The sequence below is a fragment of the Rhizorhapis sp. genome (genome assembly GCF_035276005.1).
Taxonomy (GTDB): Bacteria; Pseudomonadota; Alphaproteobacteria; order Sphingomonadales; family Sphingomonadaceae; genus Rhizorhapis.
Genome location: NZ_DATEMB010000008.1, coordinates 112,199 through 154,484, shown reverse-complemented (window position 1 = coordinate 154,484; position 42,286 = coordinate 112,199). Strand labels below are relative to the sequence as shown.

The following is a 42,286-nucleotide window of genomic DNA, read 5'->3' as shown; positions in this document are numbered from 1 at the left end:
ACCCGTACCGCCCGGACGCATTGGAACAGTAGCGCTACCCTCCGCGGTTTTATGAGGTTCCGTGAACCGGTGATCACCCGGAGGGTGACATGCGATCTCAGGAAAGGACATGACATGGCAGAGAGATGGAGAGATGAGGGACGCTATCGCCAGGGTTCCCGCGGCGACTATCGCGGCGGCGAATATGGCGGGGATTACGGCCGCTATGGTGGCAGCTATGGCGGGTCCCGTGGCGATTATGGCGGCGGCCGCGAGGCCGGAAGTTATGGCCGTAGCAATTATGGCGGCGGCAGTGACGAGGACTATCGCCAAGGCAGCTCCTATGGCTATGGCCGCGAAGGCGCCTATGGGGGCGAATATGGCCAGCGCGGCGGCCGCTACAGTTCCGGCCGCGAGAATGAGGAATGGGGCGGTGGCGGCTGGGAAGGCAGCCGCGGCTACACAGGCTCCGGGACCTATGGCGGTTCGGGCAGCTATGGCAGCGACTGGTCGCGCAGGGGCGGTAGTTCCTATGGCGGTTATCGCGAGCCGATGCGCGGCGAGGAAGATCGCGGCTGGTGGGAACGGACTGGAGACGAAGTCCGCTCCTGGTTCGGCGATGAGGATGCGGAACGCCGCCGCCGGATGGACGAATATCGCGGGCGCGGGCCAAAAGGCTATACTCGCTCCGATGATCGCATCCGCGAGGACGTTTGCGATCGCCTGTGCGACGACCCGCGCGTCGATGCTTCGAACATCGAGGTCAGCGTCGCCAACGGCGAAGTCACCTTGAGCGGAACCGTCGATGCTCGCGACGTCAAGCACCGTGCAGAGGATTGCGCAGAAGATGTGTCGGGCGTGAAGAACGTCCAGAACAATCTGCGGGTCCAAATGCAGGGCGCTGGCCTTGGCAACAGCACGACCGGCGCTTCAAGCATGGCTGCAGGTTCGACCGGAGCCAGCACCTCGACCGGCACAAGGACCAAGCAAACGGTCTGAACCGGCCGATAAGGAAGGCGGCGGGTTCTATCCCGCCGCCTTCGCCAATCCCTTCGATAATTGCAGCGCCCCATTGATCCGGGCCTTGGGATCGCCCCAGGCACGATTGATCACCAGCTTGCTGTCGGGTCGCAGCTTCGCGACGCCATTCAGCCGCTGCACATAGGCGATGAGGCCCGGTAGATTGGGGAAGCTGTCATTGTGGAAGCTGACCAGCGCGCCCTTGGGCCCCACATCGATCTTGGCGATCGCTGCCTTCATGCAGTTCATCTTGGTCTCGATGACGCGCAACAGATTTTCGGTCGGATCGGGCAGCTTGCCGAACCGGTCGATGAGTTCAGCCGCAAAGGCTTCGATCCCCCGCCGGTCTTCCAACTCGTTCATCCGGCGATAAAGACCCATGCGCAGGTCGAGATCAGGGACATAGTTCTCCGGGATCATTATCGGCGCATCTACAGTGATTTGGGGCGAGAAGCTCTCACGCGGCGCCAAGCCTGCGCCGCCCGCCTTGGCCTCCATGATCGCCTCTTCCAGCATCGACTGGTAGAGTTCGAAGCCGACCTCCTTGATGTGTCCCGACTGCTCGTCGCCGACCAGATTGCCCGCGCCGCGAATGTCAAGGTCATGGCTCGCAAGCTGGAAACCCGCGCCAAGGCTATCTAGATCCGACAGCACCTTGAGGCGTTTTTCCGCGGTCTCCGTGATCAGCCGGTCGGCTGGCGTGGTGAAATAGGCATAGGCACGAGTCTTCGACCGTCCCACACGCCCGCGAAGCTGGTAGAGCTGCGCCAGCCCGAACCGGTCGGCGCGATGGATGATGAGCGTGTTTGCACTTGGAATATCCAGCCCGCTCTCCACGATCGTGGTGGACAGCAGCACGTCATAGCGCTTGTCGTAAAAGGCGGACATCCGCTCTTCGACCTGTCCAGCCGCCATCTGGCCGTGCGCCACGACATAGCGTACCTCCGGCACGTCCTTGCGCAAAAACTCCTCGATGTCGGTCAGGTCCGACACGCGCGGCGCGACGAAGAAGCTCTGCCCGCCGCGATAATGTTCGCGCAGCAGCGCCTCCCGCACCACGACCGGGTCCCAAGGCATCACATAAGTCCGCACCGCCAGCCGGTCGACGGGCGGTGTCTGGATAACTGACAGTTCGCGCAGGCCCGACATGGCCATCTGCAAGGTGCGGGGGATCGGCGTTGCCGTGAGCGTCAGCACATGCACATCGCTCTTGAGCTGCTTCAGCCGCTCCTTGTGGACGACGCCAAAGCGTTGTTCCTCGTCCACAATAACGAGCCCCAAGCGATTGAATTCCAACCCCTTTGCAAGCAGAGCATGAGTGCCGACCACCACATCGATGGTGCCGTCCGCCAGCCCTTCCTTCACCGTCTTTGCCTCATTGGCGCTCACCAGCCGTGACAGGCGCCCGATCTTCAGCGGAAAGCCCTTGAACCGTTCCTCGAAATTCATGTGATGCTGCCGGGCGAGCAAGGTGGTGGGGCAGATGAGCACGACCTGCATGCCCGCCATCGCCGCCACAAAGGCGGCCCGCAGGGCCACTTCGGTCTTGCCAAAGCCCACATCGCCGCACACCAGCCGGTCCATGGGCCTGCCCGCAGCCAGGTCGTCCAGCACATCCCCGATCGCCCGGTCCTGATCGTCCGTCTCCTGATAGGGAAAGCGATCGACAAAGGCCGGATAGCCGCCGCTGTCGGGCTCGGCGACCTGTCCGGGGCGCAAAGCGCGCTCGGCGGCGGTTTTCAGGAGCTCGCCCGCAATCTCGCGGATGCGCTCCTTCATCTTCGCCTTGCGCCGCTGCCAGGCTTCGCCGCCCAGCCTGTCCAGCATCACCCCGTCATGGTCATTGCCATAGCGGGAAAGGACGTCGATATTCTCGACCGGCACATATAGCTTGTCGCCGCCCGCATATTCCAACGCGACGCAGTCATGCGGGCTGTTGCCGACCGGGATGGACGTCAGCCCCTCATAGCGCCCGATGCCATGATCGACATGCACGACCAGATCGCCCGGCGTCAGCGTCGCCAGTTCGGCGAGGAAAGCGTCGGCGCTTTTCTTGCGCTTCTGCCGCCGCACCAGGCGGTCGCCCAGCATGTCCTGCTCAGTCAGCACCGCCACATCGGGCGCGGTAAAGCCGTGATCGAGCGGCAGGACCGACAGCGCCGCTGCCCCGCCAGCCGCGATGCCCAGTGCCTCCTGCCAATCCTCGGCCTTGGCAAGCCGCTTCACGCCATGGTCTGCGAGCAGCCCTGAAAGCCGCTCCCGAGCACCCACGGAGTAGCTGGCGATTACCACCTTCTTGTCTGCCCGCTGAAGCGAGGCGATATGCTTGCCTACCGCTTCATAGACATTGGCGTTCTGCGCCCGTTCCGGCGCGAAATCGCGGGCATTGTCGACGCCGAAATCGACGACCTGCTCACTTTCCGGTTCGTGGAAGGGAATGGCGAGGTGGACGGCATGCTTGTCGATGCGCCCGGACCATTCCTCCGATGAGAAATAAAGCTGTTCAGGTTCCAACGGCCTGTAGCTGCCGGGGTCGGAGGACGCCGCCTGCCTGCGGTTGGCATGATAATCCTGCACCGCCTCGAATCGAGCGAGCGCCGCGCTGGATACGCCGCTGTCGCGGACATAAAGCACATCCTCGCCCAGATGCTCGAACAGCGTCGACAGCTTTTCCTCGAACAGCGGCAGCCAATGCTCCATCCCAGCCAGCCGCCGGCCGTCGCTGATCGCCTGATACAGCGGATCGCCCGTTGCGGTGGCGCCGAAGGTCTCACGATAGCGGCTGCGGAACCGCTTGATATTGTCCGCGTCCAGCAGCGCCTCGGACGCGGGAAGCAGGATGAAACCGTCAACCCGTCCGATGGTGCGCTGGTCGGCGGGATCGAACTGCCGCACGCTCTCTATCTCGTCGCCGAAGAAATCGAGCCGCAGGCCTTTCTCCTCGCCCGAGGGGAAGAGGTCGACAATGCCGCCGCGGACAGCGAATTCGCCTGCGTCTGCCACCGTTTCCACTCGCACATAGCCGTTGGATTGCAGCAGTTCCGCCAGTTTCTCGAGGGGGATGCTTTCGCCCGGAGCGAGCCGCGCCACCAATTGCCGGATGCGAAAGGGCGTCAGTGTCCGCTGAGTGATCGCATTGACCGTGGTGACCACCAATTGCGGGCTGGACATTTTCTCCTGCAGGGCGTGCAATCCCGCCAGCCGCTCCGACATGGAACGTAGAGAAGGGGAGGACCGGTCATAGGGCAGGCAGTCCCAGGCGGGGATGCGGATGATCTCCAGCTCCGGCGCAAAATAGGCAGCGGTATCCGCCACCGCCTGCATGGCGCTGTCGTCCGGCGCGATATAGACCGCACGCCCCTTCGCCCCGCGCGCCAGGTCCGCCAGCAGCCACGGCAAAAATCCCTGCGGCACGCCTGCAAGGGTCAGGGGATGAGTGGCTTTGAGGATCTTCTGAAGGTCGGTCACTATGTGATTGATCTATCGTCCGTTTGCCCTGAACTTGTCGAAGGGCTCTATTTTCTTGAAGGGAGGGCTTCGACAGGTTCAGCCCGAACGGAAAAAGGGCATGGGATGAGTGCAATTCACCCCGGAATCTCGATATAATCCAGCCGTTTCATCGCCTCCATCTGCGCCCCTGTAAATTCCTCCGGCACCGGTTGCGTCCCAATGGCCCAAGCCATGACATCCACATCGTCTTCTTCCAGAAGCCGCTCGAACCAGTCCAACTCGGCGGCGGACCATCCGGCTCCATAGCGGTTGAAAAAGCTGCCGATCATCATGTCCGCCTCGCGGGTGCCCCGGTGCCAGGCCCGGAACTGCAGGCGGCGCAGGCGAATGTCGTTTTCCATGGGCAAACTGGCCTTTCCATTCCTATCTCGCCGCTCGGGACGAACGGAAAGACAGCGGCCACCGAGAAGCGGCACAACAAAAATCGGCCGACAGGCGCTTTCAAGGCCAGCCGGCTTCGATATAAGACCTTTCCATAATCATGCGACCCGATATTCTCAATCCGCTCTTTGCCGAAATCTCGGCGCTGAAAGGCGTGGGGCCTCAGCTCAGCAAGCCGCTTGAGCGCCTTGGCCTTGGCCGGGCGGCGGACGCTGCCTTTCACTTGCCGGTGAACTGGATCGATCGCAAGCGCGTGGGCGAGCTCAATATGGCCGATGCAGGCCATACTATCTCCATCGAACTGACGCCTGTGGATTACAGGGCGAGCGGCAGCGCCCGCGCGCCTTTCCGCGTTCACGCGACCGACGCGCATGGCAATTACGTCTCGCTGGTCTACTTCGGAAAAAATTCGGCATGGGCACGTAAGCTATTGCCATTGGGTGAGAAGCGCTTTGTTTCCGGCAAGCTGGAGCAGTATGGCCAGGAACTGCAGATCATTCACCCGGACTATGTGCTTACACCTGAAGAGGCCAATGACGTACCGGAGCGCGAGCCCGTCTATGCGCTCTCCGAAGGGCTCAGCAACAACCGAATGCGCCATATCGCCGCGCAGGCGGTCGAGCGGGCGCCGGTGCTTCCCGAGTGGATCGAGTCTAGTGTGCTCGCCCGCAAGGGCTGGCCCGCCTGGCGCGAAGCCCTATGCGCCGCGCACAGCGAACCCGCCAACGCAAAGGCGCGGGAGCGTCTGGCCTATGATGAAATCTTTGCTGGCCAGCTCGCGCTGATGCTGGTTCGCGCCAGCGCCCGCAAGCGGAGGGGCATTTCGATTGAGGGTGATGGCCGCCTGCGCGCCATGGTGAAGCTGCCTTTCTCTCCCACGGGCGCGCAACGCCTGGCCAATGCGGAGATTGCGGGGGACATGGCGCAGGGCCAGCCGATGCTCCGCCTGCTGCAGGGAGACGTTGGTGCGGGGAAGACGCTGGTGGCCCTTATGGCGCTTTTGAATGCTGTCGAAGCAGGCGCACAGGGTGCGATGCTGGCACCCACCGAAATCCTTGCGCGCCAGCATTTCGCCACGCTTCAGCGCATGTTGGCGGGCGTTCCGGTCAACATCGCAATCCTTACTGGCCGGGAAAAGGGCAGGGTAAGGGAATCAACTTTGATGGGTCTTGCCGACGGCTCGATCGACATTCTGGTTGGCACGCATGCCATTTTTCAGGAGCGGGTCGGCTACCGAAATCTTGCCCTGGCCGTGATTGATGAACAGCACCGCTTCGGTGTCGCCCAGCGGATAATGCTGACGGCCAAGGCTGACCACACCCCCCACTTGCTCGCGATGACCGCGACGCCCATTCCGCGCACGCTGACCCTCACCTATTATGGGGAAATGGACGTTTCGCGTCTCGACGAGATGCCGCCTGGCCGCCAGCCGATCGAAACCCGCGTCCTTTCAGCAGAGCGCTTGCCGGAGATCGTGGATGCCCTTGGCCGCCATATGGCCGGGGGAGGGCAGGCCTATTGGGTTTGTCCCCTCGTCGAGGAAAGCGAAAAGACCGACCTGGCGGCGGCCGAACACCGCGCCGAAGCGCTGCGGCTCCGTTTCGGCGAGAGCATTGGGCTCGTCCATGGCCGCATGAAGGGGCCGGAAAAGGATGCGGTCATGGAGCGCTTCCAGCGTGGCGATATCAAGGTGCTGGTGGCGACGACGGTGATCGAGGTGGGTGTCGACGTACCCAATGCCAGCCTGATGATCATCGAGGGCGCGGACCGCTTCGGTCTCGCCCAGCTCCACCAGTTGCGCGGCAGGGTGGGGCGCGGTGACAAGAAATCCGTGTGCCTGCTCATTCGCGGCAATGGGCTCAGCGAGACGGCCCGCGCGCGCCTCGCCCTGATGCGGGAAACCAATGACGGCTTCCGCATCGCTGAAGAGGATTTGCGGTTGCGCGGCGCGGGCGAAATCCTCGGCACGCGTCAGTCTGGTGAAGCCCAGTTCCGCCTTGCAACGCCCGAACAGATTGACGCCCTGGTCTCCACCGCCCGGGATGACGCCCGCCTGCTCGTCGACCGCGACGGCGGCCTGGGCAGCGTGCGCGGAGAGGCGGCGCGCATTTGCCTCTATCTTTTCGAACGCGACGTAGCCGTGGGGTTGTTGCGGAGCGGGTGACGATTTGGTCAAGCGCGGCGGGCTGTCCCCCTACTGATGGGGCACAGCCCCTCACCAATTCCGGCAAGGCTGCACGCAGCCAAGCCTCCATATCCTCTCCCCTTGGGAGAGGGACAAAGAACGGCCGTCCCCCATATAGTTTGGCGATGATATCGCTGCCCAACGGGACTTCGGGTGGCTTTATCCCGTCCCCGCAGCGGCCGGCGAAACATCATGGGGCACTTTCGCGTTGCCTTCTCCATGACCCGAGCTGACCTGACCATCGCCACGCCTGGAACGCCGCTCGGCGCTCTGGCGCTGATTGCCGCTGCCATTGCGGCCGCGCTTTTGCTTCATGCGCTTGCCTTCTGGCTTATGAAGCGGCTGATCCGCCGCACCCGGAGGGAAGATGACGACATCGTCCTGTGCGCCCTGCAACAGCCCGTCCGATGGCTGATGGTGCTGCTTGCGCTTGGTATCGTGGTCGAACCCCTGCCGCTAGGAGATGCGCTTGAACGCTATTGGAGCGTCGGGTCGCGCATGGTGCTGGCCGCCATGGTCGGCTGGCTGGCGATCGCCTTTACCGGCGCTCTTCGCCAAATCGTCGAGCTTCGCAACGACATCAGCGTGGCGGACAATCTGCAGGCGCGCAGGCGGCGGACGAGGGTGGCTATCCTCCATCGAATCACGCAATTCCTGATCGGCTTCATCACCCTTTCGATGATATTGATCGCCATTCCTGGTGTCCGAACAATCGGCGTCACGCTAATGGCTTCGGCGGGCATAGCGGGCCTGGTCCTTGGCGCCGCGGCCCAGCCCGCGCTCAAAAATCTCATCGCCGGCATCCAGATGGCCTTTACCGAGCCGATCCGCATCGACGACGTCGTCATCGTCGAAGGGGAGTGGGGCCGGATCGAGGAAATTCGCCTGACCTATGTGGTGGTGCGGATTTGGGACGACCGGCGGCTGGTCGTGCCGGTGTCATGGTTTTTGGAAAAGCCCTTCCAGAACTGGACGCGAGAGACCAGCCATCTGCTCGGCACCGTCTTCTTCCATGTGGACCCCAGGGCGGACGTTGGCCGGATCCGGCGCAAGATAGAGGAAGCGGCTGCCGCCAATCCCCGCTGGGACAAGCGCGTCGCTATCCTGCAGGTGACCGAGCATCGGGCTGAAGCGCTGGAATTGCGCGCGCTGCTCAGTGCCCGCAACGCAGGCGATGCTTTCGACCTTCGCTGCGATGTGAGGGAGGCGGTCATGAAGTTTCTGCGCGACGAAATGCCGCAAGCGCTGCCGCGCAACCGGCATCTGGTCGGCGGCGCGGATGCCGATCGCCCGATTTTCCTTGCTCAGGAAGAAGTTATGGGAACAGCCTGATAAGGGGTATGGACCTCACCAGGCCTGTTGCCGCCCCGGCATGAGCGCCAGCATCCTGGCATAGGTCCGCTCGCAGACGGGGGTGACGAACTCAGTTCCGATCCGGCCATCTTCCACCCAGCGGACCAGCGCTTCAACCTTGCCGCACAGCGGAAGCTGCACGATCAGCCGCTCGCTCTTGCTGACCGCTGCCTTTGTCCGCGCCATAAGGCCCAGGCGGGAGATGTTGACGACATGCAGATCGCCCTCCCCCTGATACGAAGAAAAGCTCGTCTTGAAATCAACCAAGTCCCTGCCGGCGCGGCGGGCATGGGCCGGGCTGGCTGGCTCACTCAGCGAACGCAGATTCTTCATTGTCGCACCCCGTTCTTCCCCTGAGCGGAGGCTAATGTCTTTTTTGCTAACGGAATCCGACCAGCTATGGTTAACGCGACAAAAATCGGTTTGGATCAGGCGACTACAAGCCCATGTTTCTTCGTTCCGAAGCTGATCTTGTCGCCAACCTCGACCGAAATCATCGGATCGCTGACCGCCACATCATTGATGCGAATGGCCCCTTCAGCCACCTTTCGTTTCACTTCCTTGTTGGAGGCAGCAAAGCCGAGGCCGGTCACCGCCTGCATGACGGTCATGTCGGGACCGAGCTTGACCGTTGGCAGGTGCGCGTCGGCGGCCCCTTCCTCAAAGGTGCGCCGCGCGGTTTCCGCGGCCTGCGCCGCGGCTTCAGCGCCCCGGCAAAGAGCGGTGGCTTCATTGGCGAGGACCTTTTTTGCCTCATTGATCTCGCTGCCCTGCAACGCCGCTAGCCGGCCGATCTCGTCCAAGGGAAGGTCTGTGAACAGCCTTAGCCGCGCGGTAACGTCGCGGTCGTCCGTATTCCGCCAGAATTGCCAATAATCATAGCTGGAAAGCTGATCCTCATTCAGCCACACCGCGCCGCCCACGGTCTTGCCCATCTTGGTCCCGTCGGCATTGGTGAGCAGCGGCGTTGTGAGCCCAAAGACATGACTTCCGTCCATGCGGCGGGCAAGCTCCACGCCATTGACGATATTGCCCCACTGATCGGACCCGCCCATCTGCAACCGGCAGGCGGCACGCCGCGACAGTTCCAGGAAGTCATAGGCCTGGAGGATCATGTAATTGAACTCAAGGAAGCTTAGGGACTGTTCCCGGTCGAGCCGCATCTTCACTGAGTCAAAACTGAGCATCCGGTTGACGGAGAAATGCTGGCCAACCTCCCGAAGGAAGGGGATATATTTCAGCTTGTCGAGCCACTCGGCATTGTCCAGCATGATTGCGTCACTGGGTCCATCGCCAAAGGTCAGGAACTGCTCGAATACTCGCCGGATCGAAGCGACATTCTCCTGGATCGTTTCTTCGGTCAGCAGCTTTCGGGCCTCGTCCTTGAAGCTCGGATCACCTATCTTGCCTGTACCGCCGCCCATCAGCACGATCGGCTTATGCCCGGCCTTCTGCAGTTGACGCAGCATCATGATCGAGACCAGATGTCCGACATGCAGGGAAGGGGCGGTGGGGTCAAAGCCGATATACCCCGGAATGACTTGTCGCGCGGCAAGGTCATCCAGCCCTTCGCCATCCGTGATCTGGTGGATATAGCCGCGCTGGTCGAGTAAGCGGAGAAGATCGGAGTTGAAATCAGTCATAGCGCGCGGGCGCATAGCATGGGGTTGGTCGCTTGGGTAGAGTGTTGGAAGAAGTGGCACTGATCCGCCATCCGGCAAGCGCCTGTCCGCCGGTGGAGATGTGCCAGGCGATTGTGGCCCAGACGGGACCGGTTTCGCTTCGGGTGGAATATTCGCTCTCAGGCGGTGTGTCCGCGCTCGACATTCCCGCCCTCGCTCCTCCGGCCAGACAGGATAATCTCTGGCAGACGACCTGCTTCGAGCTGTTCCTGGCTCTCGAGGGAAGCGCCTATGCAGAGTTCAACTTTTCCCCTTCGACATGTTGGGCCGCCTATCTGTTCGATGCTTACCGCAGCGGCATGCGTCCGGCGCAGGGCGTTCGGCCTGTGATTGCCGTCGAGCGATCAGGCAACCGGCTAGACGTGGCTGTAGAACTGGATCTTGCCCCCCTCGTGCCCGATCTCAACCGCGCTCTCGGCCTTTCTGCGGTGATTGAAGAGCAGGATGGGGGCAAGTCCTGGTGGGCCCTGACCCATCCGTCGGAGAAGCCCGATTTTCATCTTCGGGATTGCTTTGCGCTGCAACTCCGGGCAGCGAGTGGTTCATGAAATTCGGCATAGACAGACTGATCACCGATCCAGGCCTTCGTGCGCCGCTGGCCGGCAAGCGCGTGGCGCTGCTTGCCCATCCGGCCTCGGTGACTGCCAATCTCACGCATAGCCTGGATGCTCTTGCGGCATGCGAAGACATCCGCTTGAGCGCCGCCTTTGGTCCCCAGCATGGCCTGCGCGGCGACAAGCAGGACAATATGGTGGAGTCGCCGGATTTCAGCGATCCGGTGCATGGCATCCCCGTCTTCAGCCTTTATGGAGAAGTGCGGCGTCCGACCGACGAGATGATGGACTCGTTCGATGTGATCCTCATAGACCTGCAGGATCTGGGCTGCCGCATCTATACTTTCATCACGACATTGCTCTACGTGCTGGAGGCGGCGGCGAAGCATGGGAAGCAGGTTGTCGTGCTCGACCGGCCCAATCCCGCCGGACGGCCCGTGGAGGGACTGACATTGCGTCCCGGCTGGGAGAGCTTTGTGGGTGCAGGGCCCATTCCCATGCGCCATGGGCTCACCCTTGGTGAACTCGGGCATTGGTTCATCGCCCATTACAAGATCGGCGTCGACTATTCGGTCATCACCATGGAAGGCTGGCGGCCTGACGCTGCACCCGGCTCTGGTTGGCCGGTTGAGGAACGGATCTGGATCAATCCCAGTCCCAACGCCCCCAATCTCAACATGGCGCGGGCCTATGCGGGGACGGTCATGCTGGAAGGAACCACGCTCTCGGAAGGGCGGGGCACCACACGTCCCCTGGAGCTGTTCGGCGCGCCAGACATCGATGCCCGCGCAGTCATCACCGAAATGCAGAGGTTCGCGCCGCAATGGCTGGCCGGATGCGTGCTGCGCGACTGCTGGTTCGAGCCGACGTTCCACAAACATGTTGGGCAATTGTGCAGCGGCGTCCATATTCATGCCGAGGGACCGCATTATGATCATGCGGCCTTCCGTCCTTGGCGTTTGCAGGCGCTGGCGTTCAAGGCCATTCGTTCGCTGTCGCCCGATTACGGCCTTTGGCGCGATTTTCCCTATGAATATGAACTGGGAAAGCTGCCCATCGACGTGATCAACGGAAGCCCGCTGCTGCGCCAGTGGGTGGACGATGACAATGCTGTTGCGGCGGACCTGGACGCGCTGGCGGTGCCGGAGGAGCAGGCCTGGGAAGAAGAACGACGGCCTTTTCTCCTTTATTGATATATAGTCCCGGGAAGGTTCATTGATTGCAGCGGAGATCAAGCGGATCATGACTGCCCAACGACCGCCGATACTGCCAGCCGTGATGCGCCCTCCGATTGTCGGAGTGCGGGAAGTCGTGGGTTCAACCCTGGCGGGACCAATGAAACGGGCCGATGTCCGGGCCATTCTGGTAGGCGAGCGCATCGATACCCGTAACCTCGCCGGCTTTGTGGAGCCCGAAAGCCTGGAAACCCAGGGGCTTGGGGCCGTCTTTGTATTCCGTTACGGCGTCCTGGTGTTGTTCGGCGCTTCCGAAGAGGCCGAACGCATGCTTCTTGAACGGCTCGACGGGAATATCATTGATCCCCTTGATACGGCCGAGATCGAGACCGCCTCGGTAGAAATTCGTCCGGGCGCGGACGAGCAGGTTGATTCGAGCGGCCATATCATCCTGCGGGAGAGCGGGATGGAACGGCTGTTGCTGGTGGCTACCGTTCTTGCCCGCAGCGTCGTGCTGGCGCGGGACGAAAGCCGCATTGCCCAGACCTTCGACCGTGTCGAGCCGCTGGTCACGGCGCTGCGGTCGCGCGGGCGGGCGGGTCTGCCGATCCGAAGGGTCATGCAGGACATTGGCGAAGTCCTCGATGCGCGTCATCGGGTGGTCGGGCGGGCGCAAGTCGGTGAAAAACCTGACCTTTTATGGGATCATCCCGAGCTCGACCGGCTCTATGCCCGGTTGGATACGGAATATGAGCTGGACGAGCGCGCCAAGGCCATTGGCGAAAAGCTGGAGGTGATTGGCGACACCGCCGATGCGCTGCTCAATCTCGTGCAGGACAAGCGGGCGTTCAGGGTCGAGCTTGCGATTATTGCCCTCATCGCGTTTGAGGTTGCCTTGACGCTTTATGATCGGTGGCTGAGCTAATTTGATTTGTTTCCCGTGATTTTCCAGTCGCCAGATGATCCCATCTGGCTCGAAATCACTCCAGCGATCAATGTTTACGGCTCAGTTCCCGCATGGCGTCATCCAGCCCCTTGAGCGTCAGCGGATACATGCGTCCCTGCATCAGGTCCTTCATCAGCCGGATGCTCTGGGTATAGCCCCAATGCTCTTCCGGTACAGGATTCAGCCAGGCGGCGGCCGGATAGGTATTGGTCAGCCGCTGCAACCATGCCGCGCCTGCCTCCTCATTGAAATGCTCGACCGAGCCTCCGGGATAGCTGATCTCATATGGGCTCATGGAGGCGTCGCCGACCAGCACGACCTTATAGTCATGGCCATATTTGTGGAGGATGTCCCATGTCGGAATCCGTTCTGAAAAACGGCGGCGGTTGTCCTTCCACACACCTTCATAGAGGCAATTGTGGAAGTAGAAGAACTCCATATTCTTGAATTCGCTGGTGGCGGCGGAAAACAGTTCCTCGCAGAGCCTGATATAGGGATCCATTGATCCGCCGACATCCAGGAACAGGAGCAGCTTCACTGCATTGTGCCGCTCCGGCCGCATATGGATGTCGAGCCAGCCCTGGCGCGCGGTGCCATCGATCGTTCCCTCGATGTCCAATTCCTGCGCTGCTCCCTCGCGGGCGAAGCGACGCAGGCGGCGGAGCGCGACCTTGATATTGCGGGTGCCAAGCTCGCGCTTGTTGTCGAGATTGGAAAACTCCCGCTTGTCCCACACCTTGATGGCGCGCTTGTGCCTGCTTTCTCCGCCGATCCGTACGCCTTCGGGATTATATCCGCCATTGCCATAGGGTGAGGTGCCGCCGGTGCCGATCCACTTGTTGCCGCCCTGGTGGCGCGCCTTCTGCTCCTCAAGACGCTTTTTCAGCGTCTCCATGATCTCTTCCCAGGAGCCAAGCGACTTGATCTTCTCCATCTCTTCCGGCGTCAGATATTTTTCCGCGACTGCCTTCAGCCAATCGAGCGGAAGTTCGGCCTGATCCGTGCCATAGCTTGTTTCCAGTCCCTTGAAGACCTTTGAGAAAACCTGGTCAAAACGGTCCAGTAGCCCCTCATCCTTCACGAATGTCGCACGGGCGAGATAATAGAATTCCTCCGGCCGCCGGGCGATCACGTCGCGGTCCAGCGCCTCCAGCAGCACCAGATGCTCCTTCATGCTGGCGGGAATGCCGGCCGCTCTTAGCTCGTCGAGAAAATTGAAGAACATTCTCTCTCCTTAACGGGAGCAGTGGAGGAAGGCCAACTTAACAAAGTTGACACTTATGAGCGTTGATTCAAAAGATAATTGACCTGTCGAATAGGAAATTCTGATCCTGGAAGTCCCGCTGCAGTTGGGTTCACAAAAGCGCCGCTTGGACTATAGGCTGGGCCTGCCCATGTAGGACAGCGATTTCTTGAACGGCGAGGGCGTCCTTTCCGAAGCTCAACTCCCCCGTCGTGTCATGAAGGCCAGGCGTTCGAACATCATGATGTCCTGCTCATTCTTCAGCAGCGCGCCGTGAAGCGGGGGAATGGCCTTGGTCGGGTCGCGGGACTGCAGCACGTCGAGCGGCATGTCTTCGGCTAGCAGCAGCTTCAGCCAGTCCAGCAATTCGCTGGTGGAGGGCTTTTTCTTGAGACCGGGAACTTCGCGGACCTCATAGAAAATGTCCATTGCCTTGCTGACCAACACCTTCTGGATGCCGGGAAAATGAACATCGACAATGGCCTGCATCGTGTCGCGGTCGGGAAATTTGATGTAATGAAAGAAACAGCGCCGCAGAAAAGCGTCGGGCAGTTCCTTTTCATTATTGGAGGTGATGACCACGATGGGCCGGTCCTTGGCCCGGACGGTCTCGCCGGTTTCATAGACATGGAACTCCATGCGGTCGAGTTCCTGGAGCAGGTCGTTCGGAAATTCGATGTCGGCCTTGTCGATCTCATCGATCAGCAGAACGGGAAGCCGGTTTGAGGTGAATGCCTCCCAAAGCTTGCCCTTGCGAATATAGTTGGAAATGTCATGGACCCGCTCATCGCCGAGCTGGCCATCGCGGAGGCGGGCGACGGCGTCATATTCATAAAGACCCTGCTGCGCCTTGGTGGTGGACTTGACATTCCATTCGATCAGCGGGGCGTTTGCGGCCTTGGCGATTTCATTGGCAAGAACAGTCTTTCCCGTACCAGGCTCCCCCTTCACCAGAAGCGGCCTGCGCAGGGTGACGGCGGCATTTACGGCCACTTTCAGATCGTCGGTCGCTACATATTGCTGCGTACCTTCAAAGCGCATGCATGGTCCTCATCATCCATTGGGTGAGGGGGCAATAACATGCGGACCTGAGGGCGCAAGAATTTTGCGGCGATGGGGGAGGAGGTGGGCGAGGCGAACGAGCTATTTCCCTCTCCCATGGGAGAGGGAAAACAGATGGCCCCCGCCTACATTCACCCCTGCGCCTGCCGCGCTGTCGCTCTTGCGCTCAGCAGGTCCCAAAGGCCGCGATGCTGGCCCAGGAGCTGGCGGGCGCCGAAATGGACGGCGCGCTCTATGGCTTCGTCCTCGCAGATTGCAGCGGCGACGCGCAGGGTCTCCTGGCGCCCCGGCAATATGCTCTGGCGTGGGCTGAGGCCCAGGCGAAGGGCGGCGGCGTCGAGAATGCGGCGGATCGCGACCCAGTCCAGTACCAGCGCGAAGGCGGCTCCGACGGCACAGCCCTTGCGATCCGATTGTGCGAGCATATCAAGGGCGTGCCGCTGTCCCATCACCGTGGTCTCAGCGTCACTTTGACCGGGAGTGCTTGGGACGGGGCCGGCCGCGACAGTCACCTGGGTCAGGAGGCTGCGTTCCGTGGCAAAACCATCGGACGCCTTGATCAACCAGTTGCGGGCTTCATTGTCGGCGATCCGCATGGCAGCATGGTCGATGACGCCAGGGTGCCGTCCATGCAGCATGCAAAGATAATGCGCGGCATCGGCAAGGTTGGGCAGGTTGCGGGTGAGGTCTGCACCCACCCCGGATCCGCTGGCGGTGGCATAGCCATGTCCGGCCGTGCCATCGACATCGGAAAGGGTCAGCAGCAGCTCCGAGATGCCGCGCCTGTTTCCCTGTTTCGCCAGATTGCCGTGCATGCGCATCGCCCTATGAAAGGCACCTCGGGGGTGCGGAATTGCCGTCCCCGAGGTAATAGAACGATAGCGTAAATGTCTGGTTTACGGCGCCGTTATTTGTCCGCCGCCGAAAAGAAAAAATCCTTATTGATCAAGGAAGCTACGCATCTTGCGGCTGCGGCTCGGATGCTTCAGCTTGCGTAGTGCCTTCGCCTCGATCTGGCGGATTCGTTCGCGGGTCACCGAGAATTGCTGACCGACTTCCTCCAGGGTGTGATCGGTGTTCATGCCGATGCCGAAGCGCATGCGCAGCACACGTTCCTCGCGCGGAGTGAGCGAAGCAAGGACGCGGGTGACGGTTTCCTTGAGGTTCGCCTGGATGGCGGCGTCCACCGGAATGATCGCGTTCTTGTCCTCGATGAAATCGCCCAGATGCGAATCCTCCTCGTCGCCAATCGGCGTTTCGAGGGAGATCGGTTCCTTGGCGATCTTCATCACCTTGCGGACTTTTTCAAGCGGCATTGAGAGGCGCTCGGCCATTTCCTCAGGCGTCGGCTCGCGGCCTTGCTCATGCAGGAACTGGCGGGAGGTACGGACCAGCTTGTTGATCGTCTCGATCATATGGACCGGAATACGGATCGTGCGGGCCTGATCTGCAATCGAGCGGGTGATCGCCTGCCTGATCCACCAGGTGGCATAGGTGCTGAACTTGTAGCCCCGCCGATACTCGAACTTGTCCACCGCCTTCATGAGCCCGATATTGCCTTCCTGAATAAGATCAAGGAATTGCAGTCCGCGGTTCGTATATTTTTTCGCGATGGAGATGACGAGGCGAAGGTTCGCCTCCACCATCTCCTTCTTGGCGATACGCGCTTCGCGCTCGCCCTTCTGCACCATGTTGACGATGCGGCGGAACTCCGAAAGCGACATGCCGGTCGCCTGGGCGATCTCCGACACTTCGGCGCGGATGCGGTCGACGGCGGTGGCTTCCTGCTCGGCAAAGGCGGCCCATTTCTTGTCGATGCGGCCGACCCGTTCCAGCCAGCCCTCATCCAGCTCGTGATCGACATATTCCTGGAGGAAAGAGGCGCGCGGCACCTTGTGCCGTTCGGCAAGGCGCAGCATCTGGCCGCCGAGCGCGGTCAGGCGGCGGTTGTAGGAATAGAGTTGGTCGACAAGATATTCGATCTTCGCGCCATGGAACTGGACGCTCTCGACCTCAGCCGTCAGGTCTTCGCGCAGCTTCTGATATTTGTCTTCTTCGGCCTTCGGGAAGTCATTGCCAGCGCCAAGCGCCTCCAGCCTTGCTTCCTGCACCCTGGAGAATTTCTTGAACAGCTCCGTGATCGCCGCGAACTTTTCGAGCGCGCCGGGCTTCAGCAACTCCTCCATCGCAGCGAGTGACAGGGTGTTGTCATCATCGTCTTCTTCCTCGCCCGGAGTGCGGGCGCGGCGCTCCGTCATCGAGTCCTCATCGTCCTCTTCGTCAGCGGACTCTTCCTCGATGTCGTCCTCTTCCTTGTAGGTGGGGCCAGCGGTCTTTTCGCTGATCTCGCCATCATCCTCGGCGCCTTCCTCAAGGCTTTCCGGCGCCGGGTCCTTGGACAGCATGGCGTCGAGATCAAGGATCTCGCGGAGCTGCATCTCGCCATTATTGAGCGCGGTTGACCATTCGATGATAGCGTTAAAGGTGATCGGGCTTTCGCACAGGCCCAGGATCATCGTGTCGCGGCCCGCCTCAATGCGCTTGGCGATCGCAATTTCGCCTTCACGGGAAAGCAGCTCGACCGCCCCCATTTCGCGCAGATACATGCGCACCGGGTCGTCGGTCCGGTCGACCGTTTCCTTCTTCTTTTCGGGAACCGAGCGCGAGGAACCGTCATCCTCCTCCTCGGCGGAGTCAATGGAATCGACTTCGTCCTCGGGGGCATCTTCGCCCTCTTCGCCTGCCTCTTCATTTTCGACGATGTTGACGCCCATATCGTTAAGGGCGGCCATGACATCCTCGATCTGCTCAGAGGACATCTGGTCCTGCGGCAGGGCGTCATTCAGTTCGTCATAAGTGATATAGCCGCGCTTCTTGGCGCGGCTGATCAGCTTCTTGACCGAGGCTTCGTTAAGGTCGAGGAGCGGGGCATCGCCGCCTTCCATGTCGTCAGTTTGCGTCTTGTTCGCCTTGCTCGCCATTTATTCGCCTTAAACTTCCATGAAATGAGCGGTATTGAATTGAAACCGTTCGGCTCGGGACGAACCCGGGAAAACGCTATTCAAAAACACTTCACTCCAACGTCCCACACACGTCATAAATTATCGTCAGGCTGCATCAGATCGGCGAGTCGCCTTTCATGCTCGGCCTTCATTTCGCGCAACTTCTGCTGTTCCGCGAAACTTGCCTCATCCAACGCCTCACTCATCCGGCGCGTTGCATCGGCAAGCGCGCTATCGATTTCTGGTCCAGCCACCATGACCCGAATGGCCTCGCCCAGATCACGGCAGGCGCGGCCAGGGTCAGCATCCTTACGGGTGAAGGTGAAGTTCAGCGCATCGGCCCGAAGCAGCCCTCTCGCCATATTATACAATTCACCTTGCCCCAATATGGTAAGGAGCCCATCGGTATCAAGTATTTCCTGCTGCATAGCTGAGGAAAGCAGAAATTCCATGAGCGCCCGCATGGGCGGCTCTGCAATGCGAAGGTGAGAGAGTTCCTCCAGATGGGATCTGATCTCCCCCGGATAGCGCAGAAGGCCGCTGATGACGCCGTTCAGCAATACCCCTTCCATCCCCGCGCTGCTGATCGCCCTGGCCTCGCCGCCGACGGGCTGTTCGAAGGGCGCGCGGTTGTCGCCCTTTCGCCAGGGCCGCCGGTCGCGGGGAGGGAAGGGGGCGGCCGTCTGGCGGCGGGCGAAGAAGAGTGTGTCGAGGCGTTCGCGAAATGCCTGCGCGTAAAGCGCGCGGACGTCTTCATGAGTGATCTGCGCCGCAATGTCGCGCAAACGCTGCTTGAGGCCGGCGCGTTGTTCAGGCGTGTCGAGCGGCCCGCTTGTCACCTCATGCTTCCAGAGCCGTTCCACCAGCGGTTCAGTCCCGTTCAGCACAGCCTCGAACGCTGCCGGGCCCTGGGCGCGTACCAGATCGTCGGGGTCCTGGCCCGCAGGAAGGGTGGCGAAGGCGAGGCTGTGGCCCGGCCGCAGCAGAGGCAGGGCGCGCATGGCTGCACGGATCGCTGCCTTCTGGCCCGCTGCGTCGCCATCGAAGCAGAGGATCGGCACCTCTACCATTTTCCAGAGTCGCTCGATCTGATGCTCGGTGAGCGCGGTGCCGAGCGGAGCGACGCTTTCCTTGAAACCCGCCTGGGAGAGGGCGATCACGTCCATATAGCCTTCGACCACGATCACGCGGCCGGTCTGGCGGGAAGCGGGGGAGGCGCGGTCGAGATTGTAGAGGGTGCGGCCCTTATCGAAGAGCGGTGTGTCGGGGGAATTGAGATATTTGGGCTCGCCCGCGCCCAATATGCGTCCCCCAAAGGCGATGACCCGGCCGCGCGCGTCGCGGATGGGGATCATCAGGCGGCCACGGAAGCGGTCGTAAGTGTCCCGTCTTTTTTCCTTGCCGCCCTCCGGTTCGGCTCCGTCCGGGTCGATGAGCAGGCCGGACTCGATGAGGCGCGGTTCGCCATGGCTCTTCAGCGCTTCCTTGAGGCGGCCCCGCGCGTCGGGGGAATAGCCGAAGCCGAAACTTTGGATCGTCGCTTCGCTGATGCCCCGCCGTTTGAGATATTCGCGGGCTTGGGCGCCTTCGATACCCTGGAACTGCGCCACGAACCAGTCCTGTGCGGCGGCCATGATATCGTGGAGCGTTGCGGCCTGTTCAGCCCTTTTGGCAGCGCGGGGATCGGGAGCCGGGATATCCATTCCGGCGGTGGCTGCAAGTTCCTTCACTGCCTCCATGAAGGGCAATCCGCGATGGTCGGTCATCCAGCGGATAACATCCCCATGCGCGCCGCAGCCGAAGCAATGGTAGAAGCCCTTTTCGTCGTTGATGGTGAAGCTGGGCGTCTTTTCATTATGGAAGGGGCAGCAGGCCTTGTACTCGCGCCCGGCCTTCTGGATTTTCACGGTCTTGCCGATAAGGGTGGACAGGGTCGTGCGGGCGCGCAGCTCGTCCAGCCATTGGGGGGAGAGGGACATTATTCTCTCGTCCCTGCGGGAGGAGCCCCAATTCTCCCCTCCCGCTTGCGGGAGGGGTCGAGCTGATACCAGAGCAGACGCTCTGCGTCTGTTGGAGCGTTTCGCATTTCGCGCGCCCGAGCGGTGGGCCTGTTATAGGCTTTGTCTGTGGATATGGTTCGCACAGGCCCTCCCCCAGCCCCTCCCGCAAGCGGGAGGGGAGTCTTACGCCAAAGCCGCCTTCACCAGGTCGCTTGCCTTGCTCATGTCGAGCTGCGTGCCGTGGCGTTCCTTGAGTGCCGCCATCACCTTGCCCATGTCCTTCACGCTCGATGCGCCAAGCTCAACCTTGATCGCCTCGATCGCGGCCTTTGTCGCTTCCTCGCTCATCTGCGCGGGGAGGAAGCTTTCGATCACGTCCAGTTCAGCCTGCTCCTTTGCAGCCAGCTCGGCGCGGCCGCCCTGTTCGTACATGGCTATTGATTCGCGGCGCTGCTTGACCATCTTTTGCAGGACGTCGGTCACCAGCGCATCGTCCTCCGGCACTTGCGAGGCGGTGCGCAGTTCGATGTCGCGATCCTTGACCTTGGCAAGGATCAGCCGCACGGCGGCCAGTCTTTCCTTGTCCCCTGCCTTCATGGCGGCGGTCTGGGCAGCTTTGATCTCGTCGCGAATCATCGGCGTGGTCATCCTTCTGGCGGGAAAGGCATAGCTATAGCGGCACAAATCTGATTTTAATAGGATTGACCCGGGGGCAATGCGGGCCTAGTGCCGCGACCGTTTAGCCTGCAGGCAAGCGGGCATGCCCAGGACAAGAAGAAGGACAAATCGCCATGGCGGACGCCAAATCCCTGACCGTGCCTAAAGGAGCTACAGGGGTATTGGTCCTGGCGGACGGAACGGTCCTTTTCGCCCGCGGTTTCGGTGCCGTGGGAGAGGCTGTGGGCGAGCTGTGCTTCAACACCGCCATGACCGGCTATCAGGAGGTGATGACGGACCCAAGCTATGCCGGGCAGATCATCAACTTCACCTTTCCCCATATCGGCAATGTCGGCACCAATCTGGACGATGTGGAGGCGGATGAGCCCCATGCCCTTGGCTGCGTGGTGCGCGAAGATGTGACCGCGCCTTCCAACTTCCGCAATGTAGAGCCGTTCGATCAGTGGATGAAGGCCAATGGCCGGATCGGGCTGGCGGGAATCGACACGCGGGCGCTCACCCGGCGCAGCCGCTTGTCGGGCGCGCCCAATGCAGTGATCGCACATGATCCCGAGGGCCGGTTCGATATCGACGCATTGCTCACCAAAGCGCAGAGCTGGCCGGGGCTTGAGGGCATGGATCTTGCCATTGAGGTGACGGGCAAGGAGACGCGGCTGTGGAAGGACGGCGTCTGGCGGTTGGGCTTTGGTTATGGGGTTGGTGAGGCGGACTCTCCCCTCCCCTTCAGGGGTGGGGCCTGTCTGGATGGGACAGTGCCTGCTGACAGCCCCCACCCCAACCCCTCCCCTGAAGGGGAGGGGCTTAAGAGACCCCATGTCGTCGCCATCGACTATGGCGCGAAACGCAACATCTTCCGCAATCTCGTTCGCGCAGGGGCCAAGGTGACGGTGCTGCCCGCCACCGCGAGCTTTGCCGATGTCGTGGCGCAGAGCCCGGACGGCGTGTTCCTGTCCAACGGGCCAGGCGATCCGGCGGCGACGGGGGAATATGCCGTCCCGGTGATCCGCAAGCTGCTCGACGCCAATGTGCCGATCTTCGGCATCTGCCTTGGCCACCAGCTTTTGGCGCTGGCCGCGGGCGCGAAGACGGTGAAGATGTTCCAGGGCCATCGCGGCGCCAACCATCCGGTCAAGCGCCTCGAAGACGGCGCGGTCGAGATCACCTCGATGAACCACGGCTTTGCGGTCGATATCGACACGCTGCCGCCCAATGTGAAGGCGACGCATGTATCGCTGTTCGACGGCAGCAATTGCGGCATTGCCCTTACCGACAAGCCAGCCTTCTCCGTTCAGTATCACCCTGAGGCGTCTCCGGGACCGCAGGACAGTTTCTATCTGTTCCAGCGGTTTGTGGAGGGGTTGGGGAAACAGGCGTGACTTCAATGAGGAGCGGCATTGCTCCCTCTCCCCGGCGGGGAGAGGGTTGGGGTGAGGGGGCTCGGCGTTTCGGTTCTTTCCTTAACTGTGTGCGCCCTCATCCAACTTCGCCTAGGCAGCGGAGCTGCCAAGGCTTCGTATCCTTCTCCCTCGAGGGAGAAGGTTCGTCAGGGGACGATGTTGCGCGAGAGCAGGAGTTCGCTTCGGATTGCTTCAAGAACGCCGTCGATGTTGGAATGGACATCGTTGTTTCAGAAGCGGATGACGCAGTAGCCATGGGCCTCGATCAACCGGGTGCGTGCGGCGTCAGTGGCGCTTTCAGCATGCTGCCCTCCATCAAGCTCGATGATCAACTTGGCACTTCGGCAGGCGAAATCAGTGACATAGGGTCCGACGGGGAACTGTCTGACGAACTTGAAGCCTTCGAGCTGAGCATTGCGCAATCGGAACCAGAGGGCTTTTTCGACCTCAGTCATATCCCTGCGCAATCGTCGTGCAGTTCTGGTCAGGCGTTTTTCGGTCAAGATCGTGACTCCTTCGTTCCAATCAAACGTTGTAGTGGCGCTCTGGTCAAGCTCCCTCTCCCCGGCGGGGAGAGGGCTGGGGTGAGGGGGATCGACGTTTCGGTTTTTTCCTCATCGCCGTACACCTTCACCCAACCCTCTCCCTCAAGGGAGAGGGCTATAAGGTCCGCATTCTAACCATGCCAAAAAGAACAGACATCTCCTCCATCCTCATCATCGGCGCTGGCCCTATTGTCATCGGGCAGGCGTGCGAGTTCGATTATTCGGGTACGCAGGCGTGCAAGGCGCTGAAGGAGGAGGGCTACCGGATCATCCTGGTCAACTCCAACCCGGCGACGATCATGACCGATCCGGAACTGGCGGACGCTACCTATGTGGAGCCGATCACGCCGGAGATCGTCGCGAAGATCATCGAGAAGGAGCGCCCCGATGCGGTGCTGCCGACCATGGGGGGGCAGACGGCGCTGAATACCGCGCTTGCCCTTTTCAACGACGGCACTCTGGAGAAATATGGCTGCCAGATGATCGGCGCGGATGCGCAGGCCATCGACAAGGCGGAGGATCGCCTGAAGTTCCGCGACGCGATGGACAAGATCGGGCTGGAATCCGCCCGCTCGCGCATCGCGCATACGCTGGAGGAAGCGATGGAGGCGCTGGCGTTCACCGGCCTTCCGGCGATCATCCGGCCTTCCTTCACGCTGGGCGGGACCGGCGGCGGCGTTGCCTATAATCGCGAGGAGTTTGTCCAGATCGTGACCGGCGGCCTCGATGCCTCGCCGACGACCGAGGTGCTGATCGAGGAGTCGCTCCTCGGTTGGAAGGAATATGAGATGGAGGTGGTGCGCGACCGGCATGACAACGCCATCATCATCTGTTCCATCGAGAATATCGACCCGATGGGCGTGCATACCGGCGACAGCATTACCGTCGCCCCCGCGCTGACGCTGACCGACAAGGAATATCAGATCATGCGCAATGCCAGCATCGCCGTGCTGCGCGAGATTGGCGTGGAAACGGGCGGCTCCAACGTCCAGTTCGCGGTGAACCCCAGGGACGGCCGCTTGATCGTAATCGAGATGAACCCGCGCGTGTCGCGTTCCTCCGCACTGGCGTCGAAGGCGACAGGCTTTCCCATTGCCAAGGTCGCAGCGAAGCTGGCCGTTGGCTATACGCTCGACGAGATCGAAAATGACATTACCGGTGCGACCCCGGCGTCATTCGAACCCACCATCGACTATGTCGTTACGAAGATCCCGCGCTTCGCCTTTGAAAAATTCAAGGGCGCCGAGCCGCTGCTCGGAACCGCGATGAAGTCGGTGGGCGAGGTGATGGCCATCGGGCGCAATATCCATGAGTCCATGCAGAAGGCGCTGCGGGGGTTGGAAACTGGCCTGTCTGGTTTCAACTTTGTCGAGCATCTGCAAGGCGCGTCCCGGGACGACATCGTCGCCGAGCTGGCCCGGCCGACACCCGACCGGTTGCTGGTCGCCGCCCAAGCCCTGCGCGAAGGCCTTAGCGTTGAGGAAGTCCATGCCGTCGCCAAATATGATCTCTGGTTCCTTGAACGGATCAAGGAGATCGTGGAGGCAGAGGGCGATATCATGGAAAATGGCCTGCCACAGGAAGCCGAAGGGCTCCGCCGCCTGAAGGCCATGGGCTTTTCGGACAAGCGGCTCGCCTATCTGGCGCTGCAGTCGGCGAACCTGCCCAAGGGAACGCGCCGCGCGGTGGCGCATAGTTCCGGCCTCATCCATGAGACCATCCGCGCCATGACCGGGGGCGTGACCGAAGCAGAGGTGCGGGCGCTTCGCCATCGTCTCGGCGTCCGGCCCGTGTTCAAGCGGATCGATACCTGCGCGGCCGAGTTCGAGGCGCGCACGCCATATATGTATTCGACCTATGAGGCCCCGACCTTCGGTGAGCCGGAGAATGAGGCGCAGCCCAGTGACCGCAAGAAAGTGGTGATCCTGGGCGGCGGGCCGAACCGGATCGGACAGGGGATTGAGTTCGACTATTGCTGCTGCCATGCCTGCTTCGCGCTCGACGATGCGGGTTATGAAACGATCATGATCAACTGCAATCCCGAGACGGTCTCCACCGATTACGACACGTCCGACCGCCTCTATTTCGAGCCGCTGACGGCCGAGGATGTGCTGGAGATATTGGATGTCGAGCGTTCCAGGGGTGAACTGGTCGGCGTGATTGTCCAGTTCGGCGGCCAGACGCCGCTCAAGCTCGCGCAGGCACTGGAGGATGCGGGGATTCCGATCCTTGGCACCTCGCCCGATGCCATCGATCTTGCCGAGGACCGGGAGCGGTTTGCGCGGCTGGTCAATCAACTGAAACTCAAGCAGCCCGAGAACGGCATTGCCCGGAGCCGGGAAGAAGCGATTGCGGTCGCGAACCGCATTGGTTATCCGGTGCTTATCCGGCCGTCCTATGTGCTTGGCGGGCGCGCGATGGAAATTGTCGATGGTGAGAGCCAGCTGGACGATTATATCGCGACCGCCGTGCAGGTGTCGGGCGATAGCCCGGTCCTGATCGACCGCTATCTGCGCGATGCCATTGAGGTTGATGTCGATGCGCTGTGCGACGGCGATGAAGTCGTGGTCGCGGGCGTGCTACAGCATATCGAAGAGGCTGGGGTTCATTCGGGCGACAGCGCCTGTTCCCTGCCGCCCTACAGCTTGTCGCCGCAGATCATCGCGGAAATCGAACGGCAAGCCGAATTGTTGGCGCGGGGCCTCAACGTGCGCGGCCTCATGAACATCCAGTTCGCGGTGAAGTATAGCGAAGTCTATCTCATCGAGGTGAACCCGCGCGCGAGCCGCACGGTGCCATTCGTGGCCAAGGCCATTGGCGCTCCGATCGCCAAGATTGCGGCACGCGTGATGGCGGGGGAAAAGCTGAAAGACCTGCCGCCGGTCAACCGGCACATTGAGCATATCGCGGTAAAGGAAGCGGTCTTCCCCTTCGCCCGCTTCCCCGGCACCGATCCAGTGCTCTCGCCAGAGATGAAGTCGACCGGCGAGGTGATGGGCATCAACGGCAATTTCGCCACCGCCTTTGCAAAGTCGCAGCTCGCCGCGGGCGTTACGCTGCCGCAATCAGGCAATGTGTTCATTTCCGTGAAGGATAGCGACAAGCAGGTCATCCTTCCCGCTGCTCGCAAGATGGCGGAACTGGGCTTCAATATTGTCGCGACGGGCGGGACCGCCCGCTTCCTCAGCGAGGCTGGCCTGAAGGTCGAAGAGATCAACAAGGTGGCGCAGGGGCGTCCGCATATTGTCGACCGGATCAAGGATGGCGGCATCGATCTCATCTTCAACACGACCGAAGGCTGGCAGTCGCTTAAGGATAGTCAGTCGATCCGCGCATCCGCGCTCAATATGAAAATCCCTTCCTTTACAACAGCAGCAGGTAGCCTGGCGGCGGTTGAGGCCATAGAGGCATTGCGCGGACGCACACTTGAAGTGCGTGCGCTGCAATCCTATTATGACGTTTCGCACGCTTGATTTCCGACAATCTGTGTCATGCTGCGGCGGCCCGGAAGATAAGGGCCGCTTGATAGGAATTTTGACGAAGGAACGCTTGGATGGCGACCGTTGAGAAGATGCCGATGCTGGCAGAAGGTTATGAAAAGCTGACGGCACAGCTTCGGGCATTGAAGGATGAACGGCCGCGGATTGTTGACGCTATTGAAGAAGCGCGCGCCCATGGCGACCTGTCCGAAAATGCGGAATATCATGCCGCCAAGGAACGGCAGGGCCAGATCGAAGCGTCCATCGCCGATCTGGAGGACAAGCTGTCCCGTGCGCAGATCATCGACCCAAAGACGCTGTCAGGCGACAAGGTCGTGTTCGGAGCGACCGTCACTCTTCTCGATGAGGATGACAAGCCGGTCACCTACCAGATTGTCGGCCAGGCCGAGGCGGACGCGAAGTCGGGTAAGATCAGCTATAACAGCCCCCTTGGCCGCGCCCTCATCGGCCGCAAGGTGGATGATGAGGTGGAGGTGACTGTGCCTTCGGGTGACCGCTTCTATCTGGTCTCGAAGATCGAGTTCATCTGACTTCAATGTGCTCCGGCGCTTCTGGCTGTCTTTCATTTCAAAACGACGAGGAAGTTCCGTTCGGCCTGGGGCTGCCGAAGGCATTTTCTTCCTTCTTCGTTCAAAAGGAATGGGCTTCGACAAGCTCAGCCCGAGCGAGATGGAGGGTGGCTTGCCTCCGCAGGAGCACAGCGGTGCAAATGCCATGAACATTCCTGACGGGCGGACGACCAACTGGCTTGGCGGCGCTATTGCCGGGGCTTTCGTCCTGTCCTTCTTCCTCTGGGGCATTGATTATGCCGCGGTATTCGGCGGTTTCATTCCCTTGCGCGCGAGCGGGGGATTGGATGTCCCGGGCGGCATACCGGTCTGGCTGACGCCCCTTAGCGCGGCCTTCCTGCATGCGGGCCTGCTGCATCTTTCGCTCAACATGCTGATGCTCCTCTTTTGCGGACGCTTTGTGGAGAAGGTGCTTGGCGGAAAGCTGTTGCTGCTGCTGTTCCTGATCGGCGCCTATGCCGCAGCCGGAATGGAATTTGCCTTCCATCCTCAATCGGACAATCCGATGATCGGCGCGAGCGGCGCCATTTCGGCCATTATCGGCACCTATGCGCTGCTTTACAGCCAGCAGGAGGTACGGGCGATCGGACCGATATCGGCCAATGTCGTCCGCATCCTGTGGCTGGCGGCGGCATGGACCATCATTCAGGTCATGGTTGGTATTGTAAGCCTGGGCGGCATCGGCCGGATAGCCATTGGCGCGCATATTGGCGGCTTTGTGGCGGGGCTGCTGCTGACGCGGCCCTTGATTTACGCCAGGTTCAAACGAGGCTGGTAGCGAAGTTCCCCTCCCGAAGGCAGGAGGGGAGGCAGATCTCAATGCTGCTGGGCATCCGGGTCAAGCAAGCGGTGAAGATGCACCACCACATATTTCATCTCGGCATCGTCAACAGTGCGCTGCGCCGCCGCCCGCCACGCCTTTTCGGCGCTTGCATAATCGGGGAAGACGCCGACCACATCGATCTTGGTCAGATCTTCGAACTCAAGCGTCATCGGATTCTTGACCCGGCCACCCATAACCAGATGCATTTTACTCACGAGTTGCCCTTTCAACTATCGAAAGGCTCCCGGTAGCAGCGATTAGGCAGGCAGCCAAGCAGGGCAAGGGCCAAAAATCGGAGCGGACCCTTAGTTCCGGCTATTGCTTGCGGCGCAATGTTTCCGCGGCTGATTTGCTTGCCGCGCTTACCACGTCGCTCGCCTTGTCCAGAAGACCGCTGATCTTTTCCTTGGCCCGATCCACCTGTGCAAGATCGGTCAATTGGGCCGTGGCGGCGCCCGGATCAATCTCGCCGATTTTTTCCTTGAGCTTGCCGCCCGCCTTCGCGAGCTCGCCTGTGGCAGCCGCGCCGGCTCCGCGCGCCGCAGCCAGGCTGGCGGCCAGGGCAGCGGCGGCCCGGCCACGCCTAGCGGTCTTGGGCAGCAGCGCACCCAGCAACAGGCCGGCCGCCAGTCCGCCCGCGACCACCGCCAGCGGATTTTCGCGGATGAGCTTTGCACCGCGTTCCTTCACCACGTCCGCGGCCTCGCGCGAGGCGTCAATGGCCATGGCTGCATTGTCCCGCACGGCAGCGGCCTTTTCGCTGACCACGTCACGTGCGCGATCGAACTGGTCCCGAAGATCGTTGCTCATTGCTCGTCTCCTGTGTCTTCATCTTGAGCGGACTTGCGCGCCTTCCAAGCTCGCGACAGGGAAGCGCCGGTCTTTCTCGCGAGTGTGGCCAGCGGCTTGCGAAAAACAAGCCCAAGCACGACGGCCAGAGTGCCGCCCGTGATGAGCGGGTGTCTGCGCGCGGAATGTGCCGCTGCTTTCTGCGCTCCGTCGGTTGCCTGGGCGAGTTTGCGCGTCAGATCCTGTTTCAACGCGGCGGGGTTCAGCCGGTTGCGCGCCCGTTCCAGCGCAAGCAGAAAGCTGCTCCGCGCCAGGTCCGCCTCCGTCTCCGCACGGCGATAGGCGGCGCTGCGGGGAATGAGTTTCACGGCCGTTCCTCCCCGTTCAAGCCTCGGAAGCGGTTGCGCGCCAGGATGAGGAGCAGAAAGGCAATTGCCAATGCGGCGCCCACCACGACGGCGGTGCCTCCCCAGGCGCCAATGGCGGGAGTGAGGGCAATGATGAGGCCGACCAGCAGCGCGACCGAAGCGGCCAGCACCAAAAATGCCGCCACTGCCAGCAATATGGCGATGTTGCGGAATTCTACACCGATCTCGGCGGCGCGGATCTTCTGCCGGTTGAATTCGGCCTGCGCGTAACTTTTCCCGCTCTCAGCGAGACGGGAAAGCACTTCGCCTATGCTTTCGTCCTGAAGCGGCGAGTCCTGGTCATCCTGTCCGTACAAGGTGCCTTATCCTGTGAGCAGTTCAGGCCTCTTCGCTCTTCTGGTCGGGCGCCTTGCCCGATTTGGCGAGCCGCATCAGGACAAAGCCCACAATGGCGGCGGTGCCGATAGCGACGGCAGGGCTCTTGCGGACAAATTCCCGTGCGTCGGAAACCAGCTCATCAATGTCCTTGCGGTCGAGGGTGGCCGCCGCGCCGGCAATGGCTTCAGCGGCATAGCGGGCATAATCGCCATATTGGTTGCCCAGCTTATCGTCGATATTGCCCGCGCTGTCATTGATGAATTTCGACAGGCTCTGCATTGCGGAACCGGCCTTGGCCTTGCCGGTCACTGCTGCCGAGCGGGCGGTTTTCGTTGCCTGGCTTTTCAGGGCATCAGCCTGTTCGCGCAGCTTTTCCCGCGAAATGCGCGTCGGCTGAGCGGCTGTGGCGGCCTTTCGCGTCGCAGCGGTCTTGCGCGGTTTGGCTGCGACCGCTTCGGGCGGCGTGACCGCTGGCGCAGTGGCCTTCCTTCGTCCTGCAGGTTTTTCGGCGCTGGACCTTGCCGTGCCTTTGCGAGGGGACCTGGGCTTTGCCGGTGGGGTCTCGGCCATGTCGGATCCTTTCCATGAATTCGGTGGGGCTTCGATGTGGTGCGGGAATCTAACCCATGGGCCAAACAGTAGTTCCGTTTGCGCAATCATAACAGGAAAATCCGACGTACGGAGCGCAAAATCGCAGCGCCATTGCCATGCGCCCGCTTGGCGTTTAAGGCGCCGCGCAGAAACTTCCCCATCCCCAACGGAGAACCGTGATGACCGCCATTCTCGACATCCACGCCCGCCAGATCCTGGACAGCCGGGGCAATCCCACCGTCGAAGTCGACGTGATGCTGGAGGATGGCGGTTTCGGCCGGGCGGCGGTTCCTTCGGGCGCCTCCACCGGCGCTTATGAAGCGGTTGAAAAGCGCGACGGCGACAAGAGCAAATATCTGGGCAAGGGCGTGCTTCAGGCGGTTGAGGCGGTGAATGGCGAGATCGCCGAGGCTATCATTGGCCTTGAGGCCGAGGACCAGGGCGAAATCGACGCAGCGGTGATCGAACTTGACGGTACGGAGAACAAGAGCCGGCTGGGCGCCAACGCTATTCTGGGCGTCAGCCTGGCGGCCGCGAAGGCGGCGGCGGACAGCCGTGGGTTGCCGCTATACCGCTATGTTGGGGGCGTATCTGCTCATGTCCTCCCGGTGCCGATGATGAACATCATCAATGGCGGCGAGCATGCGGACAATCCCATCGATTTCCAGGAGTTCATGGTCATGCCGGTGGGCGCGGAGAGCCTTGCCGAAGCTGTGCGCTGGGGCGCGGAAATCTTCCATACGCTGAAGAAATGCCTGCATGAAAAGGGCCTTGCGACAGCGGTTGGAGATGAGGGCGGCTTTGCTCCGGCGCTGGCGTCCACCACCGACGCGCTCGACTTCATCATGGCGTCGATTGAAAAGGCGGGCTTCAAACCGGGCGACGATGTAGTGCTGGCGCTCGACTGTGCCTCAACCGAGTTCTTCAAGGACGGCAAATATGTGATGGAAGGGGAGGGCAAGACCCTGACGCCCTCCGAAATGGCGGATTATCTTGCGGATCTTTGCGGCCGCTATCCGATCAAGTCGATCGAGGATGGCATGGCCGAAGATGATTTCGAGGGTTGGAAGATCCTGACCGACAAGCTGGGCGGTTCGGTCCAACTGGTCGGCGATGATCTGTTCGTCACCAATCCCAAGCGCCTTTCCATGGGCATCGGCAAGGGCCTGGCCAACTCTCTGCTGGTGAAGGTTAACCAGATCGGTACGCTGACCGAAACGCTTGCAGCGGTGTCGATGGCGCAGCGCTCCTCCTATACGGCGGTGATGTCGCACCGTTCCGGCGAGACCGAAGATGCCACGATTGCCGATCTTGCCGTCGCCACCAATTGCGGCCAGATCAAGACCGGCAGCCTTGCCCGTTCCGACCGGCTTGCCAAATATAATCAACTGATCCGGATCGAAGAGGAGTTGGGCAGCGTCGCGGCCTATGCAGGGCGGTCGATTTTTGGCTGAGCGGGTCGGCTGTTGACCATTGTCCCCTCTCCAGTGGGAGAGGGATAGTAGGCTTGGGCTGGCGGAGCCAGTCCTAGCCGGAATTGGGTGAGGGGTTCCAACGCTACTTGTGGGGCACAACCCCTCACCAACTCCGGCTGGGCTGCTAGCAGCCAAGCCTCCATATCCTCTCCCCGCGGGAGAGGGAAATATGCAGTCCACTCCCAATCCCAACCCGCCGTCCGCCGCTTTTTCTTGCCGCTGCTGACAATTTACTTGCAAGCCACGGTCTCGTGTGATTCTATCCTTGGATGGCGCAAATAGCGAAACTCAGGGTATTGTTGACATCGGCTTTCGGCCCGGCGCTTGCCATTATTCTGTTGGCGTTGTTCGCAGGCTATGCGGTGATCGGCTCCAACGGGATTCTTGCCTGGGGGGATTACAGTCGCGCGCTCCAGGAACGGCGTCAGGACCTGGCAAAGGTACAGGTTGAGCGTGACCGGTTGAAGAACCGCGTCGACCGGCTGGATCCCCGGCATGCCGACCCTGACCTGGTGGATGAACTTGTTCGCCGGGAGCTTAACGTCACTCACCCGGACGAAGTCATCATTCCTCTTCGTTGAACCAGACCGGTTAATTTGTCCAACCACATTTGGTTAGATGGATTTATCGCGTTGCTTCCCCAGTTCTTCCCCCCTATAGGAGACTTTCCCCAGTGAAAGCATAATAGAGGAAAACTCCTTGGCCAAAGCTTCATCGCCGCGCACTGCGCAACGCAAGGCCCCGGCTCGCAAGTCCGCGCCGCCAGCGACTCCCAACCGCGAGCGTCCAGACGACCCGGTCGATTACAAGGCGACGAAGGAGGAACTTCTCGAATTTTACCGCCAGATGCTGCTGATCCGCCGGTTCGAGGAAAAGGCCGGGCAGCTTTATGGGCTGGGTCTCATTGGAGGTTTCTGCCACCTCTATATCGGCCAGGAAGCGGTCGCGGTCGGCATCCAGTCGGCTTTGGAAGTCGGTAAGGACAGCGTGATCACGGGCTACCGCGATCATGGCCATATGCTTGCTTATGGGATCGATCCGAAGATCATCATGGCCGAACTCACCGGCCGTGCCGCCGGCATTTCCAAGGGCAAGGGCGGCTCGATGCACATGTTCTCGGTCGAGCATGGCTTTTATGGCGGCCACGGCATTGTGGGCGCGCAGGTTTCGCTTGGGGCCGGACTCGGCTTTTCCCACAAGTACAAGGACGACGGGGGCGTGTGCGTTGCCTATTTCGGCGATGGCGCGGCCAATCAGGGCCAGGTCTATGAGAGCTTCAACATGGCGGAGCTTTGGAAGCTTCCGATCATCTTTGTGATCGAGAACAACCAGTACGCAATGGGTACGTCCGTCAACCGCTCCTCAGCCGAGGATCAGCTCTACCGGCGCGGTGAAAGCTTCCGCATTCCCGGCATCCAGGTGAATGGCATGGATGTGCTTGCAGTGCGCGGCGCAGCCGAGGCTGCGTTGAAATGGGTGCGCGCGGGCAAGGGACCGGTGCTGCTGGAGCTAAAGACCTATCGTTATCGCGGCCACTCGATGTCCGATCCGGCGAAATATCGTTCGCGTGAGGAAGTCCAGTCGGTTCGCGACAAATCCGATCCCATCGAGGGGCTGAAGTCTGCGCTGAACGATGCGGGAGTGACGGAGGAAGAACTCAAGGCACTGGAAAAGGAAATCCGGAAAATCGTGGCTGATGCGGCTGACTTTGCCGAAAGCTCGCCCGAACCCGAGATGTCCGAACTCTATACCGAAGTGCTGGTGGAGCAATATTGATGGCGATAGAACTGAAAATGCCGGCGCTGTCGCCCACCATGGAAGAGGGCACGCTTGCAAAATGGCTGGTAAAGGAAGGTGATGAGGTCACCTCAGGCGACATCCTTGCCGAGATCGAGACCGACAAGGCCACGATGGAATTCGAAGCCGTCGATGAAGGAGTGATCTCCAGGATCCTTATTCCCGAAGGCACGGACAATGTGAAGGTCGGCACCGTCATCGCGGTGATTGCGAGCGAAGATGGAGAGGCGGAAACTTCGGCTCCGGCTGTATCGCCCGCGCCTCCACCGGCACCGGCAGAGACGCCCAGGGCAGCCGAGCGTCCGGCGGTGACCGTCAAGCTCGCCGATCCTGATCTGCCGGAGGGCACGGAATTCGTCACCCACACGGTTCGCGAGGCACTACGCGACGCCATGGCCGAAGAGATGCGTGCCGACGACCGCGTCTTCGTCATGGGTGAGGAAGTCGCCGAATATCAGGGCGCCTACAAGGTCACGCAGGGCCTGCTCGACGAATTCGGGGCAAAGCGTGTTATCGACACGCCGATCACGGAATATGGCTTTGCGGGCGTTGGCACGGGCGCGGCGATGGGCGGGCTTCGCCCCATCATCGAGTTCATGACCTTCAACTTCGCCATGCAGGCGATTGACCATATCATCAACTCGGCGGCCAAGACCAATTACATGTCGGGCGGCCAGATGCGCTGTCCGGTCGTCTTCCGCGGACCTAATGGCGCGGCGAGCCGTGTCGCCGCCCAGCACAGCCAGAATTATGCCCCCTGGTATGCCGCCGTCCCTGGCCTGGTCGTCATTTCGCCCTATGACGCCGCGGACGCCAAGGGCCTGTTGAAAGCTGCGATCCGCAGTCAGGATCCGGTTGTGTTCCTTGAAAACGAACTGCTCTACGGCCGTTCCTTCGACGTGCCGAAGGTGGACGATTATGTCCTTCCCATCGGCAAGGCCCGGATCATGAAGCCGGGCAAGGACGTGACCCTGGTAAGCTATTCCATCGGTGTCGGCATCGCGCTGGAAGCCGCCGAAAAGCTGGCGGGCGAGGGCATCGATGCCGAGGTCATCGACCTGCGTACCCTGCGGCCGCTGGACAAGGCGACGGTGCTGGAGAGTCTCAAGAAAACCAACCGCATGGTCGTGGTCGAGGAAGGCTGGCCGGTCTGCTCCATCGCCAGCGAAATCTCCGCCATCTGCATGGAGGAGGGCTTTGACTGGCTCGACGCGCCGGTCATGCGCGTGACCAATGAGGACGTCCCGCTACCCTATGCCGCGAACTTGGAAAAGGCGGCGATTGTCAATGCAGCGCGGGTTGTCGAGGCGGTGAAGAAGGTTTGTTATCGGTAGGGGCAATGCTGAGCAGGCGATCAGTGCTCCTGCTTCGGTAGGAGCATATCTCATCTCAATGTCTCACTTCGAACCTCAATCGCAGGTGGAAGCCGTGACCCCACTGGTCGTGTAGATTTGCGTCAGGTCGCGATCGTCACGCACATTGAATGCGGCGAACTCGACAAGCTGCTTAGGTCCTGGCACCCATTTGTCGGTGAATAGCGGCTGATAGGTATAGGCTACTTCCACAAACATCACGGCTGTTCCACTCGCTGCGGTGATTTCGCTGCCGCTCTTGCCCATACCGGGAAAGGAGGTGCCGGTCTGTCCGTCACCTTCCTCGCCATAACTGGAGTCATGATCCAGAGCGCCAGTGCAGCGCTGCCATTGAATCCACTGTCCGCCATCGGCATTGCGTGTCAGGCTGGACAGAATGAGACGTCCGTTGGCGGCAAGTTTCAGCGATCCGGATTCCAGGTCGGCACCAGTAAACAGGTCGTTGATGTCGCTTTCATAGATCCTGATGTCCTGCAGCACGCCATTTTCGCCGAGGCGCGAGGCATGGTCCGCCATGTTGAGCGCGATCTGGCTTACCTGCAATTTCACCCAGGCATAGTTGGTGAGCTCTGTTGCGCCCATGCCGAGGAGCGTCAGGATGGGCAGCGAGTAGGCGAATTCGATCATCGCTACGCCGCTTGCATTGCTGAGCAAGGATCTCAGCTTTCGGGGCAGTGATGCGAAGCTCATGTGCAATTCCGTGCACTAGCGGCGCTTTCGTCCTGATCCGCAAAAGGCTGGTTGCGAAGTATGGTTGTTGACGTGAGCGTGACGGTGTCGGAAAGTCCGGCGAGACCTGCCATGGGAAAGAGCCGGGGATAGGTGACTGTCGCGGTGTAGACCACAGCATCCTTGGCGCCGCCCTGTCCGTCGTTGCCGCCATCGGCGTCCCACACATTATTGTTGTTTGCATCATCATAGGGCTCGCCGGCATTGCATGTGCCGTCCCCATTCGTGTCGGTGAAGTCCTCCGGCTCGGACGCTGCCGCTTCGGAGAAATTGCGGAAGCTGTCCCGCTTGAAGCTGACGGTCGCCGTTGGAGCAACTTCATGCACGATCGATTCCACATGGGTATCGAGTGCGGCACCTTGGGCCGAGCCGGTTTCGAGCGATGAGTCGCGCCCAGCCTTATGCATTTCGCCGTTCAGCACAGCACGGGTATAGAGCTGATGGCCTAGGTCCAGCGTCCCCATGAGCAGGACGAAAAGCACGGGCGCAACGAAGGCGAACTCGACCAGTGTGGAACCTGAACGGTCCTTTATGAGCTTGCGGAATTGACTCATGGCATCAGTCCGTTAACCGCAGTTGGGAAATCTGCGCCGCGATTTCTTCGAACGCGTCGTTGAGCTGCGCCGCGTTGTTGGCCTGATAGGCTTTGCCCGTGCTGGCACAGCTCGACAGATTGCTAGTGAGCGTTGTGCCGAACGCCACGACCCATATCGTGATGTTCTTGTTCTTCACGGCCGCGCACAGATAGGCGAGGCGGGTATTGACCACATTCGTTAGGTCTGTCGTAGATGGCGCGCTACTTGCCGATGTTCGACGCCGGTCAACCGTTTCCAGCCCATAGGGTGTGTAGACAGACGTGCTGGGTTCCGTGGCGCCGTCCGTCATGAAGATCAGGTGCCGTGTAATGCTGCCGCCGTTAGGTGCGCTAACATTGTCCGCCCCAAAAATTCCGTCCGGGGAAAGGAGGCGCGCACCCCACAGCATCCCAATGTCGTGGTAGGTGTTGCCGGTCGGAACCAGTGAGTCAAGGTACTCCGTCAGCGTGCTCAGGGTATCGATTTCGGCAAGTCTGCGGGCCGCTGTTGGGCATGGACCCGATGGCGAGTAGTAGTTGGTATCGCTCGTAACTTCGCTGGTGGGCGAACCCCAACTGCCGTACAGATTGTTACCGCTCTTATATACAGATCGTCCAAAGACGAGACCAGGCAAGGCTGGTTTCCACCGTGTGTCGTCATCGTCGGCATCGGGCACCAAATCGATGTTCAGGTCATATAATAGATCGCTGTCCGGAATGGACGTGTAGTTGGTCGTCCGAACCGTCCCGCGTTCCTCAATGCACCCATTCCAAGTGATGGTGAGTGGCTGTGGCTGATAGTCTACCATGTCGTCCACGTTGGCGGTTATTGTTCCGCCCGCCATCGTCCCATCCTCGTTTGAGCCTTTAAGGCCCGATACGTCATAACTATCCCATTTATATTGCCATGTATACTTCGGAACGGTCTTGTCAGTTTTTTGCGATACATAGTTAGTATATTTTACAGTTGTTACTTTGTATTTCCCTTTGCTGGAAGTGCAGCTATTATCATTTCCGTTCGTTGTTCTTGTTGTAACAGTGGTCGTTGTAACGGCGCCGTCGTCTCCTGTGGACGTGCTGACGGAGATATTGTCACTATACGTCATAGTGTCGGCCGGGCAGCTGCTTTGATTGTTGGAGGTCGAGCTTGTGTAGCTACCGGAAATATAAGTCCAACTGCCTGTGATGGTGGAATAGTTGCCAGTAAAACTCGCTTCGCGAGTCTGATAGAAGGCGTCATCCACCATCCAATCGCGTTGCAAAAGGGAGCCGACATTTACGTTTACAGAATAGGGCACAAAGCCATAGCGAACGCGCGTATTGGCGCCTTTCGCGGCTTCCAGCGATGTGTAAAAGCTCTCTACCGCGTTTCTGAGCGCCTCAATGCGGCTAACGGTATCCCCGGAATTGGTGGACGCCATCGACCCCGTAGTATCGAGCACGAACATCACGTCGGTATTCGGAATCTTCATTTCTGCGGTGCATGTGACCGCGATATTGATGGCCTCGTTGCCAAATATCTGCATGACCGTGGTGGGCACCGTGAGGCTAGCCGTGCCGGTGACGGTGTTGTCATCCTCGGTGAAGTTGCGCACCAGGTCGGAGGTGCCGTAGCTTCCGGCTTCAAAATTGGTGTCAAAGAAATTTCTGGCAGTGTCCTGCGCCTCTTCGTCCCAATCGCCGTCCGACATGGCCCTTCGGCCAGCCAGCGCTCCAGCATCGCATGCCTGTTGCAATCTGGATTTGGAGAGATACGCGCGGCTCATGTCGACGCCGCCACCGATCAGTCCGAGCAACGGTATGATGGACGCCGCCACAATCGCCAGTGTATTACCCGCTTCATCCTTCCGAAGACGCGCGAGAAGACCCTTTGAATCCCCACTTTGCATTGCCATACAAAGCCCCCAATTTCATATGCGTTTTGGCGCATATTGCTCCGTCCCAACGGAACCCCGCGACATCCATTAGCAAAGGAAGGGTTAGTTTAAGGTTAATTCCATTACCTTAGGCATATAACCTTTGTTTTTTGAATAATTCCAGGCTTTCTGATCTTCATGACTATTTCCCAACTTCATCTCCTCACCACCGCCTACGCACCTAAATCTCTACGGAAAGGTCTGGATTCCGTCTGGGAATTCGACGCGCGGATGGCAGATATTGTTCGCTCGACAAGTGAGCCCATGATCGGGCGTATGCGGCTCACCTGGTGGTATGAGGCGCTCCGGGAAGGGCAGGGGGCGGGGGAGCCGCTTTTGGAATTGCTGAGGCAGCATGCGATAGGTTCTGCCGGAGTGGAAGGACTGCTCTCGGCCATCGACGGGTGGGAGGAGTTGCTGGAACCGCTGCCGCTGTCGGACAGCCAGCTCATTGCCTTTGCCGAACATAGGGGCGGAGGGATTTTTCGTCAGATTGGCAGGCTGGCCGCCGATTGTCCCCCATGGTTGGCGCAGGCCGGCATGGGCTGGGCGCTTTGGGATTTGTCCGGGCATGTCAGTGACGCTGGCACCGCGGCGCGCGCGGTTGCGCTTTCGCGGGAGTTTCTGGCGGATGTTCCGGAGAAAGGCTGGCCCCGCGTGCTGGCTTCCCTCCGCATTCTTGCAGGCCTCGCGCGCCGGGACGTCTTCAGGGGCGTTAATGCTCCGGCTTCCATCGACCCTCGCCAGTATCTGCGGCTCTTGTGGCTGGGCCTGAAAGGTGGCTAAACGTCTGAAAAGGCGGGCACGTCGGGGGGAAGTATGACGATAAAGCGAGTTGTTGCGGGCGCTGCTGCCGCGCTGCTGTTCACGGGCGCGGGCATTTTCTGGTGGCAGAGCCGGGCACAGGGCGATGAAGTTCCCGTTGTTGCATCTCCGCCACCAGCCGCGCCGATTGACGAACTGCCGGTGGGCGACTCAGGGCTGAAAGGCGCTCCCCCGCCCATGCCTCCTAGCGCGCTGCCGCAGACCCGCGAGCAAAAACGTTTCGCCCGCTATGACCGGAACCGCGATGGCATCATCACCCGCACCGAGATGCTCTCCACCCGGACCAAGGCATTTCAAAAGCTGGATACGGACGGCAACAACCTGCTTTCCTTTGAGGAATGGGCGGTAAAGACGTCCGATCGCTTTGGAGAGGCGGACATTGAGGATGATGGCCGCCTGACCCCCGCCGAATTTGCTACGACTGCGCCGAAGAAGGCCGCCAAGGCGAGGTGTGATTGTTGAGGGTCATGGGGGTTCGGAGCGGACGTTGAGCTCTCTCTCTGTCCTTCAGGGAAGAGGGCAAAAAAGATCCTTTTTCGTCGTCCCTGCGCAGACAGGGACCCCGCTTCTCTCAGACAGGATTGAAGAACAGCGGGGCCCCCTGCCTTCGCAGGGGCGACTCCCGGATTTCTTTCAACGGCAGCCAAGGTCCAGAAACCCCACATAAAAAACCACCCCATGCAAGCATGGGGTGGCCAAGGTTCAGGGAGGAGACGCCTCCAAAGGGGGAGACGCCCATGCGGTTACTCGAAAGGGGGGCGAGTGAACCGCATGTCTATAAACTAAGATACAGCCCTTTGGGTTTCAAGCTCCCAAAGGGATATTTGAGAAAAAAATCGTACTGGGCAGTATGAACTATGTTAATCGGCAGTTCATCAAGCCTCGGATGCCTGAGGCGTTGGGACATTGGGGACCTTGCCCTGCTGAATTTGCTGCGCAAACAGGTCGCGCATCAGTTGTAACGAAAACAGATGGGCATGGATCAGCGGCAGCATACCGTTCTGGTTGATCTTGCGGAGTTGGTCACCGCGCATGTCGCGCAGCTTTTCCTCATTCACCATCTGGAACCCGCGATAGACAAAGGGCTGGTCATTGCCAGGCATCTGGATCGCGACCTCTCCGTCCATCAGCAGCTCATAGGATTTCAGCTCCTCCACAAACTGGGCGGTGCGCTGGGCTGCCTGCTCGAACTGTTCGCAAAAGCCGAGGATGTTCTGCGTGACGTCGGAAGGCTGCGCTTCGCTGAACAGCTCGTCCCCCTCTTCGAAGGCGCCGACGACATCTGACGTGGGGTCAAAGCAGAGCGACAGCTCGTCCGTGTCGGGCCGCAATTTTGCCAGCATGAAGGGATAGCGGCGGACATAGGCGGGAACATAGGCCGGGCCGCGCAACTTGCCTTCCTCATCCATGAAAGTGTTGACACCCTCGTTCAGGCCCATCAGCGCCAGCGGAACCGGATTGGGGCCGGAGGAAAAGATGATGGGCAGGAAACGTTGCGCCTGCACGAATTCGTCGATGGTAAGCGGTACGGCGTGCTGCCTGGCCAGATGCGGAGCCGATTCGACCTGGCGGATGCGCCAATTGCCATGTTCGTTGCTGTTGAGCGGCACGAGGTCGTTGTAGAAGACCGGCAGGTTCTGTGCATTTGGCGCACTGGCCATGATAATTCTCCTAATGGTGCGCTGAGCGCACTAGTTGGCCTAGCCTTCGGAGGCAAGGGGAACGAGTTTTCCGGGGTTCATGATCCCCTTGGGATCGAAGGCCGACTTGATGGCGCGCAGAGCATGGATTTGGGCCGGCGTGGCAAGCCGGCCAAGTTCCGCCCGCTTCATCTGGCCAATGCCATGCTCGGCGGATATCGATCCCCCGGCCGCGACGACCTGGTCATGAACGAAGGCGCTGATGATGGGGCCGCTTTCGGCGATCCAGGGTGGCCCCTGGGTTCCCTTGGGCGCGCGAACATGGAAATGCACATTGCCGTCGCCCAGATGGCCGAAGCTGCTCGTGCTCGTGCCGGGGAAAGCCAGTTCCGCGGCTTTGCCGGCCTCGATCATGAAAGTCGGCATGGAGGCGACGGGCACGCTGATGTCGAACTGCAGGGCAGGGCCGAGCGAGCGTTCCGCCTGCGACAGCGATTCCCGGATGCGCCAGAATTGTTCGGCCTGCGCCTCATTGGCGGCAATCGCGGCGTCCGTGATGACGCCCTGTTCGAAGGCGGAGGCCAGCGCCGTCTCAAGCCTTTCATGGGCGCTTGGCCCTTCAATCGAGTCGAGGTCGACCTCGATCAATACATACCAGGGCGCGCGGGTTTCAGTGGGGCAGCGGCTCCCCGGGACGAGGTTCAGAACCGCGTCCAGCGTTTCATCTTCAAGGACTTCAAAGCCCTCTACCACATTTCCGATCGTCTGCTCCGCCAGGCGGAGAAGGGCGAGCGCGTCTCGAGGCGAGCGGACGCAGGCCCAGCCCACCGCCCGGTCGGCGATGGCCGGCACCAGGCGTAGGCTGGCCGCAGTGACCACCCCGATCGTTCCTTCTGCGCCGATCAGTATCTGTTTGAGGTCATAGCCGCGATTGTCCTTCTTCAGGGCCTCAAGGCCATGATGGATGCTGCCGTCGGGAAGCACCGCTTCCAGTCCTTCGACCAGGGCGCGCATCGTACCATGACGCAGGACCTGGGTTCCGCCCGCATTGGTGGAGACAAGGCCGCCAATGGTTGCCGAGCCCTTTGCTCCCAGGCTCAGCGGAAAACGGCGATCAAGGGCCTCGGCGGCCTCATGCAGGTTGGAAAGGATGACGCCCGCTTCGCAAACGGCCAGATTATCTTGCGCCGAGATGGACCGGATCCGGTTCATGCGCCGCAAGGACAGGATGAGCGCGCTGCCGTCCGGGGGAGGGGTCGCGCCGCCCACCATGGATGTATTGCCGCCCTGCGGCACCAGCGGCACGCCTTTATCGGCCGCCAGAGCGACGACCGCCGCTACCTCTTCCGTTGTGGCCGGAGCCAATATGGCGCGCGCCGTCCCATGATAGCGTCCGCGCCAGTCATGGACCCAAGGATCGATCGCCTCTGGATCTTCGATAAAGCCCTTCTCGCCCAATATCGAGCGGAACGCGGCCAGGCAGTCGTCATTGATCATGGGCCCTATATGCGCGAGCGGGCATGACAATTCCAGTTGATCCCACCAGATTAATCGGCTGTTCAATCGGACGGACGTAGGGCTGTTGCTTTGAAAAGGGGATTCGTTTGCCGTCCGTGGCTTTTCTATTCTTGATGCTGGCATCCGGCCCAGCGGACGGGGCCTATGCCCTGGCGGGGCAGGAATATGCACAACTGACGACAAGGCGCCGCATCATCATTCGCGTGCCCGCCCTCGTCACCCGGCGCGCAGGACCTCCGCCCCAACAGGAAATCCAGTGGAAGGAGAAGAAGGCTGGCCGCTGTTTGCCCATAAAGAGCATCGCGGGGGCGGCCATAAGGGAAGAGGACGGCGTCGACCTGATCCTCAATGACCAGCGGCGCTTCAGGGCCAAGCTCGATAGCTGCCAGTCGGCCGACTTCTATCAGGGTTTCTATGTGGAGCCGACGGCCGACGATCTTCTCTGTGCCGACCGGGACATGATCCACGCCCGCAGTGGGGCGATGTGCGAGATTGAGGCATTCCGGCAGTTGATTGTGAAGAAGTAGAAGTTTGCCGTTCGCGCGCCCTCTCCGGTAATTCTTGACATTTTTGCCAATGTTGCGCATGGCGCCGGCAGCGCGGTGCGCATGGCGCGTGCCCTCATTTTCCGGACAGACTATGGAATTTGCCGATCTCGGCCTTTCAGAAGAATTGCTCAAGGCGGTGAACGAGGCCGGCTATAATGAGC

General features: G+C 60.7%; 39 protein-coding genes (1 of these 39 only partly in view). 18 read left to right on the top strand and 21 right to left on the bottom strand.

The window, feature by feature from the left end:
* The first annotated feature begins 114 nt into the window (after positions 1-114).
* A complete protein-coding gene (locus tag VJS46_RS03225) occupies positions 115-978 on the top strand; it encodes a BON domain-containing protein (protein WP_324057896.1) in 864 nt (287 codons plus the stop codon).
* Between the two features lie 27 nt (positions 979-1,005).
* On the opposite strand, the gene mfd is transcribed toward VJS46_RS03225, so the two are convergent.
* Both mfd and VJS46_RS03215 read right to left on the bottom strand, forming a co-directional pair.
* Complete coding sequence (gene mfd / locus VJS46_RS03220; protein ID WP_324057895.1) at positions 1,006-4,467, bottom strand: transcription-repair coupling factor; 3,462 nt, start codon at positions 4,465-4,467, stop codon at positions 1,006-1,008.
* A gap of 116 nt (positions 4,468-4,583) precedes the next feature.
* The gene (locus VJS46_RS03215) at positions 4,584-4,850 is read right to left on the bottom strand and encodes a succinate dehydrogenase assembly factor 2 (protein ID WP_324057894.1); all 267 of its coding nucleotides are present in this window, start codon (positions 4,848-4,850) and stop codon (positions 4,584-4,586) included.
* Between the two features lie 140 nt (positions 4,851-4,990).
* On the opposite strand from VJS46_RS03215, the gene recG reads away from it, so the two are divergent.
* Positions 4,991-7,054, top strand: a complete 2,064-nt coding sequence (gene recG / locus VJS46_RS03210; RefSeq protein ID WP_324057893.1) for an ATP-dependent DNA helicase RecG — start codon at positions 4,991-4,993, stop codon at positions 7,052-7,054.
* A gap of 240 nt (positions 7,055-7,294) precedes the next feature.
* Positions 7,295-8,407: a mechanosensitive ion channel family protein gene (locus VJS46_RS03205; RefSeq protein ID WP_324057892.1), complete on the top strand. Its 1,113-nt coding sequence runs from the start codon at positions 7,295-7,297 to the stop codon at positions 8,405-8,407.
* 15 nt (positions 8,408-8,422) lie between these two features.
* Here VJS46_RS03205 and VJS46_RS03200 read toward each other — a convergent pair whose 3' ends face one another.
* Both VJS46_RS03200 and tyrS read right to left on the bottom strand, forming a co-directional pair.
* Positions 8,423-8,761, bottom strand: coding sequence for a PilZ domain-containing protein (locus VJS46_RS03200; RefSeq protein WP_324057891.1), 339 nt, complete (start codon positions 8,759-8,761; stop codon positions 8,423-8,425).
* Positions 8,762-8,856: 95 nt separating this feature from the next.
* The gene (tyrS, locus tag VJS46_RS03195) at positions 8,857-10,071 is read right to left on the bottom strand and encodes a tyrosine--tRNA ligase (RefSeq protein ID WP_324057890.1); all 1,215 of its coding nucleotides are present in this window, start codon (positions 10,069-10,071) and stop codon (positions 8,857-8,859) included.
* A 41-nt stretch (positions 10,072-10,112) separates the two neighbouring features.
* Here tyrS and VJS46_RS03190 point away from each other — a divergent pair, with 41 nt between their 5' ends.
* Genes VJS46_RS03190 through VJS46_RS03180 form a run of 3 tightly spaced genes read left to right on the top strand, consistent with a single transcriptional unit; the run spans position 10,113 to position 12,764 of the window.
* On the top strand, positions 10,113-10,658 hold the full coding sequence (locus VJS46_RS03190) for a DOMON-like domain-containing protein (protein WP_414707958.1): 546 nt from the start codon (positions 10,113-10,115) through the stop codon (positions 10,656-10,658).
* The gene (locus VJS46_RS03185) at positions 10,655-11,857 is read left to right on the top strand and encodes a DUF1343 domain-containing protein (RefSeq protein ID WP_324057888.1); all 1,203 of its coding nucleotides are present in this window, start codon (positions 10,655-10,657) and stop codon (positions 11,855-11,857) included. Before VJS46_RS03190 ends, VJS46_RS03185 begins: the two co-directional genes overlap by 4 nt.
* Positions 11,858-11,906: 49 nt before the next feature.
* Positions 11,907-12,764, top strand: a complete 858-nt coding sequence (locus VJS46_RS03180; protein ID WP_324057887.1) for an RMD1 family protein — start codon at positions 11,907-11,909, stop codon at positions 12,762-12,764.
* A gap of 67 nt (positions 12,765-12,831) precedes the next feature.
* Here VJS46_RS03180 and VJS46_RS03175 read toward each other — a convergent pair whose 3' ends face one another.
* From VJS46_RS03175 to VJS46_RS03150, 6 genes are all read right to left on the bottom strand, one after another.
* Positions 12,832-14,010, bottom strand: coding sequence for a vWA domain-containing protein (locus VJS46_RS03175; protein ID WP_324057886.1), 1,179 nt, complete (start codon positions 14,008-14,010; stop codon positions 12,832-12,834).
* Positions 14,011-14,226: 216 nt separating this feature from the next.
* Positions 14,227-15,069 carry a MoxR family ATPase gene (locus tag VJS46_RS03170; RefSeq protein WP_324057885.1) on the bottom strand — a complete coding sequence of 281 codons (843 nt, stop codon included), beginning with the start codon at positions 15,067-15,069 and terminating at the stop codon, positions 14,227-14,229.
* 152 nt (positions 15,070-15,221) lie between these two features.
* Positions 15,222-15,905: a DUF6975 family protein gene (locus tag VJS46_RS03165; RefSeq protein ID WP_324057884.1), complete on the bottom strand. Its 684-nt coding sequence runs from the start codon at positions 15,903-15,905 to the stop codon at positions 15,222-15,224.
* Positions 15,906-16,028: 123 nt separating this feature from the next.
* Entirely contained in the window at positions 16,029-18,071 is a 2,043-nt protein-coding gene (rpoD, locus tag VJS46_RS03160; RefSeq protein WP_324057883.1) for an RNA polymerase sigma factor RpoD, read from the bottom strand.
* 113 nt (positions 18,072-18,184) lie between these two features.
* Positions 18,185-20,071: a DNA primase gene (dnaG, locus tag VJS46_RS03155; protein WP_324057882.1), complete on the bottom strand. Its 1,887-nt coding sequence runs from the start codon at positions 20,069-20,071 to the stop codon at positions 18,185-18,187.
* A gap of 204 nt (positions 20,072-20,275) precedes the next feature.
* Positions 20,276-20,728, bottom strand: a complete 453-nt coding sequence (locus VJS46_RS03150; RefSeq protein ID WP_324057908.1) for a GatB/YqeY domain-containing protein — start codon at positions 20,726-20,728, stop codon at positions 20,276-20,278.
* 155 nt (positions 20,729-20,883) lie between these two features.
* Here VJS46_RS03150 and carA point away from each other — a divergent pair, with 155 nt between their 5' ends.
* The gene (carA, locus tag VJS46_RS03145) at positions 20,884-22,146 is read left to right on the top strand and encodes a glutamine-hydrolyzing carbamoyl-phosphate synthase small subunit (protein ID WP_324057881.1); all 1,263 of its coding nucleotides are present in this window, start codon (positions 20,884-20,886) and stop codon (positions 22,144-22,146) included.
* Between the two features lie 251 nt (positions 22,147-22,397).
* On the opposite strand, the gene VJS46_RS03140 is transcribed toward carA, so the two are convergent.
* Positions 22,398-22,670, bottom strand: a complete 273-nt coding sequence (locus VJS46_RS03140) for an endonuclease domain-containing protein (protein WP_324057880.1) — start codon at positions 22,668-22,670, stop codon at positions 22,398-22,400.
* 179 nt (positions 22,671-22,849) lie between these two features.
* On the opposite strand from VJS46_RS03140, the gene carB reads away from it, so the two are divergent.
* The 3 genes from carB (at position 22,850) to VJS46_RS03125 (ending at position 27,559) form a co-directional block, all read left to right on the top strand.
* Positions 22,850-26,185 carry a carbamoyl-phosphate synthase large subunit gene (carB, locus tag VJS46_RS03135; protein ID WP_324057879.1) on the top strand — a complete coding sequence of 1,112 codons (3,336 nt, stop codon included), beginning with the start codon at positions 22,850-22,852 and terminating at the stop codon, positions 26,183-26,185.
* 80 nt (positions 26,186-26,265) lie between these two features.
* A complete protein-coding gene (gene greA / locus VJS46_RS03130; RefSeq protein WP_324057878.1) occupies positions 26,266-26,742 on the top strand; it encodes a transcription elongation factor GreA in 477 nt (158 codons plus the stop codon).
* A gap of 184 nt (positions 26,743-26,926) precedes the next feature.
* Complete coding sequence (locus tag VJS46_RS03125; protein WP_324057907.1) at positions 26,927-27,559, top strand: rhomboid family intramembrane serine protease; 633 nt, start codon at positions 26,927-26,929, stop codon at positions 27,557-27,559.
* 38 nt (positions 27,560-27,597) lie between these two features.
* Here VJS46_RS03125 and VJS46_RS03120 read toward each other — a convergent pair whose 3' ends face one another.
* The 5 genes from VJS46_RS03120 to VJS46_RS03100 form a co-directional block, all read right to left on the bottom strand.
* Positions 27,598-27,819 carry a DUF4170 domain-containing protein gene (locus tag VJS46_RS03120; protein ID WP_324057877.1) on the bottom strand — a complete coding sequence of 74 codons (222 nt, stop codon included), beginning with the start codon at positions 27,817-27,819 and terminating at the stop codon, positions 27,598-27,600.
* A gap of 100 nt (positions 27,820-27,919) precedes the next feature.
* Positions 27,920-28,414 carry a hypothetical protein gene (locus VJS46_RS03115; protein WP_324057876.1) on the bottom strand — a complete coding sequence of 165 codons (495 nt, stop codon included), beginning with the start codon at positions 28,412-28,414 and terminating at the stop codon, positions 27,920-27,922.
* Entirely contained in the window at positions 28,411-28,761 is a 351-nt protein-coding gene (locus VJS46_RS03110) for a hypothetical protein (RefSeq protein WP_324057875.1), read from the bottom strand. The genes VJS46_RS03115 and VJS46_RS03110 overlap by 4 nt, the downstream gene beginning before the upstream one ends.
* Positions 28,758-29,117: a phage holin family protein gene (locus VJS46_RS03105; RefSeq protein ID WP_324057874.1), complete on the bottom strand. Its 360-nt coding sequence runs from the start codon at positions 29,115-29,117 to the stop codon at positions 28,758-28,760. Before VJS46_RS03105 ends, VJS46_RS03110 begins: the two co-directional genes overlap by 4 nt.
* 22 nt (positions 29,118-29,139) lie before the next feature.
* The gene (locus VJS46_RS03100) at positions 29,140-29,709 is read right to left on the bottom strand and encodes a hypothetical protein (RefSeq protein WP_324057873.1); all 570 of its coding nucleotides are present in this window, start codon (positions 29,707-29,709) and stop codon (positions 29,140-29,142) included.
* Positions 29,710-29,909: 200 nt separating this feature from the next.
* On the opposite strand from VJS46_RS03100, the gene eno reads away from it, so the two are divergent.
* The 4 genes from eno (at position 29,910) to VJS46_RS03080 (ending at position 34,336) form a co-directional block, all read left to right on the top strand.
* Positions 29,910-31,184, top strand: a complete 1,275-nt coding sequence (gene eno, locus VJS46_RS03095; protein WP_324057872.1) for a phosphopyruvate hydratase — start codon at positions 29,910-29,912, stop codon at positions 31,182-31,184.
* A gap of 290 nt (positions 31,185-31,474) precedes the next feature.
* Complete coding sequence (locus VJS46_RS03090; RefSeq protein WP_324057871.1) at positions 31,475-31,786, top strand: FtsB family cell division protein; 312 nt, start codon at positions 31,475-31,477, stop codon at positions 31,784-31,786.
* Between the two features lie 118 nt (positions 31,787-31,904).
* Complete coding sequence (pdhA, locus tag VJS46_RS03085; protein ID WP_324057870.1) at positions 31,905-32,981, top strand: pyruvate dehydrogenase (acetyl-transferring) E1 component subunit alpha; 1,077 nt, start codon at positions 31,905-31,907, stop codon at positions 32,979-32,981.
* Entirely contained in the window at positions 32,981-34,336 is a 1,356-nt protein-coding gene (locus VJS46_RS03080; protein WP_324057869.1) for a pyruvate dehydrogenase complex E1 component subunit beta, read from the top strand. Before pdhA ends, VJS46_RS03080 begins: the two co-directional genes overlap by 1 nt.
* A gap of 75 nt (positions 34,337-34,411) precedes the next feature.
* On the opposite strand, the gene VJS46_RS03075 is transcribed toward VJS46_RS03080, so the two are convergent.
* Genes VJS46_RS03075 through VJS46_RS03065 form a run of 3 tightly spaced genes read right to left on the bottom strand, consistent with a single transcriptional unit; the run spans position 34,412 to position 37,573 of the window.
* Positions 34,412-35,065, bottom strand: coding sequence for a TadE family protein (locus VJS46_RS03075; protein WP_324057868.1), 654 nt, complete (start codon positions 35,063-35,065; stop codon positions 34,412-34,414).
* Entirely contained in the window at positions 35,062-35,658 is a 597-nt protein-coding gene (locus VJS46_RS03070; protein WP_324057867.1) for a TadE/TadG family type IV pilus assembly protein, read from the bottom strand. Before VJS46_RS03070 ends, VJS46_RS03075 begins: the two co-directional genes overlap by 4 nt.
* A 4-nt stretch (positions 35,659-35,662) precedes the next feature.
* Positions 35,663-37,573, bottom strand: coding sequence for a pilus assembly protein (locus tag VJS46_RS03065; protein ID WP_324057866.1), 1,911 nt, complete (start codon positions 37,571-37,573; stop codon positions 35,663-35,665).
* 252 nt (positions 37,574-37,825) lie between these two features.
* Here VJS46_RS03065 and VJS46_RS03060 point away from each other — a divergent pair, with 252 nt between their 5' ends.
* Positions 37,826-38,380, top strand: coding sequence for a hypothetical protein (locus VJS46_RS03060; RefSeq protein ID WP_324057865.1), 555 nt, complete (start codon positions 37,826-37,828; stop codon positions 38,378-38,380).
* Between the two features lie 39 nt (positions 38,381-38,419).
* Positions 38,420-38,881, top strand: coding sequence for a hypothetical protein (locus tag VJS46_RS03055; RefSeq protein ID WP_324057906.1), 462 nt, complete (start codon positions 38,420-38,422; stop codon positions 38,879-38,881).
* Between the two features lie 413 nt (positions 38,882-39,294).
* On the opposite strand, the gene VJS46_RS03050 is transcribed toward VJS46_RS03055, so the two are convergent.
* Both VJS46_RS03050 and VJS46_RS03045 read right to left on the bottom strand, forming a co-directional pair.
* On the bottom strand, positions 39,295-40,080 hold the full coding sequence (locus tag VJS46_RS03050) for a SapC family protein (protein WP_324057864.1): 786 nt from the start codon (positions 40,078-40,080) through the stop codon (positions 39,295-39,297).
* A 39-nt stretch (positions 40,081-40,119) separates the two neighbouring features.
* On the bottom strand, positions 40,120-41,556 hold the full coding sequence (locus VJS46_RS03045) for an FAD-binding oxidoreductase (RefSeq protein ID WP_324057863.1): 1,437 nt from the start codon (positions 41,554-41,556) through the stop codon (positions 40,120-40,122).
* A 134-nt stretch (positions 41,557-41,690) separates the two neighbouring features.
* Here VJS46_RS03045 and VJS46_RS03040 point away from each other — a divergent pair, with 134 nt between their 5' ends.
* Positions 41,691-42,104 carry a hypothetical protein gene (locus VJS46_RS03040; protein ID WP_324057862.1) on the top strand — a complete coding sequence of 138 codons (414 nt, stop codon included), beginning with the start codon at positions 41,691-41,693 and terminating at the stop codon, positions 42,102-42,104.
* 112 nt (positions 42,105-42,216) lie between these two features.
* Positions 42,217-42,286, top strand: the 5' end (the start) of a protein-coding gene (locus tag VJS46_RS03035) for a DEAD/DEAH box helicase (protein ID WP_324057861.1). 1,247 nt of this gene lie beyond the right edge of the window; the window shows 70 of its 1,317 coding nt (coding positions 1-70); the start codon lies at positions 42,217-42,219; its stop codon lies off the right edge, out of view.

Excerpts from the sequence above, each read along its gene's own strand:
- VJS46_RS03225 (WP_324057896.1), top strand. The coding sequence starts at position 115 with ATGGCAGAGAGATGGAGAGATGAGGGACGCTATCGCCAGGGTTCCCGC.
- VJS46_RS03215 (WP_324057894.1), bottom strand. The coding sequence starts at position 4,850 with ATGGAAAACGACATTCGCCTGCGCCGCCTGCAGTTCCGGGCCTGGCAC.
- recG (WP_324057893.1), top strand. The coding sequence starts at position 4,991 with ATGCGACCCGATATTCTCAATCCGCTCTTTGCCGAAATCTCGGCGCTG.
- VJS46_RS03205 (WP_324057892.1), top strand. The coding sequence starts at position 7,295 with ATGACCCGAGCTGACCTGACCATCGCCACGCCTGGAACGCCGCTCGGC.
- VJS46_RS03200 (WP_324057891.1), bottom strand. The coding sequence starts at position 8,761 with ATGAAGAATCTGCGTTCGCTGAGTGAGCCAGCCAGCCCGGCCCATGCC.
- tyrS (WP_324057890.1), bottom strand. The coding sequence starts at position 10,071 with ATGACTGATTTCAACTCCGATCTTCTCCGCTTACTCGACCAGCGCGGC.
- VJS46_RS03185 (WP_324057888.1), top strand. The coding sequence starts at position 10,655 with ATGAAATTCGGCATAGACAGACTGATCACCGATCCAGGCCTTCGTGCG.
- VJS46_RS03180 (WP_324057887.1), top strand. The coding sequence starts at position 11,907 with ATGACTGCCCAACGACCGCCGATACTGCCAGCCGTGATGCGCCCTCCG.
- VJS46_RS03175 (WP_324057886.1), bottom strand. The coding sequence starts at position 14,010 with ATGTTCTTCAATTTTCTCGACGAGCTAAGAGCGGCCGGCATTCCCGCC.
- VJS46_RS03170 (WP_324057885.1), bottom strand. The coding sequence starts at position 15,069 with ATGCGCTTTGAAGGTACGCAGCAATATGTAGCGACCGACGATCTGAAA.
- VJS46_RS03165 (WP_324057884.1), bottom strand. The coding sequence starts at position 15,905 with ATGCACGGCAATCTGGCGAAACAGGGAAACAGGCGCGGCATCTCGGAG.
- rpoD (WP_324057883.1), bottom strand. The coding sequence starts at position 18,071 with ATGGCGAGCAAGGCGAACAAGACGCAAACTGACGACATGGAAGGCGGC.
- dnaG (WP_324057882.1), bottom strand. The coding sequence starts at position 20,071 with ATGTCCCTCTCCCCCCAATGGCTGGACGAGCTGCGCGCCCGCACGACC.
- VJS46_RS03150 (WP_324057908.1), bottom strand. The coding sequence starts at position 20,728 with ATGATTCGCGACGAGATCAAAGCTGCCCAGACCGCCGCCATGAAGGCA.
- carA (WP_324057881.1), top strand. The coding sequence starts at position 20,884 with ATGGCGGACGCCAAATCCCTGACCGTGCCTAAAGGAGCTACAGGGGTA.
- carB (WP_324057879.1), top strand. The coding sequence starts at position 22,850 with ATGCCAAAAAGAACAGACATCTCCTCCATCCTCATCATCGGCGCTGGC.
- greA (WP_324057878.1), top strand. The coding sequence starts at position 26,266 with ATGGCGACCGTTGAGAAGATGCCGATGCTGGCAGAAGGTTATGAAAAG.
- VJS46_RS03125 (WP_324057907.1), top strand. The coding sequence starts at position 26,927 with ATGAACATTCCTGACGGGCGGACGACCAACTGGCTTGGCGGCGCTATT.
- VJS46_RS03115 (WP_324057876.1), bottom strand. The coding sequence starts at position 28,414 with ATGAGCAACGATCTTCGGGACCAGTTCGATCGCGCACGTGACGTGGTC.
- VJS46_RS03100 (WP_324057873.1), bottom strand. The coding sequence starts at position 29,709 with ATGGCCGAGACCCCACCGGCAAAGCCCAGGTCCCCTCGCAAAGGCACG.
- eno (WP_324057872.1), top strand. The coding sequence starts at position 29,910 with ATGACCGCCATTCTCGACATCCACGCCCGCCAGATCCTGGACAGCCGG.
- VJS46_RS03090 (WP_324057871.1), top strand. The coding sequence starts at position 31,475 with ATGGCGCAAATAGCGAAACTCAGGGTATTGTTGACATCGGCTTTCGGC.
- VJS46_RS03080 (WP_324057869.1), top strand. The coding sequence starts at position 32,981 with ATGGCGATAGAACTGAAAATGCCGGCGCTGTCGCCCACCATGGAAGAG.
- VJS46_RS03075 (WP_324057868.1), bottom strand. The coding sequence starts at position 35,065 with ATGAGCTTCGCATCACTGCCCCGAAAGCTGAGATCCTTGCTCAGCAAT.
- VJS46_RS03070 (WP_324057867.1), bottom strand. The coding sequence starts at position 35,658 with ATGAGTCAATTCCGCAAGCTCATAAAGGACCGTTCAGGTTCCACACTG.
- VJS46_RS03065 (WP_324057866.1), bottom strand. The coding sequence starts at position 37,573 with ATGGCAATGCAAAGTGGGGATTCAAAGGGTCTTCTCGCGCGTCTTCGG.
- VJS46_RS03060 (WP_324057865.1), top strand. The coding sequence starts at position 37,826 with ATGGCAGATATTGTTCGCTCGACAAGTGAGCCCATGATCGGGCGTATG.
- VJS46_RS03050 (WP_324057864.1), bottom strand. The coding sequence starts at position 40,080 with ATGGCCAGTGCGCCAAATGCACAGAACCTGCCGGTCTTCTACAACGAC.
- VJS46_RS03045 (WP_324057863.1), bottom strand. The coding sequence starts at position 41,556 with ATGATCAATGACGACTGCCTGGCCGCGTTCCGCTCGATATTGGGCGAG.
- VJS46_RS03040 (WP_324057862.1), top strand. The coding sequence starts at position 41,691 with ATGCTGGCATCCGGCCCAGCGGACGGGGCCTATGCCCTGGCGGGGCAG.